This is a genomic window from Geobacter pickeringii, assembly GCF_000817955.1.
Taxonomy (GTDB): domain Bacteria; phylum Desulfobacterota; class Desulfuromonadia; order Geobacterales; family Geobacteraceae; genus Geobacter; species Geobacter pickeringii.
In genome coordinates this window covers 914,015-970,626 of record NZ_CP009788.1, presented here as the reverse complement: position 1 = coordinate 970,626, position 56,612 = coordinate 914,015, and the positions used below count along the sequence as shown (strand labels likewise).

The window sequence follows — 56,612 nt, the reverse complement described above, 5'->3', positions numbered from 1 at the left end:
GCCCGTCTACGAGTTTTACTGCCGCGACTGCCACACGATCTTCAACTTCCTCTCCCGCCGGGTGAATACCGACCGGCACCCCTCCTGCCCCCGCTGCGGCCGCCCCGACCTGGAGCGGCAGGTGTCGCACTTCGCCATCTCCAGGGGACAAAGCGAAGAGCCGGCAGAGGGGGTGCCCGACCTGGACGGGGAGAAGCTGGAGAAGGCGATGATGGGGCTTGCGGGCGAGATGGAAGGAATGGACGAAAACGACCCTCGGGCCATGGCGAGACTGATGCGCCGGCTCCAGGAGACGACGGGGATGAACCTCGGCACCGGCTTCGAAGAGGCGCTGCGCCGTCTCGAAGCCGGCGAGGATCCCGAGAAGATCGAGGAACAGATGGGAGAGCTCTTCGACGAGGAAACCCTTTTCACGAAGGAGGGGATCCACGGGCTGAAGCGAAAGTACACCCCTCCCGCCCACGACGACACCCTTTACACGCTCTGAGCCGGCCTAACGCCCCGCCAGCCAGCGGGCCAGGTTCCGCGCCAAGCGGCCGTTGTCCGGATCGAGAAACTTGTTCTGGAAGATGGCGTCGTCGCCGAAGATGAGGATCCGCCCCGCGCCGACGCTCCCCTCCGCCACCACGGTGAAACTCCCCGTCGCATCGCCGGCAGACAGCTTCCCGTCGCCGTTGAGGTCTACCCACGCCGTGGGGCTCGTGCGGGCAAGGGGCTTCAACCCGTCGAGGGCCCACACGCCATAGAGACCGAACTGCTCGACGCCGTTGAAGAGGGGATGGGACGCCAGGTCCCGCACCCTGAACGTCAGGTCGTCTCCCCCGATGACGTTCTCCCGTTCGTGGAGCACCGCATTGGAGAAGTCTCCACCCACCCGATGGATGAGGCCGGCCAGCGGCTGGCCGACATGAAGCATGAGCGCCACCCGCCCGCCCCGCTCCAGGAAGCGGACCACCGCCTCCACCTCCGCCGCCTCCACCTCTGCAAAGGGACCGGAGATGACGAGCCCGTCGACCTTTGCCAGGGATGCGTCGGTCAGGCGCTCCCGCGTCGACCCGACCCGCGTCCCCTCCTCCCTCAGAATGGCGGCAAATCGCGAGAGTTGTAGTTCACCCTCCTCCTCGATGACGAAGCGTTGGCCATGACCCTGATCCACGAGAAGCTGCGGCTCCGCCCCCCAGGAGACGGCCACGGCCGACAGCAGGGCGGCAACTGCCGCCATGAGGCCGGAGAACAGACGAGTGCGAAACTTTTTCATGATTACCCCCTCCCGAACAGGACTATTAAGGTCCTTTATACCCCCTTACCCTGCAAATGGCAACACGAATTCATCCGGGGCGGCAATTTTTGTCGGACGGCTCAACCGCCGAACGCTGACTCAAGCCGGACGGCAACCTCCTCAGGCCGGCAGGCAACGACCCCCTCTCCCCACGGCGCCACATCCGCCCCCTCGGCCACCAGGACGACCGGCAGCGCCACCCCGGCGCCGGCAAGCTCCGCCGCCAGCCAGGTGGCATCGCCGGGAGAGGTCAGTGACCCGACCACCAGGGCGGTGAACCGTTCCGGCGTTCCCTGCCGCTTCACCGCCCAGTCGAGGGCCTCGAACGGCGTCCGCACCGGGGTCACCCGGAAGCCGGCAAGCCTCAGCACGAAACCGAGGCTTTTCCGCCTCTCCCGGTCGCACTCCACCAGCAGAATATGTCCCGCGGCACTCTCCCCGTTCCCGGCAACGCTCATCATCCCTTCCGCCTCTCCCTGAAACGCCGGAGGGGGGCTCTCGTCCCCCCTCCGCGCTGCAGCGTTCACTCTTACTGCTCCCTGCCGTTACCTCGCTAGAGGATCACCCGCGAAATGCCATAGGCAACCACGGTGGAGACGCTGACCCCGATGAGGCCGGGGATCATGAAGCTGTGGTTCAGGAGGTACTTGCCGATGCGGGTGGTGCCGGTGCGGTCGAAGTTGATGGCGGCCAGGTCGCTGGGGTAGAAGGCAAAGAAGAAGTAGGCGTAGCTGGCCGGCACGAGCCCCAGGAGGAGCGGGACCGGAAGCCCCAGGGCGAGGCCGAGGGGGAGCGTGATGGCGAGGGTGGCGGCCTGGCTCTTCACGAAGGCGGAGATGCAGAAGGTGGCGATGGCGAAGGTCCAGGGAGCCATCTTGACCATGACGCCGATGTTATCCACGAGGAACTTCTTGTTGGCGGAGATGAAGGTATCGCTCATCCAGGCGATGCCGAAGATGGAGACCACGGCGATCATCCCGGCGGTGAAGACGCTGGAGTGGGCTATCTCCTTGGCCTTCACGTCGGCGGCGAACATGATGAACGCACCGAAGGCAAGCATGACGAACTGGACGACGGTGGTCATGGGAACCGGTTTCTTGTCGGCGCCCAGCGGCAGGAGATCGGGGAAGACGGCAAAGAGGATGATGGTGGCCACGCCGGCGAAGAAGAGGGCCACGGAAAGCTTGGCGGTGCCGCTGATCTTCTTGTCCAGGGTGGTGACGTCGGCGTCCAGGGCCTTGCGGAATTCGGGGTCCTGGAGACGGGCCTGGTATTCGGGGTCCTTGTCCAGGTCCTTCCCCCGGTTGAAGCTCCAGGCGGCGGCCGCCAGCACGCCGACAACACCAGCCGGCATGGTGATGGAGATGATGTCGATGAGGGTCACCGGATGGCCCGCCTTGGCGGCGAAGCCGAGGAAGAAGGTGACGGCGGCGGCCACGGGGCTGGCGGTGATCCCCATCTGGGAGGCGACGCTGGAGATGGCCATGGGGCGCTCGGGGCGGATGCCGGTCTTGATGGCCACGTCGGCGATGACCGGCAGCAGCGCGTAGACCGCGTGGCCGGTGCCGACACAGACCGTCAGGAAGAAGGTGGAGAGCGGCGCCAGGATGGTCACGTACTTGGGGTGGGCCCGCAGCATCCGCTCCGTGAGCTGCACCAGGTAGTCGAGCCCCCCGGCCACCTGAAGGGTCGCGGAGGCGGTGACCACCGCCAGGATGATGAGCATGACCGCGATCGGCGGCTCCGAGGGGGAACTGCGGAACCCGAGCACCAGAAGCGATACCCCCATGCCGCCGATGAGCCCCAGCGCCACCCCTCCCCTGCGGATACCGACCAGCACCGCACCGAGCACCAGAACGAACTGAACCCAGAACATCAACATAACTGCCTCCCATTCGGACGGACCCTCCCGGGCCATCCCCGTTGTCTGTCAGATACGCCCTTCCTTGAGCAAGGGGGATACCAAGAACATCGACATCGTTCAACAGGCTGTTTTTATTGATTAAATAGTCGTGACGGGGAATATTTCAAGAAAGAAACCGGCATAACCTGAGGTTATGCCGGCAGAGGAGAACAGCGGATATTCATAGTAATTTCTGCGTGATACAGGAGGAATAACCAAAGTTATCGCTATAACCTCCGGTTATGGGGGTTCATTTCCGCATCATCTTGAGCCGCTTGGAAAGGGCGGGTTGAGAGATGCCGAGGAGCCGCGCGGCGAGGGTCTGGTTGCCGCCGGCGCGGTTGAGGGCCTCTTCCACGAGGAATTCCGCGGCGTCGGTGAAGGTGGGGAGCTTCTCGAAGCCGCCAAAGGGATTCAGTGCCGGCGGGGGGGCGCTGGCGGGCCCTTCCGCACTGCCGATGGCCCTGACGAAGATCTCCATGGAGAGCATCCGGTCCCGGTGGACGCTGACCGCGTCGAAGATCATCGCCTTCAGCTCCCGCACGTTTCCCGGGAAGCCATAGGTGGCCAGAAGCTGCGCGAGCCCCGGCGGCGGGGTCGGCTTCTTCTTCCCCAGGGTGCGGGCCGCCTCGGCCAGGAAATGGTCCAGGAGGAGCGAGATATCCCCCTTCCGCTCCCTGAGCGGCGGGACATGGACCTGGTGGGTCCGGAGCCGGAAGTAGAGGTCGCGCCGGAACTCCCCCGCCGCCTCCCGCACCGCGAGGTTGCGGTGGGTGGCGACGATGATCCGCGCCCGGAGGCGCCGGGGCTGGTCGCTCCCCAGGGGAAAGTACTCCCCCTCCTGGAGGAGCCGCAGGAGCTTCACCTGGGAGGGGATGCCGAGGTCGCCGATCTCGTCCAGAAAGAGGGTGCCGTTGGCCGCTTCCTCCACCATGCCGCGCCGCACCGTCTCGGCGCCGGTGAAGGCGCCGCGCACGTGGCCGAAGAGGGTGTCGGCAAAGACCGTGTCGTCCAGCCCGGCCACGTTCACCGCCACCAGCTCCCCCTTGCAGCCGCTCAGGGTGTGGGCGGCCCGGGCCAGCAACTCCTTCCCCACCCCGCTCTCGCCGGTGATGAGGAGGGGCTGGGGACTCGTGGCCACCGCCTCGATATAGGCGAAGAGCGCCAGCATGGCCCGATCGCCGGTGACGATGCCGGCAAAGGCCTCCGGGTGCCTCAGCCCACCGGTGACGAGACGGGTCGACATCTCCCGGTTCTCCCGCTGCAGCTCCAGCATCCTGACCGCCCGGAGCACGCCACCGATGAGCCGGTCCTCCTCATCGGTCTTGACGAAATAGTCGAAGGCCCCGAGCTTCATGCAGCGGACCGCGGTCTCCACCTGATTCAGCCCGCTGATGACGATGACCGCCACCTCCGGATGGTGCTCGGCAATCTGCCGCAGAAGCTCCTCCCCCGACAGGTGCGGCATGGTCAGGTCCAGGAGCACCAGCCCGATGCCGCCGCCGTCCAGGATTCCCATCACCTCGCGGCTCTCCTGGCAGAGGATGGTGTTGGTGATGCCGGCCGACGCCTCCAGCGTCAGGGAGAGAGAACGGAGCCAGGCCGGCTCGTCGTCCACCAGGAGGATGCCGAAGGCAGGGTAGCGGGTTTCGGTCATATACAAAAACTCCATACTGATGTGGTATTGTTCTTCAGTCCCTCTCGCTCCAAGGCTTCCAGGAGGGGGGCGGAGGGCTCGCGGAGAAAAGAGTCCCCGCAAAAAAGCACCGGAAGCTCTGCGAAGGGAAAGCGCCCGGACCGCCAGAACAGCCCACCTGAAAACCGAAGGGCGACGCTTGGACTCTTTTCGGAGCGAGCCCTCCGCCCCCCGACCGCCACCGCAGACACAATAACATCAGACAGCAACCGGCAAAGAAAGCGTAACCGTGGTCCCCTCACCCGGCGTCGACTCGAAGGAGAGGCTCCCCCCGTGCTCCTTGACGATACCGGCGGAGACCGAAAGCCCGAGGCCGGTGCCGCCGCTCTCCCGCTTGGTGGTGAAGAAGGGGTCGGTGAGGCGGGTGAGGTTCTCCGGCGTGATGCCGCTCCCCTCGTCCCGCACCCGCAGGATCACCCGCCCCTCTTCCGGGTCGAGGGAGGTCTCCAGCTCAACCCCCCGCTCCGGGTCCGGCAGTGCCTGGCAGGCGTTGAGGATCAGGTTCACCACCACCTGCTCGATCCGCTGGGCGTTCCCCCACACCGGTGGCAACTCCGGCGCGTAGCGGGCCGTGAAGCGGGTCGTCGCCTTGCGCAGGGAGGCGTCCACCAGCCGCACCGCCGCCTGGGCCACGCCGTTCAGCGCCACCTGCTCCTTCCCCCCCACGTCGTCGCGCCGGGCGAAATCCTTCAGATCCTCCACGATCCGCTTGATCCGCCTGGCGCCGTCCTGCATCTCCTCCAGGAGCCGCGGCACCTCCTCCCGCACCCGGGAGTACCGCAGCCCGCCGAGGGTGAAATCCCCCTCCTCCCGGTAGCGCTCTTCCAGGATGGGGGCCGTGTCGCCGTAGATCTTGCGCAGGATCGGGACATCGAGGAGGATGAGCCCCGTGGGGTTGTTGATCTCGTGGGCGACGCCGGAGACCAGGATGCCGAGGGCCGCCATCTTGTCGGCCTGGAGGAGTTGCTGCTGATTGAGCTGCACCTCCTCCAGGGCCCGGGAGAGGGATTCGGTCCGCTGGGCCACCTGCCGGCGCAGCACACGGGTCCAGAGCACCGTGCCGCCGAGGATGAGCAGGAGCGGGACCACCACCACCGCCGCGTACTTGGCCACCTCCTGCCACCGGATCGGCTGGGGCTCCAGCACCCCGAGCCACTTGGCGCGGATCGCCTCGTACTGGCCGGTCTTCTTGAGGATGGCGAGCCCCTCGCTGAAGCGGGCCAGGAGCTCCGCATCCCCCTGCCGCACCGCATAGCCGTATCGCTGGGCCGCGATGCTCCGGGCCACCGGAACGAGGTTCGTAAGGCGGTTCTCCCGGATGATGTACATCCCCGGCACCATGGCCACCACCGCGTAGTCGCACCCCCCCGCGGCCAGGAGGCGGAGGGCGGCGGCCGGGGTGGGGGTCAGTACCAGGTCCTTCCCGTACCCCCGCTCCGCCAGGTATTCGTGCATGATCCCGTCGCGGTGGAGCGCCACCTTCTTCCCCCGCAGCTCCTCCAGGGAGCTGGCCGGCGGCGAGTCGCGCCGGGCGAAGATGGCGTGGTAGACAATGGTGTGAGGTGGGGAGAAGTCGATCTGTTTCGCCCGCTTCTCGGACCAGGAGATCCCCTGGAGCACATCGACCCGGCCGTCCCTGAGGGAGGAGAACATCTCCGCCCAGGCCCCGAGGCGAAACTCCACCTTCATCCCCATGACCTCGGCGATGGCCCGGGTCAGATCCACGTTGTAGCCGGCGGGCTGGCCGTTTTTGTCGATGAACTCGTAGGGAGGATAGTCGCGGTCGCCGCCGACGATGATCGTCCGGTGCCGGTCGGGGGGCTCCGGCGCCGCCGGGGCGGAAACGGCCCCGAAGATCGCGCCGGCGAGCACGGCAACGATGATGAGGAGCCGGAGGCACCGGTTGCCACTGGTTTTCCGCGGAGGGGATTGAATGTCTCTCACGACTCTGATGCTCACATTTCCGGAAATGGGACTGACGGGAGGATTGTAGCACCGCTTCCGCGAGAGAGCCACGGGATCGTGTCATATTTTCCCGTCGACAGGGATGCCATGCAAAAAACGGGGAGCGTCGATGGGATTTCCCCTCCAACGCTCCCCGTTTTTCCGTTCAGTGTTCCCTTGCCGACTGGAGCCTTGCTAAATCAGCCCCTGGGACACCATTGCCTTGGCCACCTTGATGAAGCCGGCGATGTTGGCGCCGTTCACGTAATTCCCCGGCGTGCCGTACTCTTCGGCCGTGACGTAGCAGAGGTCGTGGATCCCCTTCATGATCTCGGCAAGGCGTTTCTCGGTGAACTCGAAACTCCAGGCGTCGCGGCAGGCGTTCTGCTGCATCTCCAGGGCCGAGGTGGCGACCCCGCCGGCATTGGCCGCCTTGCCGGGGCCGTAGGCGATCCCCGCTTCCAGAAAGACCCGCACCCCCTCCGGCGTGGTCGGCATGTTGGCCCCCTCGCCGACGGCGATGCAGCCGTGTTTCACCAGGGCGGCGGCATCCTTGCCGTTGATCTCGTTCTGGGTGGCCGACGGCATGGCGACGTGGCACGGGATGGCCCAGATGTTCCCGCCGGCGCGGTAGTGGGCGTGCGTGCGGTACTCGACGTAGTCGCCGATGCGGCGCCGCTCCACCTCCTTGAGCTGCTTGACGAGCTCCAGATCGATCCCCTTTTCGTCGTGGATGACGCCGTTGGAGTCGGAGCAGGCGACCACCGTGCCGCCGAGCTCGTGGATCTTCTCGATGGTATAGATCGCCACGTTGCCCGAACCGGAGACGAGGCAGGTCTTCCCCTCGAACGACTGGCCCCGGACCTTCAGCATCTCGTCCACGAAGAAGGTGGCGCCGTAGCCGGTGGCCTCGGTGCGAACCAGAGAGCCGCCGTAGTCGAGCCCCTTGCCGGTCAGGACCCCGGCTTCCCAGCGGTTGGTGATCCGCTTGTACTGGCCGAACATGTAGCCGATCTCCCGCCCGCCGACGCCGATATCGCCTGCCGGCACGTCGGTATGCTCGCCGATGTGGCGGTAGAGCTCGGTCATGAAGCTCTGGCAGAAGCGCATGATCTCGTCGTCCGACTTCCCCTTGGGATCGAAGTCCGAGCCCCCCTTGCCGCCGCCGATCGGCATCCCCGTGAGGGAGTTCTTGAAGATCTGCTCGAAGCCGAGAAACTTGATGATCCCCAGGTAGACCGAGGGGTGGAACCGGAGTCCCCCTTTGTACGGGCCGAGAGCGCTGTTGAACTCGACGCGGAAGCCGCGGTTGATGTGCACCTGCCCCCGGTCGTCCTGCCAGGGGACCCGGAAGATGATCTGGCGCTCCGGCTCGCAGATCCGCTCGATGATCTTGCGCTCCCGAAACTCCGGGTGCTTCACGAGCACCGGCCCGAGGGATTCGAGGACCTCCCGCACCGCCTGGTGAAACTCCGTCTCCCCGGAGTTTCGCTGCAGGACTTCCTGGTAGATTCCTTCCACCTTCTCGTCAAGTTGCGCCGTCATACCCCCTCCTTTCGCCCTGCGTCTTTGCATTAATTTTAATCACAAACCGGCAGCCATTGTCGTGGTTGCGGATCATGCACCCCTCTTTATTGCTCAAAATAAATTCACTTTCAACAATTTTTGTTCATATTTTACACAGCGCAGCATATTTTTTAGGCACACACGCCCCTTTTGTTCCCACGGCTCATTCATCATTGAAAAATGCTCCCCATCCCCTGTTCTCGAACCTTGACGCGGCGGGAGTCATCGACTACCGTGTAACGGTAGCACGCTCCGGCGCCGCCGTTCAGCGCCAGAATCCAGCCGAGGCGAATCGATCATGCGCAAATTCCTTGCAGCATCCCTCCTCCTGCTCGCCACCGCCGGCACCCCGGCCGGCGCCGACTACACGACCACCGGCCTGGTGGCGCGGGTGGTGGACGGCGACACCCTCGTCCTGAACACCGGCCGAACCTCCCCCAAAATCCGCCTCTACGGCATCGACGCCCCCGAGATCCGGCATATGGCCAAGCCGGGGCAGCCCTTCGGCCCCGAAGCGAAACGGGCGTTGGAGGAAAAGGTGCTCGGCAAGCGGGTGACCATCGAGATCATGGATGTGGACAAGAACCGCCGGATCGTCGGCATCATCCGGGTCGGCCGTCGGGACATCAACCGCGAGATGGTCGAGGAGGGGTGGGCCTGGGCCTACCGGCGTTATCTCACCCCGCCGCTGGCCGCAAGCTATATCGGCGCGGAGAAGGGGGCACGCCAGGCGCGCCGCGGCCTCTGGCAGCAGGAGGCGCCCCAGGCGCCGTGGATCTTCCGGCTGCGGCAGAAGCTGCACTGAGAACAGCCCATGGAACGGATCCTCGTCATCGAAGACAGCACGGTGGTGCAGGCGCAGCTTGAGGACATCCTGAGCCCGGAGTACCGGCTCGTCCTGTGCGACGACGGCCCGTCGGGGATGGCCGCGGCGCAGGAAGAGCCGCCGGGGCTGATCCTCCTCGACGTCTACCTGCCGGGGATCGACGGCTACGAGATCTGCCGCCGGTTGAAGGAAGACGAGCGGACCCGGCAGGTACCGGTCATCTTCATCACCTCCCTGGGGGCGGAGCGGGAAAAGGTGCGGGGATTCGAGGCGGGGGCCGACGACTACATCGTCAAGCCGTTCTACGCGGGAGAACTGCGGGCGCGCGTCGCTCTCCACCTCGCCTCGCGCCGCGAAAAGCGCCTGGCCGTGGAGATCGAGAGACTGAAACTGCTCCGGGAGATGGCGGTGGCCCTCAGCCACGAACTCAACAACCCCCTCACCTCCCTCTTCGGCCTCCTGCACCTGGCGGGCCGGGAGGCTCCCGACGACCGTCCCCGGCTCCGGCAGCACCTGGCGGAGATCCGCGGAGAGCTCGAAAAGGTGCGGTTCATCGTCGAAAAGCTCGCCACCGCCTCCCGGGTGGCGAAAACCGACTACCTGCTGGGGGAAGAGATGCTCGACCTGCGCGAGATCTAGTCCCTCCCCTTCTTGCGCCGTCGGCGCAGCGCCACCCCGTACACTACCCCGTTCCAGACCAGCGCCAGGATGCCGAGCAGGAGCTGGCCGCCCCGGGTCAGGCCGGCGGGATAGATCACCGGCACCAGGTAGTGCTCGATGAAGCTGCCGGCGTACCCGGCCTCCCCCGCCAGGCGGCGGAAGCGGACCTCCAGGAAGGTGAGGGGGCAGACGCCGCCCCCCAGCTCGATCACCCCTCCCCATACGACCGCCGGCAGGTGGAGCCACGCCAGCCGCGGCCATCGAATGACAGCCACGCCCCCCGCCACCACGAAGAGCACGAAGAGCCCATGAACGAGCACCACCAGATCGGCCGCCAGAGAGAACACCATCGCGCCTCCCGCCCGGCTCCCCATCGGGAGCGGGAGCTCAGCGGCGCCGGAACGGCCCGGGCCGGTGCTGGCCGTCGAACCTCCTGACCCCGTCGCGGAATCCCGGAGCGGGGGAGAAAGAGCGCCGGCGCCCCGAATCGAACCGGAAGTAGAAGGAGGAACCGTACCGCGGATAGTAGTACGGTGAGTAGTAATAGGGATAATAGTAGGGGTAGTAGTACGGGTAGTAGGGATCGTAGGGGTAATAGTAGTAGGAACGGTAGAGGGGGCGGTAGTCGTAGACCTCCGCCGCATCGCTGTCGCCGTAGCCCCGGTCGGCGCCGTATTCCACCCAGGTCCGCATCTCCCTGATGGCAACGACGGGGGCGGAGTACTCCTCCTCGTCCACCGCCACCGGCGCCGTCCCCGTCACCCTGCCGATCACGGTGACCAGCGTGCCGGGGCGATAGCGCGCCGAAGGGAGGATATCCCGGCTGGCGGCGACGAAATGGCCGCCGGCGCTGAACGAATCATCGGGCTTGCGCCGGGAGTCCAGGGGGAGTTCCGCCACCTCCAGCCGCGACCCGCCGGCAACCGTTTCATGGCGCACGATGGCCCCCCCGAGCAGCACATACCGGTCGCGGTAGTTCTCCGGATGGGCAGAGAGCTCCACAAACGTAATCGTCTCGTCCACCAGCTTCAGCGCCTCGGTGCTGAAGCAGCGCGCCTCCCCGCCGCTTCCGAGGACCAGCGCCGCAATCGCCGCCACAACCATCCGTCGCATAAAGGCCTCCCGCCGTATCCGGCACACCGTTTTCCCCTGAAAAAATGATATCCCCCGACAGACTCAAGTCAATCGGGGCGACGACACCAGGCAATCCGCACCCCGTGGCACGCCCCCCTCAGGAGGCGCACCCTCCCAACCACCGTCAACCGGCTGACGAAATCACCCCTTTCCCCGAAAAAGTGAACAACTTTCCGCCGGTTATGGTGGAATCGGCCGCAATGCGCCGCCGTTCAACCGTTCGCCGTCAACACCAATTGTGGATACCTGTGTGGATAACGTTGGGGACATCGTCAGAATGGGGTGAAACCGAAGGGGAAAATAACGATCTGCATAAATTTTAGGCTCAAGCACACGGGGCGTCACGACGAAACGGCAGATCGTTGACGCCCGCCCACCACCACCGTCACGGTGAACGATGCCGCTCCCGCAGGAATTCGCCGAGAATCCGGCCGGTATGGGAGCCCTCCCCCGCCCCGGTCACCTCCTCCGGCGTCCCCTGGGCCACGATCAGGCCGCCGCCGTCCCCCCCTTCGGGCCCCAGGTCCAGAAGCCAGTCGGCCTCGGCGATGACGTCCAGGTTGTGCTCGATGACGATGACCGAGTTCCCCGCCTCCACAAGCCGGTGGAGAACCCTGACCAACTTCTCCACATCGGCCATGTGGAGGCCGATGGTGGGCTCGTCCAGGATGTAGAGGGAATGGGGGGCGGTGCGGGGGACCCGGAGCGCGTCCTTCACCGGCTTCGCCTTGGCCAGTTCGGTGACGAGCTTGATCCGCTGGGCCTCGCCGCCGGAGAGGGTGGGGCTCTGCTGCCCGAGCGTCAGATACCCGAGCCCCACGTCCTGCAACAGTTGCAGTGGGTGGAGGATGGAGCGGTGGGCGGCGAAGAAATCCACCGCCTCGTCCACGCTCATGGCCAGGAGGTCGCCGATGGATTTCCCCCGGTGGTGGACCATGAGGGTCTCGGCGTTGAAGCGCAAGCCGCCGCAGACCTCGCACGCCACCTTCACATCGGGGAGGAAGCTCATCTCGATGGTCTTCACCCCCTGCCCCTCGCACTCGTCGCAGCGCCCCCCCTTCACGTTGAAGGAGAAGCGGGAGGGGCCGTACCCCCGGAGCCGCGCCTCGGTGGTGCCGGCGTAGAGCTTGCGGATGGCGTCCCAGAACCCCACGTAGGTGGCGGGACACGACCGCGGCGTCTTGCCGATGGGGGTCTGGTCCACCTCCAAGACGCGGGTGAGCTGCTCCCACCCCCGGATCTCCCGGCACCCCGTCACGGGATGGGCCCCCGTGCCGTGGGCCAGGAGCCCCTGGAGGGAGGCGTGGAGGACGTTCCTGACCAGGGTGCTCTTGCCGCTCCCCGAGACCCCGGTGACGCAGACGAGCCGCCGGAGCGGGATGGCGACGTCGATCTCCCGCAGGTTGTGGAGGGTGGCGCCATTCACCTGGATGGCCGGGTCATCGGGCGCCGGCGCGGGTCGCCGCTCCACCAGCGGATGGCGCAGGGGCTCCGCCAGGTACCGCCCCGTGAGGGAGGCGGGGGCCGCCATCACCTGCTCCAGGGTCCCCTCGGCCACCACCAGGCCGCCGTTGACCCCGGCGCCGGGGCCCAGGTCGATGACGTGCTCGGCCCGGCGGATCGTCTCCTCGTCGTGCTCCACCACCACGATGGTGTTCCCCTTCCCCTCCAGCTTCCGCAGGGTGTCCAGGAGCATCCGGTTGTCCCGGGGGTGGAGGCCGATGGTGGGCTCGTCCAGGATGTAGCAGACCCCCCGCAGGTTTGAGCCCAGCTGGGCCGCCAGCCTGATCCGCTGGGCCTCGCCGCCGGAGAGGGTGGGTGCCGCCCGGTCCAGCGACAGGTAGCCGAGCCCCACCTCGCCGAGGAAGGCGAGCCGGGTCCCGATTTCGGCCACGATGTCCCGGGCGATGGCTGCCTCCCGTCCTTGCAGGCCCAACTCCTGAACAAAGGAAGCCGCCTGGGTCACGGTGAGGGCCGCGAGCTCCGCGATGTTCCGGTCCCGGAAGCGGACCGCCAGGGCCTCGGGGTTGAGGCGGGCGCCGTGGCAGGCGGAGCAGGTCCGCTCCTCCCCCTCGAACCACTCGTTCCACCAGATCTCCTCACCGGTCTGCTCCGCGTCGAAGCCGGGGATCTCCAGCCCCGTGCCGAAGCAGCGGGGGCACCAGCCGTGGCGGGAGTTGTAGGAGAAAAGGCGCGGGTCGGGCTCGGGGAAGCTCTGGCCGCAGGAGGTGCAGGCGCGAAGGGTCGAGAAGAGGAGTTCCCTGGCTTCACCCTCCCCCCTGCCCCCTCCCGTCAAGGGAGGGGGGGTAACAGCCACCCTGACCACCCCCTTGCCGAAGGCCAGTGCCCGGTCGAGGAGCTCCCGCAGTTCCCCCTCCCCCTTCGCCGCCACCGTGATCTCCCCCACCGGGAGGTCGATGTCGTGCTCCTTGAAGCGATCCAGCCGCGGCCACGGCTCCACGGGGGTCATGGCGCCGTCCACCCGCAGGTGGGTGAAGCCCTTGCCGGCGGCCCACTTGGCCAGATCGGTGTAATACCCCTTCCGGGCCGTGACCAGCGGCGCCAGGAACGCCACCCGCTTCCCCCGGAACTCCCGCAGGAGCCGCGCCGCGATGGCCTCCGGGGTCTGGGGGGTGATGGGGATGCCGCAGTCGGGGCAATGCTGCGTCCCGAGCTTCACGAAGAGGAGCCGGAGGAAGTGGTAGATCTCCGTCATGGTCGCCACGGTGCTCTTGCGCCCTCCCCGGCTCGTCCGCTGCTCGATGGCCACCGTGGGGGGGATGCCGAGGACCGCGTCCACGTCGGGGCGGGCCGCGGGCTGGACGAACTGGCGGGCGTAGGCGTTGAGGGATTCCAGATAGCGCCGCTGCCCCTCGGCGAAGAGGATATCGAAGGCGACGGTGGACTTGCCGCTCCCCGAAATGCCGGTGATGACCGTGAAGCGGTCCCGGGGGACGGCGATGGTGACGTTCCTCAGGTTGTGCTCCCGGGCATGGACAATGCGGATGGAGCGGTCCGGCACCACGGCGGGGAGCGCCTCCGCCACCGACCCGGCCGACGCTTTCACCAGCGCGGCCAGCTCCTCGCCGTACTCCCCCAGGGCCCGGCCGGTGTGGCTCTCCGCGCATGCCATCACCTCGTCCGGGGTGCCGACGCAGATCACCCGCCCGCCGCCGTCGCCCCCCTCGGGTCCCAGGTCCAGGAGCCAGTCGGCGGCGGCGATGACGTCCAGGTTATGCTCGATCACCACCAGGGAGTCGCCGGCCTCGATAAGCCGCTGAAACGCCGCCAGGAGCCGGGCGATGTCCTCGAAGTGGAGGCCGGTGGTGGGCTCGTCGAAGAGGAAGAGGTTCCCCGCCCCCGACCGTTTCCGTCCCCCCACCTGGGCCAGGTGGCCGGCCAGCTTCAGCCGCTGGGCCTCGCCGCCGGAGAGGGTCGGCACCGGCTGGCCGAGGCGGAGATAGCCGAGCCCCACGGCCTCCAGCGGCTCCAGCCCCCGGAGCACCTCCCGGTGGCCGGCGAAGAAGGCCACCGCCTCGGTAACGGTCATCTCCAGCACGTCGGCGATGGAGACGGGGCGCCCTCCCCCGGCCGGGACGAGCCGCACCTCCAGCACCTCGGGGCGGTAGCGGCTGCCGTCGCAGTCGGGGCAGCGGAGATAGACGTCGGAGAGGAACTGCATCTCCACGTGCTCGAAGCCGTTGCCGCCGCAGGCGGGGCAGCGCCCGGTGCCGGCGTTGAAGCTGAAGGTGCCGGTGGTGTACCCACGCTCCTTTGCCAACGGTTCCGCGGCAAAGAGCTTGCGGATGGCGTCGAAGGCCCCCACGTAGCTGGCCGGGTTGGAGCGGGTCGTCTTGCCGATGGGGGACTGATCGACCAAAACAACCTCGCCGATCAACTCCGCCCCATTGATGGCGGTGTGGGTCCCCGGCGGCTCCGTCGGCTTCCCCTTCAGCTTCAGGAGCCCCCGGTGGAGCACATCCTGGACCAGGGTCGACTTGCCCGAGCCGGAGACGCCGGTGATGCAGACGAGGCGATTGAGCGGGATGCTGACGTCGATCCCCGTAAGGTTGTGGGCGGCGGCGCCGAGGATTTCCACATCTCCGGCATCCCCCCTCACCCCAGCCCTCTCCCGTGGGGAGAGGGGGCTTGAATAACCCTCGCCCTCCGGGAGAGGGTGGCCGAAGGCCGGGTGAGGGGCAACCCGCCGTTTCCCCGCCAGATACTCCCCCGTCAGGGACCGCTTTTCCTGCAAAATCCCTCCCGGCGTGCCGAAGAAAACCACCTCACCTCCCCGTTCCCCCGGTCCGGGGCCGAGATCGAGGAGCCGGTCGGCGGCGAGCATCACCTGGGGATCGTGCTCCACCACCAGCAGTGTGTTCCCGGCGTCCCGCAGCTGCCGCAGCACGCCGACCACTCGCCCCATGTCCCGGGGATGGAGGCCGATGGAGGGCTCGTCCAGCACGAAGAGGGTGTTGACCAGGGAGGTGCCCAGGGCCGTGGTCAGGTTGATCCGCTGGACCTCGCCCCCGGAGAGGGTGCGGGACTGGCGGTCGAGGGTGAGATACCCGAGCCCCACCGCCCCCAGGTAGCCGAGGCGGGCGCGGATCTCCCGCAGCAGCAGTTCCGCTGCCTCGTCCAGGGGGGCCGGCAGCGCCAGGGTGCCAAAGAATTCGGCGCAGCGCTCCAGGGGGAGGAGCATCACGTCGTGGATGGTGAGGCCGGGGAGGTTGCGGAGCAGGTCGTCATCCAGCGCCATCCCCTCGGGGCGGAACCGAAGTTCCGGGGCAAGCACCCGGTCGGCCTCCTCCTTCGTCCCGAGCCGCCACAGGAGCGCATCGGGGCTGAGCCGCGCCCCCCGGCAGGCGGGGCAGAGGGTATAGGCCCGGTACTTGGAGAGGAGGACCCGGATATGCATCTTGTAGCTCTTGGTTTCGAGCCAGTCGAAGAAGCGCCGCACCCCGTACCAGAGCCCGTCCTCCCAGGAACCCTCCCCCTCCAGCACCCAGTGGCGCTGCTCCTCCGTCAGCTCCCGCCACGGCACGTCGACGGGAATCCCCCGCTTGGCCGCGAAGGTCATCATGTCGTCCTGGCACTCCCGGTAGCTCTCGGTCTGCCACGGCTTCACCGCGCCGCCGGCCAGGGTCCGGGACTCGTCCGGGATCACCAGGCCGTGGTCGATGCCGATCACCCGCCCGAATCCCCGGCAGGTGGCGCAGGCCCCCACCGGCGAGTTGAAGGAGAAGAGATGGGGGGCCGGGTCGTGGTAGGAGAGGTCGCAGTCGGGGCAGTGGAGGTCGCTGGAGAAGCGCCACGGCTCCCCCGGCACGCCGTCGCCGCCGAGGGGGTAGACGAACACCCGCCCGTGGCCGACCCGCAACGCCGCCTCCATCCCCTCCACGAGGCGGGAGCGGTTCTCCGGCGCCAGGCGGGTGCGGTCCTGGATCACCTCCAGGATGCCGTCCCCCTCCCGGTGGATGCGGGTGTACCCCTGGCCGGCCAGGAACCCCTTCACCTCGTCGGCGGAGAAATTGGCCGGGACCGGCACCGGGAAGGTGACGAGGACAGAGGAGGAGAGGGAGACATTTTTACCCTCTCCCTCCGGGAGAGGGGGGCCGAAGGCCGGGTGAGGGGTTCGCGGCAGCAGCTCATCGACAATGCTCTCCGGCGTGTCGCGCCGCACCGGCCGGCCGCACCCCCGGCAGAAGAGCCGCGCGGCCCGGGCGAAGAGGAGCTTCAGGTGGTCGTTCAGCTCCGTCATGGTCCCCACGGTGGAGCGGGAGGTCCGGACCGGGTTGGTCTGGTCGATGGCGATGGCCGGAGGGATCCCGTCGATCCGGTCCACGGCCGGCCGGTCCATCCGCTCCAGGAACTGGCGGGCATAGGGGGAGAAGGTCTCCACGTAGCGGCGCTGCCCTTCGGCGTAGACCGTATCAAAGGCAAGGGATGACTTCCCCGAGCCGGAGACGCCGGTGACGACGATCAGCTCACCCAGGGGAAGGTCGAGATCGAGATTCTTGAGGTTGTTCTGGCGGGCGTTTCTGATGGAAATGGTATCGTGGGCCATGGGGGGAAGTATAGCAGGCAACGGGAAATTGCGCGATGGCGAAGCATCGCCCCCCTTCTCTTCAGATATCCAGCGGGCTCCTCGCTTCCTTCACCGTCCTGACCGGGACGCAGTGGGTGTAGATCATCGTCGTCTTGAGGCTCGAATGCCCCAGCTTGGTCTGGATGGTGCGGATGTCGTAATTGGCCTGGTAGCCGGCTACGTTATAGAGAGAATGCCGCGGAGAAACAGAAAAAGTGTCGGGCTGCACTCCACCCGTACCTTCTTGCTGCCGCGCCATCGGTTGCGCGGATGGGGCCGAGGACGCCGGCAACGTAGCACTCGCACTAACTTTCAGCATTGCAAAATACAAGGATACCGCCTCCCTGGCTTGTTGCCGCTTCTGCTCAACCTGCCCTTTTTGCTGCAACTTATTCAGAAAAAGATCGATTCTATCCGGCTCGCTTCCCGCAACATGATATTTTTCGCAGAAGTCTAGAAAATAACGTAGCCATTTCAGATAATCGGCAAAATCACTGTCTCTGATTCCGCGGATGTCGCAGAATGAACGGTATTGTCTGAACAGATGGTGCGGCAGCAAAATCATCCCATTCCTCACAAGTTTTTAATTTGTGTTTTATCAAATGCTGCGTATAGTTGGCGACAAATTTTCGATGCGAGTGACCAATGAAAACACGTTTGACCCTGAAACCCGGCCAGCACGGCACAAAGTCACTGGTGAAGAAATACGGCGACGCCTTGGTATGCGTGAGGTTTCGTTATGATCCGGAAACGAAACAGCGCCTGAAGACCGTGGAACTCATTGTTGAACGGAGTGACTGGACCCCACCGGCACCCCGTTTCACAAACGACACACTGGTGCCGTTACGGATCAAAGCCACGGAAGTGGCGATCCGCAACAAGGTAAAAGCAGTAGGTGGACGTTGGAACCCAGAAAGAAAGCTATGGTTTGTCACCTACGGCAACATAGTCGGTACTCAGCTGGAAAAGTATATAGATGTAGATGGTTTTGGATAACTGGGCAAACGAGCTTCCCATATAAATCTATATAGCCGAGCCCCATATAGATATAGATGCTTCCATGCACGTGTATATGGTTCTATATATTTGTAGACAGCACACCCTAACGGGTGATTTACGAGTTGGACAAGCTCAAATAAAACACTGAAATAACAAGGAGTCAATGTGGATATCGTAGGAGTTACCAGCCTTCTTCCAGATGACTTAGAGAGTAAGGATATTTACCGTATTCTTAGCTTTGATCATCTCGCTGAATGGTTTGAAACCCAAAAATTTGCTTTGTTGAGCCCTAGTAAATGGGAAGATCCATTTGAGAAGTATCTTATGGAGAAAATATTTCCTGATGAGGGAAATCTTCGATACCAAAAAGGACGAATGTACGGACTTTGTTTTTCAAAAGTTGGTATCTCTGATGCTCTTTGGAAAATCTATTCTCCTAATCAGCTTGGTATTCGTATCAAAACCAGCCCATTACTCCTTGCAAATGCTATATCTACTGCGCCGGCTTTAGCAGTAGGCAGGACATATATAGGATCAGTAAATTATTTTTCAACAAACAAAATAACAAATGAAGCTAAAGCGTTAAAGTCGCGCATAGAAACAAAACTTGAGACTCAAGATGTAGCAAAAATAATGTTGTTAAAGAGAAATGCATTCAGCCACGAAAAAGAGATTAGAATTATCCATCTAACATATAACATCGGCCCTAGGGTCGAAGTGCTGCCGTTCGATATCGATCCTCACACAGCAATTAAATCAATTGTAATTGACCCAAGAGCAACAGAGCAAAGAGTAAAGGCATTAACCAAGTATTTTAGAGAGTTATGTGGGTACAAAGGAAGCATTGCACAGTCAACGCTATATCAGATACCTAATTTTTAATTTTTTTGAGGTGAGATGTTAAAGTAAATTACCGTCCAACTTGCGGCACGACCAGTCCGCCCGAAAAAACGGGCTGGCTGGTCAGCCTTATGACGTTATGCTTGAAAAGGAGAGAAAAAATGAAATATTACCCGCCAGTATACAAGGAAGGGCAGTTCCATTGCCCACTATGCGGAGTATATGCAAGACAAGACTGGGCAGATTGCTACTTCTCTCTCTGGAACCAAGGCTATGCGACACGAATAGATGTTTCGAAGTGCAGCCACTGCAAAGAACTAGCATATTGGTATGATGACAAGATGATTGTTCCGTCATCGGGTACGGTTGAGTTTCCAAATCCAGATATGCCAGAAGACTGCAAAACTGATTATCTTGAAGCAAGAGAAATTGTAAATTTATCACCTCGCGGTGCTGCTGCTCTTCTGCGGCTTTGTATTCAAAAATTAATGATCCATTTGGGACAACCAGGGAAAAATATTAACAATGACATAGGTGAATTGGTAAAAGCAGGACTACCATCTCTAATTCAAAGATCACTCGATATCTGTCGAGTTGTTGGAAATAATGCAGTGCATCCAGGCGAAATAGATTTGCAAGACACACCAGAAATAGCAACTACTTTGTTTCGGCTCATAAATATTGTAGTGCAGGACAGAATAACTAGGCCAAAGGAAATTGAAAGCTTATATGCCACTCTCCCTGAAGGCGCAATTGAAGCCATTGAGAAAAGGGATAAAGCATAACAAGCGCCAAGACCGGCCCAAAACCATGCCGGTCAGGCTTATGGCGTTATATCACTCGATCACTTGCACCTGTGATTTCAGCAGTTCAACCGTATTCTGGAATGCATGCATAAGCACTTCCGGCGAAACATCCAGGGGGTAGACGCTACCACTTCGCCCCATGCCAGCCATGACGCAATCAACGATCATATCCAGCACGTCAATGAGGTTCACGTCCGCCGGGACGCCATCGGCTTGCAGCAGATGGTGGCGGTTGATTGTCCGATGCTTGTCCCACCATTCCGTCTGCTTGAATCCGGTCTGAAAATCCCTGTGGAAGCCGTCAATGTCGCTGATCTTGTCGTGGTCGTGGAGGGCAGCAGATTCGCACATCTTTCCGACCAGAAAGCCGATGCCTTTTTCAACGTCGCCAATATGTTGCCTGCTGCTTTCCAGAAGTTGCTCTTTTGTCACCTTCGACCAGTCACAAGTTCGAGTGTCTGCCGTCGCGCTCTTTTTAATCTCTATCATCTACATTTCCCCTTTCGTGATATAACCATCGGGCGCACCACACGAGGTGGTGAAATTACGGGGACACCATACTTAATTGCCACTTGACTTGTACGCACGCTTCAATTAGCTTCCACACATGGCCAGAATTGCTCGCGTTATTGCCGCAGGTATTCCTCACCACGTAACCCAACGAGGCAACCGAAGGATGCAAACCTTCTTCGGTGATGATGATTACCGTGCCTATATCTCCCTGCTATCAGAGTGGTGCAGAAAATGCTCGGTGGCGATCTGGGCCTATTGCCTTATGCCAAACCATGTACACCTGATTGCCGTACCGGAGAGTGAAGACGCGCTACGGCGAGGTATCGGCGAAGCGCATCGGCGCTACAGTCGAATGGTTAATTTTCGGGAAAACTGGCGGGGACACCTGTGGCAAGGCCGCTTTGCTTCATTCCCCATGGATGAAACCTATCTGCTGGCTGCTGCCCGTTACGTGGAAATGAACCCTGTAGTCGCCGGCTTGGCCGAAGGAGCCGCCGCCTGGCCGTGGAGCAGTGCGCGAGCACACCTTGCCGCGACTGACGATGAACTGGTCACCGTGGCACCGCTCTTGGAGATAGCTGGCGACTGGCGGCTGTTTCTGTCTGAAAAGGGAGACGACGGGCAGGCAGACGACATCCGGAAGCATGAGCGAACCGGCAGGCCGCTCGGCTCTGAAGTCTTTGTCGAACAATTGGAAATGGTTCTTGATCGCCCATTAAAGCGTGGGAAGCCAGGGCCAAAAGGAGAAAAAAGTTAAGTATGGTGTCCCCATAATTCCAGCTTTACTATCTCAAAATAGAGTTTTCTTCTCTTTTGTCAATAATCAAGCTGGTTTCAGGAGGAAAATGTGCCGGAACTTCCCGAGGTTGAACTGACCCGGCGGCGGCTGGAGCGGGAGCTGGTGGGGAAAAGGATCGAACGGGTGGTGGTCCGGACGCCGAAGCTCCGTTTTCCGATCCCCCGGGAGCTGCACGACTCCCTGCCAGGGCGGACGGTCCGGTCGGTGGAGCGGCGGGGAAAGTATCTGCTGCTGGAGTGTGAGGCGGGATGGCTCATCATCCATCTGGGGATGACCGGCTTTCTCCGGCTCCTTCCCGGGACGCCGCCCCCCGGCAAACACGATCACCTCGACATCGCCTTTGCCGATGGCGCGGTGCTCCGCTTCCACGACCCGCGGAAGTTCGGCACCGTGGCCTGGACCACGGATACGCCGGCAACGCATCCGCTTCTGGCCGGGATCGGCCCGGAACCGCTGACGACGGCCTTTGACGGCGCCTATCTCTACGATGCGAGCCGGGGACGCCGGGTCGCGGTGAAGCAGCTGCTCATGAACGCGGCGATTGTGGCCGGGGTCGGCAATATCTACGCCAACGAGGCCCTTTTCCGCGCCGGCATCCGTCCCGACCGCCCCTCTTCCTCCCTCAGCCACTCCGAATGCGGGCGGCTGGTCCTTGCGGTCCGGGAGGTGCTTCAGGGGTCGATCGACCAGGGGAGCACCTACCGGGTGGCGGAACATACGGTCGCCTACCATCCGCTGGATTTTGCGGTCTACGGACGGGGGACGGGTGACTGCACCCGCTGCGGCGGTGCCCTGGAGGAGATCCGGCTCGGCAACCGGAGCACGGTCTACTGCCCCCGCTGCCAACGGTGACCGTTCCCGGCGCCGCTCACTTCCGATCGAGAAAATCTTTCTTTTCCTGAGGGGTCATGGTCTGCCAGCGCTCGCGCAGGTCGCGGCGCTGCTCCCGGCTCATGCCGCGCCACTTTTCCCGCAGGGCCTGGCGCTCGCCGGGGGGAAGCTCGTGGAACCACCGGTAGCTCCGCTTGATCCGCTCCTGCTCCTCGGGGGGGAGACCACGGAACTCCTTGAAGCGGCGGCGGACCTGCTCCCGTTGCTCGGGGGGGAGCTCCCGCCACCGCCGGAACCGCTCCCGGGCTTCCTTCTGTTCGTCGGGGGTCATGGTACGCCAGCGCTCCGCTCCGCGGCGGAACCGTTCCTGGCGCTCGGGGGGGAGGGTGTTCCACCGCTCGCGCATCGGCTGCAGGACCGTCTGCTCCTCGGGAGCGAGGCGCTCCCACGGTGTCGCGACCGCCTCGCCCCACGCCGGAGGAGCGACCGCAGCCAGCCACAGGATCGCCATCAGCAGTCGTCTTCTCGTCATTCGCCTTCCCCCTTCCGTCCTCTCCTGCTCCGTCGCGGCGCCCATTCTTCCCCTGTCACCCGACCGCCCCTACCCCTTCCGGTCCTGCTCCGCCAGCCAGCGGTAGAAGTCGAGATCTTCATAGAGCTGGATATGCTCCTGGGTCGTGATGATCTCCATGTCGTCGATGCCGGCGACGGCCTTCTCCCGGCGGACATCGGCAAGCCAGAGGCTGGTGGCGACGACCGCCACCGCAATGGTGGCGAGCCCCCCCGCCGTGGCCCAGCGGGGGATTCCCGCAAACCACCGGCGCCGGCCGGCCTCCTCCACCGCCGCAAAGCGCATCTCCCGCAGCCGCGCCGCCGTCCGCGCGTCAAGGGATGCCTCGCGCTCCTCCAGATGCGCCCTCACCGCCTCGATCAGCCTGTCGTTCCGCTCGTCCCGGTTCATTATCGGTACTCCTTCAGAAGGTGCCGCAGGGTGTGGACGGCCCGCGAGTAATGGGTCTTGACGCTCCCGTCGGTGCACCCCATGGCCACCGCCGTCTGGGCCACGTCGAGCCCCTCCCACGAGCGGAGCAGGAATGCCTGGCGCTGCCGCAGCGGGAGCTTCCGGAGCGCCTGCTCGATCGCCCCCCCCAGCTCCTTGTTCGCCAGCTGCCGCGCCGGATCGGGGGCATGGGGGTCCGCCACCCTCTCCAGCGGGTCGGGACCGTCGTCCGGGTCGTCGCCACCACTGCCGAACCAGCCGCGCAGCCGGTTACGGACCGTCATCCGCCGGTGCCAGTCGATGATCCGGCTCTGGAGGGTGCGGTAGAACAGGGGGGACCACTCCTCCTCCCCCTTGTGGGCATAACTCCGGACGAAGCCGAGCATCGCCTCCTGCACGAGGTCGAGGGCTTCGTCATCGTCGGCGGTGGCAAAGCGGGCCATCCGGAACGCCCGCCGTTCGATTCCCGCCAGGAATCGGTTCAGTGCCTCGGTGTTCTCCAGGGACTCTCTCCTCGTACTTGTCCGCCGGCGCGGGCCGCGGACGTTCTTCTATTAAGAAAACGCGCACGCACCGATGCGGTTGACACGACGTGCTCTCATGTTCGCCCTCTGCCGTGGCGCGCGGGAACGGGGCTGCGCGTTGACTTTGGAACGGGTGGATTTACACTTGAAGGGCGTCCGGAGGGGGCCCCTCCGGAGAATTCCATGATACCACGGGAGGAGCAATGGACAGAAGAAGCTTTCTGAAACACGCCGCCCTCGGCGCCGCCGCCGTCGGGATCGCCCGCACCGCAACTGCGGCCGAGATGTACTTTCCGGTCAAGGCCGATCAGTCGCTCTTTGCCACCATCAACCGGGCGAAGGATCCGGCGAAAAGGAATCCGCTGGAGCAGAAACATGCACCGGTCATCAAGGCGCCGGCCTCGGTAAAGGCAGGAGAACCGTTCATCGTGGAGGTGACGGTGGGCGAAGTGGTCCACCCCATGGGGCCGACCCACTGGATCCAGTTCGTGGAGCTCAACGTCGGCAACGAGCCGGCGGGGAAGGCCGATTTCCAGCCCCGCGGCTTCCTGAACCCGAAGGTGACCTTCACCGTAGTGATCCCGAAAGAGGCGGCGCCGGCCGGCAAGGTGACCCTCGTCGCCCACCAGCGGTGCAACCTCCACGGCTACTGGGAGGGGAGCGCCGACGTGACGGTGATCTGAAGTTGGAGGAGGGACGGGCTCCCGGCCGGCATGGCGGGAGCCCGGGGAGCAGGATGCTTCAGGCCGATGGCGGAGGGGTGCCGCAGTACTTGCAGGAGGGGTCGCGCCACCGGTAGTACTCGCCGCAGGAGCCGCAGCGGCGGAATTTCCCCTCCACCTCCCGGATCGGCTTCTCGAAGTAGATCACCAGGAGAAAGATCGGGAAGACGGCGCAGGCGAGGCTCCAGCCGATGAAGTTCCTCCCCCGGTTGGCCGCCAGCATCCCGCCGACGATCCCGGGGATGACGATTATCAGAAGAAACACCAGGTAGACCGGTTTGACGGATCCGAGCATTGCCTCTCCCTCCTTGTGCCGATCGGTTTTTCAAGTATAGCAGATAAATTTCTCCCCTCGCGGTGACAGCCCCCGCAACGAGCGCATCTCCCGCACCGCGGGCCTAACCGCAAGAAATTATTCGCCTCACCGCTTGCATTAATAAAATTTCACTATATACTAGCACCTACCTACACCAATAAAACGATGTTTCCGAAACATCGACCAGGGACGGACTACTCCGCTGCAGCCCGCGGTGGAGAGCGCCAAGGAGGGCGCAGTTTTTCAACCGGAAACCGACGTCTGCTCCTGCCGGCGCGCGGTCTCTCCTCCCCCGTTGTCCGGTCCGGACATTCCATGCATCACCACGCAACCGATCAACGCTGACCCGCGGGGAGAGGGACAAATTCTACCGGTGGTTGCAGCAAAACCGCGTCAGCCCCTTGGTGACGCTCGTGCAAAACCACCACACGTTCCTACCGGCTACCGGAGCGCATTCCAGACAACGAAAAGGAGTTTGCCATGACCAGAGCGAAAAACGCCATCCAGACCAGAAAATCCTGCTACGGGTGGGTACCGGACCTCCCCGACCACCGCGACAAGATGTTCGGCGCCGTGCGGAAGATCCCCGCCGCCCTCCCGAGCCTCGTCGACCTGCGCCCCACCTGTTCGCCGGTGGAGGATCAGGGACAACTGGGGAGCTGCACCGCCAACGCCCTGGCCGGCGCCCTGGAGTACCTGGAGGTGAAGGACAAGGTTCCCTTCGTGGACCTGAGCCGGCTCTTCATCTACTACAACGAGCGGGTGATCGAGGGGACGGTGAAGTCCGATTCCGGGGCGATGATCCGCGACGGCATCAAGACCCTGGCGAAACAGGGGGTCTGCACGGAGAAAAGCTGGCCCTACGACGTCGCCAAGTTCGCCGCCAAGCCTCCGAAGGCCTGCTACAAGGAGGCGCTCAACCACCAGATCCTCGCCTACGCCCGGCTCAACACCGTTGACGAGATGCGGGCCTGCCTCGCCGAAGGGTTTCCCTTCGTCTTCGGCTTCACGGTGTACGAGGGCTTCGAGTCCCAGCAGGTCGCCCAGACGGGGGTGGTGCAGATGCCCCAGCCGGGCGAGCGGGCGATAGGGGGGCATGCGGTGCTGGGGGTCGGCTACGACGATGCCGCCAGGCGGTTTATCGTCCGCAACTCCTGGGGGACCGACTGGGGGATGAAAGGGTACTTCACCATGCCGTACGACTACGTGGGGGACCGCAATCTCGCCGACGACTTCTGGACCATCCGCCGCGGCGAACTGATGTAACCGGAAACCAGCGGGGGCCGAGGGATGGGACAGCGCACAATCATCGTCGGAGTACACGGCATCGGGGACCAGAGCTCCTACGAGACGATCCAGGCGGTCGCCCGCCAGGTCTGCAAGTACTACCGCGCGCCGGGGGCGATCCCGTTGGGGAGGTTCCATTCGGCGCTCTGTGCCAGCCACTCGGCCCCCTTCATCCCCCAATCCCCGCCGGACCCGCCGCTCCCTCCCCACATCGGCTTCGCCGAGGTTTACTGGGCCGATATCCCGCGCAGGACCGTCACCCGCGGCTACACCCTGGAGGAGGCGAAACGGTGGGCAAAGACCATCGTCGACCGCCTCCGCTCCACCTACCCCGGCAGCTTCCCCCCCGGGATTACCGGACCATCAAGCGGGTCCTGGAGGAGATGATTGACACCATCGCCGTGCTGGAGCGCCTCCTCTTCCTGGCGGACAAGGCGGGGCTCTTCCGCTTCGACCTGAAGAAACTCCTGGACGATTACCTGGGAGACGTGCAGCTCGTGACCGAATTCGCGACCCACCGGCAGAAGATCCTCGGCCGCTTCTTCGACGTCATGGAGGGGATCCACAGCGCCGACCCCGGCGCGGAGATCCAGATCGTCGCCCACAGCGAGGGGACGGTCGTCACCTTCCTCTCCCTCCTTGAGGCGATGTGCGCCGACGCGGCGAACCGCCCCGCCTGGCTCCCCCAGGTGCGGGGGCTCATGACCATCGGCTCCCCCATCGACAAGCACCTCCTCCTCTGGCCCGAGCTCTGGCGCCCCCTCGAAGGGATACGGTGGAATCCCCCACCCGGGGAGCGGATCCGGTGGCTCAACTACTACGACTACGGCGATCCGGTGGGGTTCATGCTCGACACCGCCCGGCTCTGGCTGAAGCTCCACGGGGGCGACGGCTTCGCCTTCGGCGCGGAGGACGATTTCGGCTACAGCAGGTATTACCTCCCCGGCAAGGCCCATGTGGATTACTGGGACGACGATTACGTCTTCGGCCATTTCCTGAGCAGGGTGGTCGATCCGCCGCCGGCGGAAAACCATTATGACGAGCGCCCCAAGAACGCCGTCGGCGCCCGGATGGCAACCTATCTGCTCTCCTATGCCGCCATCGCCCTTGTCCTCTGGGGAGCGGTCTACCTCCTGTACAAGAGCGTCGCGGCCTGCATCGGCGCCGGGGCCCCGCCGCTGGCCATCGTCCGGAACGTCACCGGCATCACCCTTCTGGTGGCGGGGATCACGGTATCGGCCCGCATCCCGCGGCTCACCCGCAAGCGGAGCCTCTACCTGATCGGCCCGGCCCTCTTTCTCGGCGCTGTCATCCTTTACCCGCTCCTCGTCGAGCCAGGAGTGCGGGCGAGCATGGGAGGGTTATTCACCCCCCTCGGCACCGACCCGACCGCCGCAGTGCTCATGCTGGCCGCCGCCGTCCTCGCCCTCACCACCTTTTTGAGCGGTGCATTCCCCAGGGGGGGGATGAAGCCGCTGCTCATCGTCGGTTTGTGCGCCGCCGGGGGGATCGTCGCCTCGGTCGTCCTGGGGGACGCGGAGCACGGGGCGGTCTGGCCGATCATCCCGGCCGCGGCGGCGTTTCTCTATCTCTGGTGGCTGGCGGCGCTTTTCTTCGACCTGATCTTCGTCTGGCAGCGTTACATCCGCCAGGCGAAGGGGCTCATCCACCTCCACAAACTCTACCGGGCCCGGAGTGCTGCGGCAGCGGCGCAGCGATGATCGATCCATCAGGGGATGCCGGCCACCGGAGCAGGGAGGTCCGGCATCCCCATCACTCACCGGAGGCACCCATGAAAACACGTTTCATCGCACCGCTGCTCCTCGGCATCGCCCTGGGGGGCTGCGCCTGGCAGAAACCGGCCGGGCTCCCCCTCGACACCCTGGCGCAGAAGGCGTCCGCCGGTCCCCTCGCCATCGGCGAGGCCCGCGTCATCACCGACAATGACGCGGCGTTTCTCTCCAAGCTGCGGATGATCGAGGGGGCGCGCACCTCCATCGATCTGATGTACTACATCTATGCCGACGACCAGAGCTCGTCGGTGCTGACCAAGGCGCTCATCGACGCGGCCCGGCGCGGGGTGACGGTGCGGCTTATCGTCGACTACCACACCAACTACAAGCACCTCGACCTCTTCTCCCTCATGGAGAGCGAAGGGAACGGCAACCTCAGGGTGCGGCTCTACAACCGCCCGACGCGGAACATCATCAAGGACGCCGTCTACCTGACCATGGGGTGCTCCCGCGAGACGGCGGCCGTAAAGCCCGGGGCGTGCAGCGCCGAGAAGTTCGCCGCCATCGACCGGCTCTTCGCCGACGAGGCGATCGGCGGCAGACCGGCAGCGGAGCGGAACATCTCCAACCTGAGCATCGGCAACTCGGGGCTCTTCCTCTCCGGACTCTACTCCAAGCGGGGGGACGTCATGGCCCTCGCCGTGCAGGGGGGGCAGCAGATCGACCTCAAGGGGATGAAGGGGGAAACCCCGCCGACTCCCGACCAGAAGGAGCAGATGAAAGAGCTCGGCAAGGTCTACTGGGAGTCGCGGACCGGCGCGCCGTTCCAGCGGCTGACGGCCAATGCCGAGCTCTTCTTCGCCTTCGCCATGTACGGCGGCCAGCTCAACCCCATCAAGGAGACCGTCACCTCCCTCCTGCCGGTGGAACGGGCGTTCTCCGACGACGAAGTGCGGGACTGGGACCACCTGACCGACTACCTCCATCACAAGTTGCTGCTGGTGGACGGCACCACGGTGCAGATGGGGGGGAGGAACGTGGAGAACTCCTACCACATGCGCCCCAACCCCCTGACCAGCAAATACGTCTTCATGGACACCGACATCCGCGCCCTCCTCGCCGAAGGGGGTGACGCCGTCCGGCGGGCGTTCGACGACCTCTGGAACTTCGACATCATGGTCGCCTCCCTGGATGAGGTGCGCCGCCACGCCCCCAACGACTTCGTCGTCAACCTGAAATACGCCGAGAACCGCTGCCAGGGCGCCGCCGGGAAGGAGGAGCGCGACGCCTGCATCAAAAAAGAGCTTCAGGAGAGCGTCCTCACCCTGGACGAGCGGATGGCCGACCGCCGCCGGACCATGGAGGAAAACGCCCGGGCCTACACCACCGAGTACGCCCCCACCATCCCGCAGCAGGCGGCTTCGGGCTTCACCCTGGAGAGCGGCAGCGTTCTCGCCTATCTGGAAAACCTCCCCTTCGACCGGACGCTCCCTCCCGAAAAACGGGTGCGGACCTACGGCGCCCCCGCCGGGAAAGAGGCCGAAAACGGCAAGAACATCCACGACGTCTGGCTCCGGGAGATCCCGGCGGTCTGTGGGGCGGCCACGCCGGAGGAACCGAAGCGGCTCGTCCTCCACAACGCCTACTTCTTCCCCGCCGCCAATCTCACCCATGAACTGAGCCGGATGGTGAACGGCGACTACGACTGCTCCAACGTCACCGTAACGGTCCTCACCAACTCCATCCAGACCACCGACCTCAACGTGGTGAACCTGGCTGCCCGGCACGCCCTCAAGGCATTCTCCGAGTTCTACCAGCAGAAGGGGGACCCGGCGAAACGGGCGAAGTTCGACTACTTCGAATACCAACCCCGGCCGGATTCACCCCTCTCCCTCCACACCAAGGTCTCGGTCTTCGGGGACGACGTCACCATCGGCTCGGCCAACGCCGACGTCCGCAGCTTCATGATGGACAGCAATAACGTCATGCTCGTCCGCAACGCCCCCGGCTTCGTGAAGGAGTACCTCGGCTTCGTCCAGGGGATTATCACCGACCCGGCACGGGCAAAGAAGCTCAACGACTACTTCGTCACCACCCCCCGCGAGGTGATCCTCCAGGAGGACCTGGCGACCTTCCGGCAGATCCTGACCAAGTACGGGGTCGACCGGAAGCTGGGCGAGGGGGAGATGAAGGAGATGGAGGGGCGCTTCGTGCAGATGCTGAACGACGCCTACGAGCTGACCAAGGCATCCATCGACACCGGGAGCACGGCGGCCAAGCGGCGGGAGAACCAGGACCGGTTCAACGGGGAGTTCAAGCCGATTTAGCGGGAATAGCACCGGAAAGGAGAAATGTTCCATGAACGCACCACGACAGAGGAGGATTTCGTGACCGGAAAAAGCAGGCTCATCCGCGGCATCGTCGCCCTGGTGCTGGCCGTCACGCTGGCGGGGTGCGCCGGCAACGCCCAGTACCGGACCTCCTACCAGCCGTGTACCGCAACCGCGGAGAAGACGGCGTGCGAGACGGCGTCGCTGGAAGAAAACGGCGACTACCTCCTCGGCTTCGTGGAATTCGACGACCAGGGGTGGCTCTGGGACCGGAAGCAGGCCGACGCGCTGGTGGACCGGCTCCTCGCCCGGGACGCCCTGGAGTCGGGGCTCCTCATGGTCGTCTACGTCCACGGCTGGCGCCACAACGCCTCATCCGGCGACGACAACGTGGCCTCCTTCCGGGAGACGCTGCAGCGCATCCACTCCTACGAGCGCCTCGCCAGCCAGAGCGAGGGGCGCCCGGAGCGGAAAGTGGCCGGGATCTACGTCGGCTGGCGGGGTCTTTCCGCCGATCTGGAGCCGTTCACCACCCTCTCCTTCTGGGACCGGAAGAACACCGCCGACAAGATCGGCCACGGCGCCCTGACCGATCTCCTCGTGCGGCTGGAGGAGGTCCAGCTCTCCCATCTCGCGGTCTACGACGAAGGGAAGAGCCGGCTCGCCCGGACCAAGCTGATCGTCGTCGGCCACAGCTTCGGCGGACAGATGGTCTACTCCGCCCTCTCCCAGATCCTCATCGACCGCTTCTCGGGGGTGAACGCGGAGGAGCCTCAGACCTTCGGCGACCTCGTGATCCTCGTGAACCCCGCCTTCGAGGCCGCCCGCTTCACCCCGCTGCGCGACTTGGCCGGGGTGAGGAAATGGTACCCCGACGGCCAGCTCCCCCTCGTGGCGATCTTCACCTCGGAGTCGGACCAGGCGACGGGGGTGGCTTTCCCCGCGGGACGGTGGTTCTCGACCCTCTTCGAGAACTATCGCGACAGAGAGCAGAAGCTGGCGGACCGGCAAACCGTCGGGCATTTCGAACCGTACCGGACCCACGAGCTGCGCCCCCGCCCGCAGGCGGCAACGCTCCCCCCGCCGCTGCCGGAGGCCGAGCAGAAAGCCGCCGCCTACCGTGCCGCCCAGTCGGCGCGGCAGCAGTGGATCGACCTTTCCTCCCGCGGCGGCTGGGCGCTGGAACTGGGAGGAGCACAGCTCTCGCACCTCAACCGGACGGTCCCCCGCAACCCCTTTTATGTGGTGTCGGTGGACAAACGGATCATCGACGGGCATGGCGACATCTGGAACCCGACGTTCCTGGAGTTCATGCGGCAGTTCATCCTCTTCACGACCGTCGTCAAGGAATAAGGGTGCCACGGAGGAGTCAGCATTGGAAGCGACGGACATCCGCCTCGCGGTGGGAGAGACGCACCGCCTCAGGCTGACGGGGCGGGGAAGCGCCGGCTACGGGTGGGAGATGAGCGTGACGGGCGACGGGGAGGCGGTGAGGGTCACGAAAGAGTTCCTCCCCCTTCCACCGACCCTCCCGACGGGGGGACCACTCCCTCCGGGGTACAGCAGGGACGAGGAGGTCGTCATCACCGCCCTCGCCCCCGGCACGGCAACCGTCCGCCTCGTCCAGCGGCGGGCGTGGGAGCGGGAAAAGCCTCCCCTGAAGGAGCTTCTGCTGGGGGTTCGCGTTACGGGGCGGGCGGGCGGCGCGGATTGACGGCGAGGATCGCCAGGCCGCTGAAGAGGAGGAGGACGCCGCAGAGAGCCGTGGGGGTGAGATGCTCCCTCACCACCGCGACGCCGAGGATGGTGGCGGTGAGGGGCTCGGCCAGGGAGAGGGTGACCGCGTTCGCCACCGATACGGTCTTCAGCCCGCGGGCGAAGAGGATGTAGGAGACGGCGGTGGCGACGACCCCGAGATGGAGGATGACCAGCGCGCCGCGCGGATTGGCGAGCCAGCCGAGATCTGCCCCCACCAGGAGCGGGGCCAGCATGAGCGCCCCGACGCAGAAGGCCACCGCCATCACCGCCTCGGGGGAGCGGCCGGCCAAGAGGGATTTGATCGCCAGGGCGTAGGCGGCGTAGGAGCCGCCGGCGGCAAGGGCGAGGGCGATGCCGAGGGGGTTCACGTTGAGCCCCCCTCCCCCTCCCCCCGAGAGGAGCACGCAGCCGGCCACGGCCACCACCGTGGCGGCAAACCACCGGCGCCCCGGCCGCTCGCCCCGCACCAGAAAGGCGAGGATGCCGGCCAGGACCGGCGAGCTGCCGATGGCCACCATGGTCCCCACCGCCACGCCGGTGGCCTTCACCGCCGCGAAGAAGGCGAGCTGGTAGGTGGCGATGAAGCCGCCGGCGGACGCCGTTGCCAGCAGGGGCCACCGCCCCCCTCCCGTCAGACCTCCCCGGGCCAGGGCCACCACCAGGAGCGCCGCCCCTCCCACGGCCAGCCGCATCGCCCCCACCGTCGCGGAGCTCGCCCCCGTGGGAGCCAGGGCCTGGGCAGTCCCCGTGGTCCCCCAGAGCATCGCCGCCATCAGTATCAGCCAAATCCCGCCCTTTGCCTGCACCGCCGTATCGTTGGAACTCTGCATGAAAAAACTGCTCCTGTCTTTCGCCCGTCACCGGAGGGATGTTTGACGCCAACGGCTTCAAATTACACTGCCGGAGCGGATCGCGCAAGCACCAAGAGAGTTGCCGGATTTCACCCTACCCAACCCCTCGCCCGCAGCAGCAAAACACCATATATTACGGAACGTTTTACATGTATCGCACTTGACATTCGTTTTCAATTAACTATACTGATAGCAGGTAACCTATTTCACGGAAAGGGGTGTTGAATCATGAGACGGAACACGGTACTCAGAACGGAAACCCCGAGAGGTACCGGGGAATCGGTGAGCGCGAAACGCCACACCACATCTGCCTCCACGGGGAAGGGACTCCGGGAGATGCCCACGGGAAGAACCGAAACGGGGAGAGGCGAAGTCAGCATCCTCTCGCCGCTTCGGGAGATGGAGCGGTGGTTTGAGGAGTCGATCAACCGGCCGTTCTTCGGGATGAACTGGATGCCGCTGCGGCATATGCTCCACGATCTGGGTGGAGGGATGGAGATGATGCCGGCGGTCGACATGTTCGAGGAAGGGGGAAACCTGGTCGTGAAGGCCGAGCTTCCGGGAATGACGAAAGAGAGCCTCAACCTCCGGATCGTCGACAACAACCTGATCATCTCCGGTGAAAAGAACACCGAAGAAAAGATCGAACGGAGCAACTTCCTGCGGCTCGAACGGTCCCACGGCTCCTTCAGCCGGACCCTCGGACTCCCCGACGGGCTCGACACGGAACAGATCAGGGCGAGCTTCAGGGACGGGGTGCTCGAAGTGAGGATCCCAAGAACCGAGACCAGCACGGTCCGGCAGATCACCGTCGAGTAAGGGGCGGTGGCATGAGGCAGGATGCCTGGGGGAAGCGGATGCTTCCCCTTCTTTTTTGCGTCAGGGGGATTGCGCCGGACGGCGCGGGGACGTACAATCACCGCAGTCGTCCCCTCACCCCCCACGCCAAGGAGTCTCCATGTCGAACCTCGCCCTCTTTCTCCTCATGATGTGCGGGGGCGCCGTCCTGGCGCTCCAGCCATCCATCAACGCCCGACTCGCCCAGAAGGTGGGGGTCGTCGAGAGCTCCTTCGTCTCCTTTGCCGTGGGAACTCTTGCCCTTGCCGTGGCGGTCTCCCTTTTCGGACGGGGCAGCCTGCGGGCCCTGCCGGGCGCGACGTGGTGGGAGCTGACCGGCGGCCTCCTCGGCGCAGCCTTCGTCACCCTCACCATCGTGGTGGTGCCGCGGCTCGGCACCACCGCCACCATGGCCGCCATCATCGCCGCCCAGCTCACCACGGGGCTCGTGATGGACCAGTTGGGACTGTTCGGCTTCCGGGGCGCCCCCCTCGACGGCAAGCGGATCGCCGGAACGCTCCTTCTCATGGCGGGGGCGGCGCTGGTCTTCCGGCGGTGACGGGAACCCCCATGCCGGTCCCCCCGCAGCCTCCGCCCCACGTCGGCGCCGACCTGCGCACCATCGCCTGCTTCGAGGCAGCCAAGGGGCTCCTCGTCATCCTCGCGGGGCTCGGGCTCCTGGCCCTCATCCACCGCGACGTCCAGGCCATCGCCGAAGAGATCGTCAGGCACTTCCACCTGAATCCGGCGAGCCGCGTCCCCCGCATCTTCCTGGAGGCGGCCGGCACCGCCGACGGCCCGCGGCTCAAGCTGCTGGCCCTTGGCGCCTTCGGTTACGCCACCCTGCGCCTTGCCGAGGCATGGGGGCTCTGGCGCGGCCGGGCATGGGCCGAATGGCTCGGCATCGTCTCCGGCGGCATATACCTCCCCCTCGAAGTCTATGAGCTGTTCCTCTCCGTGACGCCGGTGAAGATCGGCACCTTCCTCGTCAACCTCGCCGTGGTGGGGGTGCTCGTCCACGCCCGCGTCGCGGCCCGCCGCGCCTGACCCTCCCCGTGAAGCAAAAAAAACTTTCCACGTCCCGGGCTGTTGCGAACGGAAAGCTGTGCTACGATTTACCCATAGCAGCGATCGCCATCCAAGGATGTGACCCATGTCGAAGCAGGCAGAGCAGGCCGGAGGCCCGACATCCTGCTGCTGGAGACGAATTTCCGCCGGGACGTGGCGACGACGGTCTTCCGCATCTTCCAGGGAGCCCTCACCAACGTCATCCGTCACGCGGGGGCCACCTGCGTCGACGTCTCTCTCGAAGAGAGGAACCGCCGCATCGTTCTCGTGGTAACCGACAACGGCCGCGGGATCACTCCCGAGCAGATGCGCGACGGCCGCTCCCTCGGGATCACCGGCATGCGGGAACGGGCCTATGCGTTGAGGGGACGGGTAAGGATCTGCCGCGCTCCGGGAGGGGGGACCACCGTAATCGCCCACATCCCGACCGGTTCCCAAGGAGGGGACCCATGACCGCCATGATCAGGATTCTCATCGCCGACGATCACGGGATTTTCCGCGAAGGGCTGAAGCAGGTCATCGCCGGCACCGCCAACATGACCGTTGCCGGTGAGGCGGCCGATGGCCTGGAAGTGCTCGGCAAGATACGGGAGCACGACTACGACCTGGTGATTCTGGACATCTCCCTGCCGGGCCGCAGCGGGCTGGAGATCCTGGCGGAGGTCAAGGCCCTCAGGCCGAAGCTGCCGATCCTGGTCTTGAGCATGTACCCTGAAGAGCAATACGCCATGCGCGCCCTGAAATCGGGGGCCTCGGGCTACCTGACAAAGGGGAGCTCCTTCCAGGAGCTGGTGGAGGCTTTGCAGAAGATCGCCATGGGAAAGAAGTACGTCAGTGCCGCCATGGCGGAGGTGCTGGCCAGCCGGCTCGCCTCCGACACCGGAAGGCCGCCCCACGAGCGGCTCTCGGACCGCGAATTCCAGGTAATGCGCATGATCGCCACGGGCGCGACCCCGAAAAGGATCGCCGACGAGCTGATGGTCGGCATCAAGACGATCAACACCTATCGCGTCCGGATCCTGCAGAAGATGGAGATGAAGTGCAACGCCGACCTGACCCGCTATGCCATCGAACACCGCCTCATGTAACCCCTGACGGGCGACCGGCAGCCGTTTCCGCCACGCCGTGGCGGCCGATCCCCGCATTTTTCCAGTCTATTCCCTCTCTCCCACCTTGTACTCAAATCGCCTACACTCATCAAAACATATTACTTACAAAACAAACGGTATTGTCCGTACAAGCAGTAACGGCTCAGTCTTATATAAATTACCTGTAGTAATCATTCACCAGCCTGTCAGGGGGGTGAAGGATGGACTCATCCGAGACAAAGCCAAAACCTGCGTGAGCAGGTGACGGAAAGCCGCGGGTCTTCACCGAGAGACAGCCGGGCCGCCAAAGATCGTTCCTTGGAGTCCGGCTTTTTTTCGTCCAGCCCCGGCTTCAGGGAAATTCCCTTCCGCTTCAGGATGTGAACCACCCCAGGAAAGGAGGCGACGACGCGACGTCCCTGTCGATGCAGCACCCGGAACCACCGCAGTTTTGCACAAAGTATTGCCGGAAAGGAGAAAGGATATGGGTAGATACAAGATGCTGATGGTCATGGGCCTGGTGGTGGCCGTGCTTGCCCCGCCGTGGGGGGGGAACCGGTTGTACGCCCAATCGGGCGACACCGCCGACACGATCGACAATCCCCCCCCCGACAGCACCATGGGTGAACGCGCGAAAAAGCTGCTGGAGCGGCGAAAGGCGCGTGTCACTGAGGAACAGAGGAAAGCCGCGGCGGAACGCGCCAAGGCGGAAGAGGCCAGGGCGGCGGCCGGCAAAGCGGCTCCCGACAAGGATGGAAAGGGGGGCACTAAATGAGCATGCGGACTTTCTTCCTTCGGATGCTTCAGGGCGCGGCCGTGACGGCGGTCGGCGCCACCGTGGCCCTGGCCGCTCCCACCCAGGGGGGTACGCCGAATTACTTCGGGCCTGAATCGAACTGGGCCAACAGTCCGGCCCCGACGGTCAATCCGACCACCGGAGCCGTCTCGGGCGGCATGCGCAAGTTCGTCGACACGCTGCCGGGGCTGGGGGCGACGGCAGCCAACAACCTCGGCCAGTACATCCCGGTGGCCATCCCCGACACCACCACCTATCCCGGCTCCGATTACTACGAAATCGAGCTGGGTCAGTACACCGAAAAGATGCACTCGGACCTCAAGCCCACCACCCTGCGCGGGTATCGGCAGACCAACACGACGGATGCCACCGTCAGCAAATTCCACTATCTGGGCCCTCTCATTGTCGCCACGAAGGACAAGCCGGTGCGCATCAAGTTCACCAACAAGCTTCCCACCGGCGCGGGCGGCAACCTCTTCCTGCCGGTGGACACCACCGAGATGGGCGCCGGCATGGGCCCCCTGGGGATGAACGTCTCCCAGGGCAACCCGATGAACTACACGCAGAACCGCGGCACCCTCCATCTCCATGGCGGGCGGACGCCGTGGATCAGCGACGGGACCCCCCACCAGTGGACGACGCCGGCGGGCGAAAACACCGACTATCCCCAGGGGGTCAGTGTGCGCAACGTCCCCGACATGCCCGATCCGGGCCCGGGCGCCATCACGTTCTTCTATTCCAACCAGCAGAGCGCCCGGCTGATGTTCTACCATGACCACGCCTACGGGATCACGCGCCTGAACGTCTATGGCGGCGAGGCGGCGGGGTACCTGGTGACCGACGCCGTGGAACAGGACCTGATCAAGCGCGGCATCATCCCCGCCGACCAGATTCCCCTCATCATCCAGGACAAGAGCTTCGTGGATCCGGCCACCGTCCTCGCCACCGATCCGACCTGGCCGTTCCCGGTCAGCACCACCCTTTCCAACCTCTGGTATCCCCATGTCTACATGCCGAACCAGAACCCCAACGACCTGGCCGGGGTAAACCCCGTGGGCCGGTGGGACTACGGTCCCTGGTTCTGGCCGGTCTGGCCGGTGACGAATCCACCGATCACGAACCCCGTCACCGGGATGGTCTATCCCAATGTTCCCAACCTCTCCATGACGATGGAAGCCTTCCACGACACCCCAGTCGTCAACGGCACCGCCTACCCCTCCCTCACCGTCCAGCCGAAGTCATACCGGTTCAGGATTCTGAACGCAGCCAACGACCGCTTCTGGAACCTGCAGCTTTACCAGGCCAGTTCCATCGTCAGGGGGATCGATCTGAAGAGCGGCGGCAGCGGCTACACCGCCGCGCCCGTCGTCACCATCACCCCCGCCGCAGGAGATACGACCGGCAAGGGGGCCACGGCCCAGGCGATCGTAGACCTGACCGTCGGGAGTCCGACGTACGGCAAGGTTATTGACGTCACCCTGGTGACCGTCGGCAGCGGCTACACCCTGCCGCCCGTCGTCACCATCGCCCCCCCCACCGCGGGGACGGGGGCAACCGCCACGGCATCGCTCTACACCGGCACCACCGAGGTCGGGATGATCCCCGCCATTCCCGGCACGGCAAACTTCCCGCCGGAGTGGACCGCCCAGACGGCAGGCCAGCCGGGCGATATCCTGGACAACAGAATGGGCGGGGTGCCCGATCCCGCCATGATCGGTCCGACCATGATCCAGATCGGCACCGAAGGGGGCTTCCTCCCGGCGCCGGTGACATGGCCGAACATCCCGCTCGGCTACGACCGGGACCCCAAGAGCGTTACCGTCGGCAACGTGAAGGAGCACAACCTCTTCCTGGGACCGGCAGAGCGGGCGGACGTCATCGTCGACTTCTCCGCCTATGCCGGCAAGACCCTGATCCTCTACAACGACTCGTGCGCGGCGTGTCCGGCCACTGACACCCGCCTCGACTATTACACCGCCGACCCGGATTCCACCGCCACCGGCGGCACCGTCTCCACGCTCGCCGGCTACGGCCCCAACACCCGCACCATCATGCAGATCAAGGTGGCCACCGCGACCCCGGCGCCCGCGTTCAACCAGACGGCGCTCAACGCAGAGTTCGCCTCCACCGCCACGAAGTTGGGGGTCTTTGCCCGGAGCCAGGAGCCGATCATCGTTCCCCAGGCGCCGTACAACAGCGCCTACGACGGCAACTTCCCCGCCGGCACGACAGCCTATGCGCGGATCCAGAACACATCCCTCACCTTCCAGCCCCTGAACCTGAGTACCGCGACCCCGGGCGACCTGGTGGCCTCGCCGCTGACCATCAACTTCGCCCCCAAGGCGATTGCGGAGGAATTCGAGAACACCTACGGCAGGATGAGCGCCTTCCTCGGCGTTGAAGTGCCGTTCACCAACGGCATGAACCAGACAACCATCTTTTACGGGTATATCGACCCGGCCACCGAGATCGTCAACGACACCCCCAATCTCACCGCCACCCCCATCGGAAGCGCCGGCGACGGGACCCAGATCTGGAAGATCACCCACAACGGCGTCGACACCCACCCCGTCCATTTCCACCTGTTCGACGTGCAGGTGATCAACCGGGTAGACTGGGCCGGCGTGGTGAAACCACCGGAGCCCAACGAGCTGGGATGGAAGGAAACCGTCCGGATGAACCCGCTGGAGGATATCATCGTGGCGCTGCGGCCGACGGCTCCCAAGCTCCCCTTCGGCCTCCCCGACAGCGTCCGCCCCCTCGACCCGACGATGCCGATCGGCGACCCGTCGGGCTTCAAGAACGTCGACCCGCGGGGGAACCCGATCACTCCTCCCCTCACCAACCAGTTGACCAACTTCGGCTGGGAGTATGTCTGGCACTGCCACATCCTGAGCCATGAAGAGATGGACATGATGCGCCCGCTCCAATTCAACGTGGCGCGCACCCTCGCCACCCCCCCCGTGCTGACGGTGACGGGAGGGGGACCGTTCACCCTCACCTGGACGGATGCCACTCCGCCGAACCTTGCGTCGACCCTGGGTAACCCCGCCAACGAGATCGGCTTCCGGATCGAGCGGGCAAACGGGACCACCGGCGCGTTTGCGACCGTGAGAAATACCCTGGCCAACACCACCAGCTATGTCGACACAACGGCTGCGCCGGGCACCTTGTACCGCTATCGCGTGGCCGCGTACAACGCCGCCGGCGATTCGGTATCGAACATCGTGTCGGCGGGGGGGCTGACGCTCCCTGCGGTTCCCACCGGGCTGACCGGCGCCATCAGCGCCAGAACGCAGATCACCCTGAAATGGAGAGACGCCTCCACCAACGAGACGAGCTTTGCGGTCTGGCGGCGTACGGGCAACGGCATAGCGACCCAGATCGGAACGGTGACCCGTACGGCCACCGACTCCACGGCAACGGGAGGGACCGTAACCTACGTCGACGGCACGCCTGTCGCCGGCAACACCTACTTGTACTACGTAACGGCAGTGAACTCCCTGGGGGCATCGGCCGCATCCAACACGGTGACCGTCAACTTCTCGGCGCCGGCGGCTCCCACCGGCCTGGCCGGCTCTGCCTCCACCATTGCCGGCAGCACGACACTGGACCGGGTCAACCTCGCCTGGATCGACAACTCCAACAACGAGACCATGATGCAGGTCCAGCGCTCCACCACGTCGACATTCACCACTACCGTCACCTATAGCCTCGGGGCCAACGTGACCACCTATACCCAGACGGTCGCTCGTCCCGGCACCTACTTCTACCGCGTGCGGGCAAGCAACCCCGTGGCCGCTTCGGCATGGACCGGCGCCATACAGATAACGGCACCGTAAGGGACCGGGGCTGATTCCACGCATGCACCTGGCGGGGAGGGAGCAATCCCTCCCCGCATTTCATTCGCCCCCGCCACGACGCCCCCTGCACTTTCGCAAGATCCGGGTGGATAATCGCCGCCGGTTCGGCTATCGTTTCCGTATGACCACTGCCGCGGGAGGGATTATGGAAACGACACTCGAACGGCTCGCCCGGGATTATGGCCGCATCGAAGAGGCAATCCGCTTCCTGGAAGCAAACTTCCGGCACCAGCCGGGGCTGGAGGAGATCGCCGACCACGTGCACCTGAGCCCCTTTCATTTCCAGCGCTGCTTCCGCCGCTGGGCCGGGGTGACGCCGAAGCAGTTCCTCCAGTATCTCACCATCGGCTACGCCAAGGAGCTGCTGCGGCAGTCGCGGAGCCTCCTCGACGCCTCCCTCGGCTGCGGCCTCTCGGGCCCCGGCCGGCTCCACGACCTCTTCGTCACCCTCGACGCCCTCACCCCCGGCGAGTACAAGACGCTGGGAGCGGGACTCACCATCCGCTACGGCTTCCACCCCACCCCCTTCGGCACCTGCCTCATCGCCCTGACGGAGCGCGGCATCTGCACCCTCCGCTTCGTAGCGGACGACGAGCGGGAGCAGGCGCTGGAAGAGGTGCGGCACGAGTGGGCGTGCTCGCGGTTCGAGGAGGACCGGGAGGCGACGGAGAGAGTCGTGGCACAGATATTCGGAACGGACGCCACGGAAGGGGGAGAGCCGCTTCGCCTCCTCGTGAAGGGGACCAATTTCCAGGTGAAGGTGTGGGAAGCGCTGCTGCGGATTCCGGCGGGGCGCGTGGTGAGTTACGGAGAGCTGGCCCGCAGGATCGGGGCGCCGTCGGCGTCGCGGGCCGTGGGGAGCGCCGTGGGGGACAACCCGGTAGGATTTCTCATCCCCTGCCATCGGGTCATCCGGGAGACCGGAGTCATCGGCGGCTATCGGTGGGGAACGGCGCGCAAGCGGGCGATTCTTGCCTGGGAGACGGCCCGGCGGCAGGAGGCGGAGTAATTCTCAATTACACGAGGCAAAAAACAACGTCTTCCCTCTCTCGAACGCACAAAAGCCCGCCAGAATCCTCTGACGGGCTTTTGCTTTGAAACGGGATTGTACAAGAAGGTTACTGACTCCCCCCGCCGAGCACCTTGTACAGCGTCACCAGGTTGGCGAGCCGGGAGAGGCGCACGGAGATCAGGTTCTGCTGGGAGCCGTAGAGGGAGCGCTGGGAATCCAGTACCTGCAGGTAGTTGTCGACCCCTTTTTCGTAGCGGGCCTGGGAGAGGCGGTAGCTCTCCCCGGTGGCGTCGGTGAGGGACTGCTGGGCCGCCACCTGGTCGTCGATGGTCCCCCGCTGGGCGAGGGCATCGGCCACCTCCCGGAAGGCGGTCTGGATCGCCTTCTCGTACTGGGCCACGGCGATGTCGCGGTCCACTTCAGCCACCGTCAGGTTGGCTTGGTTGGCTCCGGCGGTGAAGATCGGCAGGGAGATGTGCGGCGCGAAGCTCCAGGCGAAGGCTCCCCCCTTGAAGAGTCCGGCCAGGTCGTCGCTGCCGAAGCCGACACTGGAAACCAGGGTGATCCGTGGGAAGAACGCCGCCCGGGCCGCGCCGATGTTGGCGTTGGCCCCCTTCAGGAAATTCTCGGCCTGGAGGATGTCGGGACGGCGCAGCAGGACGTCGGACGGGAGGCCCGGCGCCACATCCTTCAGGGCGGTGAGGGTCTCGGAGAGGGCCGCGGGAAGGAGCTCCGCCGGCACCGGCGAGCCGACCACCAGGCTCAGGGCGTTTTCGTCCTGGGCCACGATGGTGGTGAACCGGGCGATGTCGACCCGCGCCGCATCGACGCTGGTCTGGGCCTGGCTGAGGGCGAGGGCGGACGAAACGCCGGCCTCGAAACGGCTCCTGGTGAGCCGGTAGGACTCCTGCTGGCTCGTCAGGGTTTCCTTGGCGAGCTTCAGCCGCTCGCGGTCGGCGGCCAGGGTGAGGTAGTTGACGGCAACCTCCGAAACGAGGCTGATCTGGACGCCGCGCCGGGCCTGCTCGGTGGCCAGGAACTGCTCCAGGGCCTGGTCCTTGAGGCTCCGCACCCGGCCGAAGAGATCCAGCTCGTAGGAGCTGACCCCGAGACCGACGCTGTACTGCTCGGTGGTCTGGGCGTGGCCCGTTGCCGAAAGCCCCTCGGGGGTCCGCTTGAACGCGGCGTCGGCGGTGGCGTCCAGGTGGGGGAGAAGATCGGCGCGCCGGATCTGGTACTGGGCCTGGGAGCGCTCGATGTTGAGGGCCGCCACGCGCAGGTCGCGGTTGTTCTCCAACGCCAGGGCGATCAGCTTGCGCAGCTGCGGGTCGACGAAGAACTCCTGCCAGGGGATGTCGGCCACCGCCTTGTCGGTCTTGGCCGCCCCCTCCTTGTAGGCCGGGCCGGCGGGCCAGGCGGCCGGAACGGGAGAGGCGGGCCGGCTGTATTGTGGCGCCATGGTGCTGCAGCCGGCAAGGAAGAGCGTCAGCGCCAGCAGTGGAACGGTAATGCGTCTCATATCAGTTCACCTCCGGGGTGCCGGCGGCAGCGGCAACCGGTGCGGGAGACTTCTTCTTCGCAAAGATGCGGGATACCAGGACGAAGAAGAACGGGATGAAGATCAGGTCGATGAACGTTGCCGAGAGCAATCCGCCGGTGACGGCGGTGCCGATGGCGTTCTGGGCCGCGGCGCCGGCCCCCTTGGTGAGGGCCAGCGGCAGGGTGCCGAAGAAGAAGGCGAGGGAGGTCATGATGACCGGACGGAGCCGGATCTTCACCGCCGCCAGGGTCGCCTCCACCAGCTCATGCCCCTGGTGCATCTGCTCCTTGATGAACTGGATGATCAGGATGGCGTTCTTTGTCGACAGGCCCACGGTGGTGAGGAGCCCTATCTGGAGATAGACGTCGTTGGGGAGCATCCGCAGCTTGACCGCCGTCACCGCCCCCACGAGCCCCAGCGGGAGCATCAGGAGGTTGACGAAGGGGATGGTCCAGCTCTCGTAGAGGGCCGCCACGCTGAGGAACACTACCAGGAGCGAGATGGCGTAGAGGGCCGGCGCCTGCTTGCCCGCCTGCTTTTCCTCATAGGAGAGTCCGGTCCACTCGTAACCGACCCCCGGCGGCAGTTGGGCCGCCATTTTCTCCATCTCCGCCATCGCCTCGCCGGTGCTGATGCCAGGGGCCGCCTGACCCATGACCTCCACCGACGGAATACCGTTGTAACGTTCGAGACGGGGAGAGCCGTACTGCCAGCGGGCGGTGGCAAACGCCGAGAAGGGAACCATCTCGCCGCTCTTGTTGCTCACGTACCAGCTGTTGATGTCCTCCGGCAGCATCCGGGACTTGGGGTCAGCCTGGAGATAGACCTTCTTGACCCGGCCGTTCTCGATGAAGTCGTTGACGTAGGAACTTCCCCAGGCAGTGGCCAGCACGTTGTTGACATCGGCCAGGGAGACCCCCAGAGCGCCGGCCCGCACGTCGTCGATGTCGAGCTTGAACTGGGGCGAATCGTCCTGCCCGTTGGGACGCACCGCGATCAGCTTCGGGTTCTTCATGGCCATGCCGAGGAGCTGGTTGCGGGCCTCCATCAGTTTCTCGTGGCCAAGGCCGGCACGGTCCTGCAGCTGGAAGTCGAAGCCGTTGGCCTGCCCCAGCTCCACCACCGCCGGTGGTGAAAAGGCAAAGGCGAGACCGTCACGAATCTGCGAGAAGGCCTTCATGGCCCGACCGGCAACGGCCGGCGCCTTCAGGTCAGGGGTGGGGCGCAGCTTCCAGTCCTTGAGCCTGACAAAGGCGAGCCCCATGTTCTGGCCCCGGCCGGCGAAGCTGAAGCCGGCGACGGTGATGATCGTCTCCACCGACTTCTTCTCCTTTTCCAGGAAATGATGCTCAAGCTGCTCGATCACCTTGAGGGTCCGCTCCTGGGTAGCCCCGGCAGGGAGCTGGACCTGGCAGATGATGAACCCCTGGTCCTCGTCGGGGAGGAATGCGGTCGGGAGGTGCATGAAGAAGAACGCCATGGCCGCCACAATGGCTCCGTACACCACCAGGTAGCGCACCGGCTTGCCGAACGAACGGCCGACGATCCCTTCGTATTTCCCCCGACAGAAGTCGAAGCATTTGTTGAACCAGCGGAAGAAGCCGCAGAACCAGCCGCGCTCGCACGCCTCATGCCCCTTTTCGACCGGCTTGAGCAGGGTCGAACAGAGGGCCGGCGTCAGGATCTGAGCCGTCAGCACCGACAGGATCATGGCCGAGATGATGGTGATGGAGAACTGCCGGTAGATGACGCCGGTGGAGCCGCCGAAGAACGCCATGGGGAGGAAGACCGCCGAGAGGACGGTGGCGATACCCCAGAGGGCGCTGGTGATCTGCCCCATGGACTTGACGGTGGCGTCGTGGGGGGAGAGCCCCTCCTCGGACATGATCCGTTCCACGTTCTCGACCACCACGATGGCATCGTCCACCAGGAGGCCGATGACGATGACCAGGGCGAACATGGTCAGGGTGTTGATGGAAAAGCCGGCGGCCGACAGCACCCCCATGGTGCCGAGCAGAACGACCGGGACGGCGATGGTCGGGATCAGGGTCGCCCGGATGTTCTGCAGGAAGAGGAACATGATGATGAAGACGAGGAAGACCGCCTCGATCAGGGTCTGGACCACCTCTTCTATGGAAATCTTGACGAAGGGGGTGGTGTCATAGGGATAGACCACCTCCATGCCGGCGGGGAAGTATTTCGACAGCTCCGCCATCTTCGTCTTGACCCGGTTGGCGGTGTCCAGGGCGTTGGCGCCGGCGGCCAGCCGCAGCGCCATCCCCCCCATCGGCTTTCCCTTGTACCGTGCTTCGACATCGTAATTCTCGGTGCCGATCTTACACTCGGCCACATCCTTCAGCCTGACCGTGGAACCGTCAGGGTTGGTCTTCAGGATGATGGCGTTGAACTGTTCCGGGGTCTGGAGGAGGGTGCGGGCCGTGATGGTGGCGTTCAACTGCTGTCCCGGAGGCGCCGGGTTTCCGCCGAACTGACCGGCCGAGACCTGGGCGTTCTGGGCCTGCACCGCCGCGATGACGTCATTGGTGGTGAGGTGGTAGTTGTTCAGCCTGGCCGGGTTCAGCCAGATCCGCATGGCGTTCTGGGAGCCGAAGACCGTCACCTCGCCGACCCCTTCGGTTCTGCTGATGACGTCCTGGACGTTGGCAACCATATAGTCGGTCAGGGCCGGGCGGTCCATGGAGCCGTCTTCCGACACGAGCCCGATGATCAGGAGGAAGTTCTTGGTGGACTTGACCACCTGAATCCCCTGCTTCTGCACGATCTGGGGAAGGAGCGGCGTGGCGAGCTGCAGCTTGTTCTGCACCTGCACCTGGGCGATGTTCGGGTCGGTGCCGGCCTTGAACGTCAGGTTGATGGCCACAGCCCCGGCCGAGTCGCTGGTGGAGGACATGTAGATCAGGTTGTCTATCCCGTTCAGCTTCTGCTCGACCACCTGGGTGACCGTATCCTGCACGGTCTGGGCAGAGGCGCCGGGATACATGGCGTTGATGGTGATCTGGGGCGGCGCGATGGGAGGATACTGGGAGACCGGCAAGGTCTTGATCGCCAGGAGGCCGGCCAGCATGACCATGATGGCGATTACCCAGGCAAAGATGGGTCGGTTTATGAAAAAGCGGGACATGGAGGAGCTCCTTGTTGTCGATTAACGGCTCCCCTCTCCCTGAAGGAGAGGGTACGGGTGAGGGGGGAACGCTGGTACTGCCGATGCACTGTTCCCCTCATCCGGCCTGCGGCCACCTTCTCCCCCGGGGAGAAGGCACTCACCTTACTTTTGCTTGGCAGCTGCCGCAGCCGGCTGCGCCACAACGGCGGGAGCCGCCTCCGCCTTGACACCGAACGGCACGGCCTTCACGGTCGTACCCGGCTTTGCCCTCTGAATTCCTTCGAGGATGACCCGGTCGCCCGCCTTGAGCCCGTCGCTTACCAGCCAGCTGTCCCCAACGGTCCGGACGACCTTGATCACCCGGGACTCCACCTTGTTCCCCCCCCCCACCACCAGGGCCGTGGCTTCGCCCTTCGGATTGCGGGTGACGCCCCGCTGAGGGACCAGAATTGCCTGCTCGCTGACGCCATCCTCAACGATGGCACGGACGAACATGCCCGGGAGGAGGGTCTGCTTCGGGTTCGGGAAGACCGCCCGCAGGGTGATGGAGCCGGTGCTTTGGTCCACGGTGACTTCGGAGAACTTCAGGGTGCCCGGCAGCGGATAGGAACTGCCGTCCTCCAGCAGGAGCTTGACCCGGGCCTGGCCGGCCCCGTCGTGTTTCATCAGGCCACTGGCCAGATTCTGCTTCAGCTTCAGCAGTTCGGCGCTGGACTGGGTGACATCTACGTACATGGAGCTGAGCTGCTGGATGGTGGCGAGGGGAGCCGCCTGGCTGGCCGTCACCAGAGCCCCGTCGGTCACGGTCGAACGGCCGATCCGCCCGGAGATGGGGGCGGTTACCTTCGTGTATGCCAGATTGATGCGGGCGGTCTCCACCGCCGCCTTGGTGGACGCCACGTCAGCCTCGGCCTGCTTGAGGGCGGCGCTGGCGTCGTCAAAGTCCTGCTGGCTCACCGCCTTGATCTTCACCAGTTCGCGGAAACGCTCCGCCTTCAGCCGGGCGGGGATGAGATTGGCTTCGGCCCGCGCCTCGGCCGCCTTGGCGCTGGCATAGGCCGCCTGGTAGGTTGCGGGGTCGATCTGGTACAGCACCTGCCCCGCCTTCACATCAGCCCCTTCGGTGAAGAGGCGCTTCTGGACAATGCCACCGACCTGCGGCCGCACCTCGGCAATGAGATGGGGTGACGTCCGCCCCGGCAGTTCCGTGGTCAGCGCCACGCGCTGGGGGGCGATCTCCACCACCCCCACCTCGGGGGGACCCGCCTGCGGCGGCCCTGCGGCGGTCTTGTTCCCGCATCCGGTCATCATCATGGCTGTCGCCAGAACGCCCGCAACGGCGACCAGCCTGGCTTTATACGTGGTTTCCATAGACACCTCTATCATCTGCAGAAATTGCCGGTCGAAGCGACCGGTTACTTGTCTTTCCTCACAAAGGCGACCAGGGCCGTCAGGGCCCAGACCGCCATGGTGAATCCGATAAAAATAGTCATCAGCGTCACCCCGGAGGGTCTCCCCTCCCTGTGCCGCCCCAACTATCAGAATGAACGTTCATTCGCGACAGACGGGCGATACACTCCACGGCGGACAGCCACCCTACCTTCGGACCCCGTCCCAGCACGCCTCGATGGTCCGGGCAAGGAGGGGGTCATCCAGCACGACGAAGCCGAGGACATGGTCCCGCGCCACGGAGAGGAGCGGCCCGAAGGCAAGGGCGAAGAGGATGACCAGGGGCAACTCCTTCATCACCTGCTGGGCGACCCCCTCCTCGAAAAGCTCGCGGAACACGTCACGCCCCCCATTTTCCCCCAGGAGCTTGTCCCGGCGGTGCGCCACGCCGTACGGGGAGTTGTGGAACTGTTCGAGATAGCGAAAATCGAGGGGATTCTCGATGAAGTAGCGCAGCAGCCCGGTCCCGAGATGAAGGAACCGCTCCCGGATCGGCTTTTCCGGCGCGTAGCCAACCATGAGGAGGGGGAAGATCCGCTCTTCCAGCTCCCGGTAGAGCTCGCTGATGAGGACGTCTTTGTTCTCGAAGTAGCGATAAATCGTTCCGGCCCCCACTCCGGCCCGCTCGGCGATCAACGCCATGGGGGCCCCGTGGAAGCCGTGCTCGGCAATGAGCTCGAGGGCGGCGCGGACGATCTCGTCACGCTTGTCTTGCTTCGCCATGGGTCACCTCTGACCAACATCGGAATGAATGTTCATTCCGATGTTATCGATTTCCCCACGACCCGTCCAGTTAATTTTCGTTAAGGGGTTGCGCGCCCTCTTCCCGCCGGCACCTGCGTCTCGCACGGAACCCGGGTCTGGCAGAGGCCGCAGCCGGTCTGGGCGACGCCGTAGCGCTCCCCCACCGCGGCAGGGACCGCGCCGTAGACGTAGTCGCGGCACCTCGCCTTGTCGTGTCCCTGCCGCGAGAGGGCGCCGGCGGGGCAGCGGCCGATACAGGCCCCGCAGCTCCCCTCGCGGTACCAGAGGCAGTTGTGCCGATGGTCGGGGGAGGTGCGCGGCGTCGGTGGCAAGGGGAGATCGGTAATGACGCTCCCGAGGCGATGGGCGATTCCCCGCGGGGTGATGAGGGCGTCGTTCAGGCTGAAGGTCCCGAGCCCGGCGGCATAGGCGGCGTGACGCTCGGACCAGGTGGAGGCGACCCCGACGGCGGGGGCGTCCAGCTGCCGCCACCCCTCGGCCAGTTGCGGCGCCACGGCCCGGTGGCCGCGCTCCTGGAGCCAGGCGGCCAGGTGGCGGCGGAGGGCGCTGTTGAAACCCTCGCCGTTGTTGCGGGTAAGGGCCCACTGCCGTGAGGGCCACAGGCTCTCCTTCCGGTTGCTCTCGCGGGTGGCGCGGGTCACGGGGAGGACCCAGCAGATCACCGTGGCCGCGCCGTCCAGGATCTCCCCCGGAGCCCGATGGAAATCGCCGATGATCCGCTTATACTCCGCGAAGAGTGGGTCGTCCGCCGCGGCAAACCCCACGAGGGGCTCGTCGAAGTACGGTTCGCCGCTGTCGGGAAACCGGTTGTCGAGGGACTCCCCCACGAAGCGCCTGATCTCTGCCGAAATCATCCCGACCATGGTGACCTCCTTACCCCGCTGCCGACGTCGGACGCCGGTAGAGGGCGACGAAGAGAAGAAGCGTTGCCGCGCCCACCGCACCGCTCAGGAAAAAGCCGGTCTGGTAGCCGGCCTGCCGGATGACCGCTCCCATGCCGGCGGCGCAGAGCATCATCCCGATATAGACGCAGGTATTGTAACACCCCATGGCGAGCCCCCGCAGATTCCGCGGCACCACGTCGGCGATCAGCGCACAGACGGCGGTGAAGGCGATCCCCATGCTCATCCCCATCGCCGCCGCTCCCCCCATGAGCGGCACCACGGAGCGGCAGAGGCCGAAGGAGGCGAGCGCCAGGGCGAAGACGGCAAGCCCGGCCGTCACAAGGCGGCTGCGGTCGGCAACCCGGTCGCTCAGCTTCCCCGAGGGGAGGCGCGAAAGGGCGTTGGCCAGGGACTGGGCCGCGAAGACGAACCCGACGTGCCCCGAGTGCATCCCCTGGCTCCGGATGTAGAGCGGCATGAAGGTGACGAACATCCCGAAGCCGAAGCAGGTGCCGAGCGTGGCGACGAGACAGGCGAGGAGCGGGCGGTTCCCCATGAGCCCCTTCAGCGTCGGCAGGATGGCGGGGCGGTGGGGGGCGCCGGCGGCGTGGGGAGGCGGCATGGGGAGAAAGACGAAGGCCACGAGGAACATGGCCAGGATCAGCCCTCCCGACACGAGGAAGACCGGCCGGAGCCCCAGCGCCGTCCCGAGGAAGCCGCCGGCGGCCGGGCCGACGGTCATGCCGCCATACACCGCCATGGTGTACCAGCCGTAGGCCTGTCCCAACACCTCCGGCGGGGTGACGTCGGCCACGTACGACATGAGGGTCGGCGAGAAGGCCGACAGCCCGATGCCGAAGAGGAGATAGATCCCCGCCATCTGTAGCGGGGTGCGGCTCCAGTAGAGGAGAAAGGATGACCCCGCCAGGAGGAGCAGCCCCCCCAGCAGCGGCAGCCGCCGCCCCAGGCGGTCGGAGATGAGCCCCGACGGGATGGAGAGCGCGCCGGCCATCAGCATGAAGGCGCTGTTGATGAGCCCCACCTGCACCGAATCGGCCCCCAGCGCCGTGGCGAAGAGGGGGACGATCGGGATCCGCATGTAGGAGCCGAAGAAGCAGACAAAGCTGATGACGCAGGCGAGCAGCAGGAGTTTGCCGGCATCGCGCCTGCCGGCGCCGGGGGAATCGGTCATGGTCAGCGCCACTCCACCCGCGCTTCCCGGCGCTGCGGGATGCGGTGGTAGCAGTACTTCGGATAGCCGAACATGAGGGCGCCGAAGGCCCGGTGCCCCTCGGGGAGCGCCAGGACCTCCTGGAGCGGGGCGTAGTCGGCCGCCGCCCGCGTCAGGAACCCCGCCCAGCAGGTGCCGACCCCGTGGGCCACCGCAGCCAGCTCGAAGTAGTTCAGGGCGATGGTGCAGTCAACGGTGCTCCCGTGCCCGTCGGCAGGGCCGTGGGCCACCACCAGGTGCGGGGCGCCGCGCAGCACCCGGTCCTCCCCCTCCTCCCAGGCGCTGACGAAACCGGCGTACTGGCTGCCGAGTCCCGTATCCTGCCGGAGCCACTCCACGGTGAGGCCGGCCAGCTGCCGCACCGCGGCCGGATCCCGGAGCACCAGCCAGTGGACCTCCTGCCGGTTGCGGGCCGTCGGCGCCCAGCGGGCGGTGTCGACGAACTTCGCCATCAGCTCGTGGGGAACCGGCTCGCTCCGGAACTGCCGGACGGAGCGCCGGCTCCTGAGGAGCTGGACCGCCGCCGCGGCAGGGAGCGCCAGGCCGGCGTCGACCACCGGGGAATCGGCCCGGGGGATGGTGAGATGGTCAATGGCGTCATGGGGACAGGCGGCGACGCAGTGCCCGCACTCCATGCAGCGCTTGTTCCCCGCCGCGCGGAAGACGGGGATTCCGTCGGGGCCTGTCACGAACAGGTCGACGGGACAGACCGTACTGCAGATACCGTCGCGGCGGCAGGCGTCGCGGTCGATGCTGACGAGATTCATGGCTTTTTCCCCACCGAGAAGGCCTGGCCCAGGAGCGGCCCGACGCCGTGGTAGCCGCGGTGGGCGGTATCGAAGACCAGCGGCCTGATTTTCAGGATGTCGGGAAGACCGTCGGCGGCGAGGACGCCGGCATCGGCCTTCGTGTCGACGATCTCGCCGACGAACTGGGTGTGGAGCCCGATCTCCAGGGTATGGAGCAGGCGGCACTCCAGAACGAAGGGGAACTCCGCCGCGTAGGGGGCGTCCACCAGCTCGCTCCTCACCGGGGTGAGTCCGGTGACCTCAAACTTGTTGCCGTCGCGCCCCGAGGCGATGCCGACGTAATCGGCCTCCGCCATCAGGGCTTCCGACGGGATCCCGACCGTGAAGGCCCCCCGCTCCACGATGGCAGCGTAGGAGTAGGTCGCCTTGCGCAGGGAGACGGCGATGCAGGGCGGCTGGGAGCAGCAGATGCCCCCCCAGGCGGCGTTCATCAGGTTCGGTTTCCCCTCGCGGTCATAGGTTCCCACCAGCAGGACCGGGGTCGGGAAGAGCAGGGTCTTGGCCCCCATGGATTGCTTCATGGCATTTCTCCTCAATCTGAATTGGCCGCGCCAAACCCGGTGCGAATCCGGCCAGCGGCGCGGCAGTCATCTCGTTCCCCCCACGGGGGAATTCACCCCACGATGGCCCGGGCCGCGTCCTCGGCCTGTTTCAGGACCTGTTCGGGGACCGCATCGACGGTCACCGGTCCGACGCCGCAGGCGCGGATCAGGCGGGAATCGGTGAACCCCATCCATTTCAGGAAGCCGTCGTAGCGGGGGAAGATGTCGGCAAAGAGCGACTCGTCCGGGTTGCCCTGGGTCTGCACGAAGACGAGCTTCTTGGGTGAAAGCCGGCTCGGCTGCGGGTTGGTGAGGTAATCGGGCTTCAGGTACGAGTAGCAGCGGTCGATGAATCCCTTGAGCTGGGCGGTGACGTCGCCGTAGTAGACCGGCGAGGCGAGCACCACCGCGTCCGCCTCCTGCACCGCGGCCAGGACTTCCGTCAGGTCATCCGTCAGCACGCACTGCTCATCTCCCTTCTTGCAGGCATAGCATCCCTGGCAGCCGCGGTAAGTGAGCCGGTTCAGCTCGAAGGTGCGGGTCTCGGCGCCGAGCGCTGCGGCGGTCTCGGTGAAACGGTTCGCTATGGTGGCGCTGTTCTTCAGGCGCGGACTCCCCAACAGGGTGACAATCTTCATCATCTTCCTCCTTCGGTATCTTTGATGGTGCAGGGAGGTGAACGTCTCAGCTCTCCCGCAGGTTGACCACGACCCGTCCCGTGATCCCCCCGTGGAGGATGGTCTGGATCATGACTTCGAGCCCCGGCAGGGTGCACTCGGTCACCATCTCGTCGAGGCGGTCCGGCTTCCACCCCGCAGCCAGCCGCTGCCAGACCGCTTCCCGGATGTCGCGCGGGCACTGTACCGAATCGATCCCCAGCAGGCTTACCCCCCGCAGGATGAACGGATAGACGTTCACCGGCAGCTCCGGCGAGCCCACGAGCCCGCAGCAGGTGACCGTGCCGCCGTACTTCGTGCTTTTCAGAACCGCCGCCAGGGTCTGGCCGCCGACCACATCCACCGCGCCGGCCCACCGCTCGGCCAGGAGCGCCTTCTCGGCCCCGGCGGTCACCTCGTCGCGGCTGACGACCCGGGCGGCGCCGAGATCCCGGAGATACTCCTCGTCGGCCTCCTTCCCAGTGGAGGCTACAACCGTGTACCCGGCGGCGGCGAGGATGGCGACGGCGATGCTCCCCACCCCGCCGGTGGCGCCGGTGACGAGGATCTCGCCGGCATCGGGGGCCACTCCGGCCCGCTCCAGCTTCAGCACCGACAGGGCCGCCGTGAAGCCGGCGGTGCCGAGCGCCATCCCCTCCCGCAGGGAGAGCCCCTCCGGAAGCCGCACCGCCCACTCCGCCGGGATGCGGATATACTGCCCCCAGCCGCCGTCGGTCTCCATCCCCAGGTCGTAGCCGGTGACGATAACCTTGTCGCCCGGGGCGAAGGCGCCACTCTCGCAGGAGACCACCTCCCCCGCCGCGTCGATGCCGGGGGTGTGGGGGAACTGCCGCGTCACCCCGGGGTGTCCCGTGGCCGAGAGGGCATCCTTGTAGTTGAGGGAGGAGTAGTGGACCCGCACCACCAGGTCGCCGGCGGGCAGGTCGTCGATGCTCCGCTCCCGGATCTCCCGCACGAACTCCTTCTCGGGGGTCTTCTCCACCACCAGCGCCTTGAATGTCGATGCCGTTTCCATACAATCCCCTCCCCTGTTCACGAATTAGACCGGTCGTCTAGTCACCGGCCAAAAAAATTTTTACCGCTTCTGGAGCACCGTCGCAAAGAGGGTTTCGATGAAATCCCGCAGTGGCTGGGGCGACTTCATCACCTTGGCCCGCAGGATCGCCCCCTCCAGTCCCGAGAGGATGAAGCCCGCCACCACCCCGGCATCGAGCTCTGGCGCCAGTTCCCCCGCCTTCTGGGCCTCCCGCAGGCAGACGGCGTAGCGCTCCTTCCACGAGCCGAAGATCTCCTCCAGCCGCGCCCGGAAGCGCTCGTTCTGGTCGGCCAGCTCCTGCCCCAGGTTGCCGATGAGACACCCCTTGCTGCACTGGTTCTGCTCCATCCGCGTCAGCCCGCCGTCCAGCAGGTTGCGGATGCGGTTCAGCGGTTTCACCTCGTCGTCGTTCAGGAAGGTGTCGAGCCGCTGGTCATAGCGCTCGGCAAAGTGGTCGATCACCGCCAGGCCGAACTCCTCCTTGCTCCTGAAATAGTAGTAGAAGGAGCCCTTCGGGACCCCCGCCTCCTTCAGCACCGCGTCGATGCCGGTGGCGTTGAATCCCTGGCGCGAGATGAGGTCGGTGCCGATGCGGATGATGGTGGCGCGTGTTTCGTTCTTGTCCATGAGAGGAATTATTAGACTGGTCGTCTATAAAGTCAAGGGGGAATTTTACGGCGGCGGTATACGGCTTCTGTTCAGGGGCGGCACATCTCCGCCGCGAACCCGCCCAGGGTCTCCACCGCCTGCTCCACCCGGGGCGACCAGAAGGCGGCGTTCAGCCGGATGCAGTTACCGTACTTTTTCCGGGCGGAGAAGATCGGTCCCGGACAGATGGTGATCCCCGCGTCGATGGCCAGCTCGTAGAGCTTCATCACGTCCACGCTCTCGGGGCATTCGAGCCAGAGGACGTACCCCCCCGCCGGGCTGGAGACCCGGGTTCCGGCGGGGAAGAAGCGCCCCACGGCATCGGCCATGAGGGATATCTGCCGGGCATAGACCCGCCGGACGGTGCGCAGGTGGTGGTCGTAGCCACCGTTGGCCAGGAACTCGGCAATGGCGAGCTGGGTCGGCATGGGGGTGGAGATATTCGCCAGCACCTTCTGCCGCTCCACCTCCTCCTGGAACCGCCCCGGCGCGATCCACCCCACCCGGTACCCCGGCGCCAGCGTCTTGGAGAAGGAGGAACAGAGGAGCACCAGCCCTTTGCGGTCGTAGTTCTTCGCCACGGAGGGGCGGTGCTGGGAAAAGCTCAGGTCGCCGGCGATGTCGTCCTCGATGAGGGGGATGGTGCGGGCGGCGAGGATCTCCACCAGTTCCCGCTTGTGGTCGTCGGGCATGAGACATCCCAGTGGGTTGCTGAAATTGGTGACCGCGAGGCAGGCCCGGACCGGATGGTGCTCGATGGCATAGCGCAGGGCGTCGAGGCTCATGCCGTGGACCGGATGGCTCGGGATCTCCAGGGCACGCAGCCCCATCGCCTCGATGGCCTGGAGGAAGTTGTAGTAACAGGGAGTTTCCACCGCCACGATGTCGCCGGGACGGCAGATGGCCCGCAGCGCCAGGTTCACCGCCTCCACGCAGCCGGCGGTGGTGACGATCTCTCCCGGATTGAGGGTGCAGCCGGCGGAGAGCATCCGCCGGGCGATCTGGGTCCGCAGCGGGGCGCAGCCGGGGGGAAAATCGTAGTTGAGGCTCTCGGCCCGGTGTCGGCGCGCCTCCGCAGAAAGCATCCGGCTCAGCTTCTCGCCGGGGAGGAGATCGGGGTTGGGGATCGCCGCCCCGAGGGGAATCCGGTTCAGGATGATCGAATCCCGCATCACCATCAGGGAAATGTCGCGGCTCGACACCGTGGTGGGGCTCAGCATCTGGCGCGAGATCCGGGGGGCGTCGGGGGGGGACGGGATCCGCGCCTTCACGTAGTACCCCGACTGGGGGCGGGCCTCGATGACCCCCTGGTCCTCCAGGTAGCCGTAGGCCTCCAGGACCGTGGAGACGCTCACCTCCATCTGCCGGGCCAGGGCCCGCACCGACGGGATGCGGCTTCCCGGGGTGAAGGCCCCCTGCTCGATGAGGCCGGCAATGCGTCCCGCCACCTGCTCGTAGAGGGTCGACCGCCCCCCCTTCGTCACGGCCTCCGCGTTTCGCGCCATAACAGTTACCCCTTTCGTCGACCACAACAGTTCCCAGCCAACCCAAACTGTTACGGTAACAAAAAATATGTAATGTAACTGTTATTCTTCCAGATCGTCCGGCATACTGCAACCATGAAATTTTCGCATGCCGGTTCTCAGGGGTGCGGGAAGGAGAAGGCCATGGAAATCCGTCTGCCGAAGAACGAAACCGTCAGAATCGAAGGGGATCCGCGGGGGCTGGTGCTCTGCTGCCGCGAGGGGATCGTCTGGCTCACCCAGGAGGGGGACGACCGGGACCGGTTTCTGAAACCGGGGGAGATGTTCGGCTTCACCCAGGGCGGAGCCGCCGTCATCGAGGGGTACCGCGACGCCCTGGTCACCATCGTCCGGGGAGCCCACCCCGCCCGCCGGAGAGAGCCGGCCCACGACCCCGCCGGCATTGAAGCCGGCATCCGGCTCGTGTATCATGGAGCGGACCGGTGAGCGAGATCGCCCTGCCGACTGCCGCCCCATCGCCCAAGGAAGCGACCATGCCCCATGCCGCAGATACCGCCGCCCGCGAGGCACGCCTCGGGGTGACCTACGCCCTCGCCGCCTACCTGGTGTGGGGTTTTTTCCCGATCTACTTCAAGGCGCTGGCAGGGGTGGCGCCGCTGGAGGTGCTCGCCCACCGCATCGTCTGGTCGGTGATGACCCTTGCCCTGATGCTGACCGCCGCCCGCCGGTGGGAAGGGGTCCGGGCGGTCTTCGCCCAGCCGAAGACGCTGCTCACCCTCTGCGCCACCACGCTCCTCATCGCCGTCAACTGGCTCGTCTTCATCTACGCCGTCGGGGCCGGCAAGGTGCTCCAGTCGAGCCTCGGCTACTTCATCAACCCGCTGGTGTCGGCGCTTCTCGGGGTGGTCTTCCTGCGGGAGCGGCTCAGGGCGAAGCAGAAACTGAGCTTTCTCCTGGCCGCCGCCGGGGTCGCCTTCCTCACCGTCCAGCATGGCGAGCTCCCCTGGATATCCCTCGCGCTTGCCCTCTCCTTCGGCCTCTACGGCCTGCTGCGCAAACAGGCGCCGGTGGACTCCCTCTCCGGCCTCACGGTGGAGACCCTGCTCCTCTTCCCCGTCGCCCTCGCCTACCTGCTCTGGCTCGCCCACCAGGGGACGAGCGCCTTCGTCGCCGGCCCGACGCGCCTCACGGTGCTCCTCGCCTGCGCCGGGGTCCTCACCTCCACGCCGCTCATCTGGTTCGCCGCGGCCACCAAGCGGCTGCGCCTCGCCACCGTCGGGCTGATGCAGTACCTGGTGCCGACGCTCCACTTCCTGCTGGCGGTCTTCGCCTACGGCGAGCCATTCACCCGCGC

53 protein-coding genes and 1 riboswitch (2 of these 54 running past the window's edge) are annotated in these 56,612 nt (G+C 65.1%); of the genes, 25 read left to right on the top strand and 28 right to left on the bottom strand.

Going from position 1 to position 56,612, the window contains the following annotated elements:
* Nucleotides 1-487: the 3' portion of an FmdB family zinc ribbon protein gene (locus GPICK_RS04445; protein ID WP_039740825.1), read on the top strand. It extends 2 nt beyond the left edge of the window; the window shows 487 of its 489 coding nt (coding positions 3-489); only part of the start codon is in view: it crosses the left edge, with 1 base visible at nucleotide 1; it ends in the stop codon at nucleotides 485-487.
* A gap of 6 nt (nucleotides 488-493) precedes the next feature.
* Here GPICK_RS04445 and GPICK_RS04440 read toward each other — a convergent pair whose 3' ends face one another.
* The 6 genes from GPICK_RS04440 to gdhA all read right to left on the bottom strand — a co-directional run bounded on the left by GPICK_RS04440 (nucleotide 494) and on the right by gdhA (nucleotide 8,367).
* Nucleotides 494-1,258: a DUF4350 domain-containing protein gene (locus GPICK_RS04440; protein WP_039740823.1), complete on the bottom strand. Its 765-nt coding sequence runs from the start codon at nucleotides 1,256-1,258 to the stop codon at nucleotides 494-496.
* Between the two features lie 101 nt (nucleotides 1,259-1,359).
* Nucleotides 1,360-1,806, bottom strand: coding sequence for a response regulator transcription factor (locus GPICK_RS04435; protein ID WP_236685648.1), 447 nt, complete (start codon nucleotides 1,804-1,806; stop codon nucleotides 1,360-1,362).
* Between the two features lie 26 nt (nucleotides 1,807-1,832).
* Nucleotides 1,833-3,161 (bottom strand): anaerobic C4-dicarboxylate transporter, encoded by a 1,329-nt coding sequence (locus tag GPICK_RS04430; RefSeq protein WP_039745291.1) that lies wholly within the window; start codon nucleotides 3,159-3,161, stop codon nucleotides 1,833-1,835.
* Nucleotides 3,162-3,432: 271 nt separating this feature from the next.
* Complete coding sequence (locus tag GPICK_RS04425) at nucleotides 3,433-4,839, bottom strand: sigma-54-dependent transcriptional regulator (protein ID WP_039740820.1); 1,407 nt, start codon at nucleotides 4,837-4,839, stop codon at nucleotides 3,433-3,435.
* A 237-nt stretch (nucleotides 4,840-5,076) separates the two neighbouring features.
* On the bottom strand, nucleotides 5,077-6,750 hold the full coding sequence (locus tag GPICK_RS04420; RefSeq protein ID WP_456236260.1) for a transporter substrate-binding domain-containing protein: 1,674 nt from the start codon (nucleotides 6,748-6,750) through the stop codon (nucleotides 5,077-5,079).
* 267 nt (nucleotides 6,751-7,017) lie between these two features.
* The gene (gene gdhA, locus GPICK_RS04415; protein ID WP_039740818.1) at nucleotides 7,018-8,367 is read right to left on the bottom strand and encodes an NADP-specific glutamate dehydrogenase; all 1,350 of its coding nucleotides are present in this window, start codon (nucleotides 8,365-8,367) and stop codon (nucleotides 7,018-7,020) included.
* Between the two features lie 319 nt (nucleotides 8,368-8,686).
* Here gdhA and GPICK_RS04410 point away from each other — a divergent pair, with 319 nt between their 5' ends.
* Nucleotides 8,687-9,193, top strand: a complete 507-nt coding sequence (locus tag GPICK_RS04410; RefSeq protein ID WP_039740816.1) for a thermonuclease family protein — start codon at nucleotides 8,687-8,689, stop codon at nucleotides 9,191-9,193.
* Nucleotides 9,194-9,202: 9 nt separating this feature from the next.
* Complete coding sequence (locus GPICK_RS04405) at nucleotides 9,203-9,853, top strand: ATP-binding response regulator (RefSeq protein WP_039740814.1); 651 nt, start codon at nucleotides 9,203-9,205, stop codon at nucleotides 9,851-9,853.
* Here GPICK_RS04405 and GPICK_RS04400 read toward each other — a convergent pair.
* The 4 genes from GPICK_RS04400 to GPICK_RS18210 form a co-directional block, all read right to left on the bottom strand.
* Nucleotides 9,850-10,224 carry a DUF2784 domain-containing protein gene (locus tag GPICK_RS04400; RefSeq protein WP_039740812.1) on the bottom strand — a complete coding sequence of 125 codons (375 nt, stop codon included), beginning with the start codon at nucleotides 10,222-10,224 and terminating at the stop codon, nucleotides 9,850-9,852. The two genes, GPICK_RS04405 and GPICK_RS04400, sit on opposite strands and share 4 nt — an antisense overlap.
* A gap of 37 nt (nucleotides 10,225-10,261) precedes the next feature.
* Nucleotides 10,262-10,987, bottom strand: a complete 726-nt coding sequence (locus GPICK_RS16545) for a Slp family lipoprotein (protein ID WP_052263278.1) — start codon at nucleotides 10,985-10,987, stop codon at nucleotides 10,262-10,264.
* Between the two features lie 406 nt (nucleotides 10,988-11,393).
* Entirely contained in the window at nucleotides 11,394-17,075 is a 5,682-nt protein-coding gene (gene uvrA / locus GPICK_RS18090; RefSeq protein ID WP_039740810.1) for an excinuclease ABC subunit UvrA, read from the bottom strand.
* A gap of 61 nt (nucleotides 17,076-17,136) precedes the next feature.
* Nucleotides 17,137-17,661 carry a phage integrase N-terminal SAM-like domain-containing protein gene (locus tag GPICK_RS18210; RefSeq protein WP_039740808.1) on the bottom strand — a complete coding sequence of 175 codons (525 nt, stop codon included), beginning with the start codon at nucleotides 17,659-17,661 and terminating at the stop codon, nucleotides 17,137-17,139.
* A gap of 80 nt (nucleotides 17,662-17,741) precedes the next feature.
* On the opposite strand from GPICK_RS18210, the gene GPICK_RS04380 reads away from it, so the two are divergent.
* The 3 genes from GPICK_RS04380 (at nucleotide 17,742) to GPICK_RS16840 (ending at nucleotide 19,720) form a co-directional block, all read left to right on the top strand.
* Nucleotides 17,742-18,092, top strand: a complete 351-nt coding sequence (locus tag GPICK_RS04380; protein ID WP_039740805.1) for a hypothetical protein — start codon at nucleotides 17,742-17,744, stop codon at nucleotides 18,090-18,092.
* A 168-nt stretch (nucleotides 18,093-18,260) separates the two neighbouring features.
* Nucleotides 18,261-18,977: a DUF2971 domain-containing protein gene (locus tag GPICK_RS17255; protein ID WP_144400039.1), complete on the top strand. Its 717-nt coding sequence runs from the start codon at nucleotides 18,261-18,263 to the stop codon at nucleotides 18,975-18,977.
* Between the two features lie 119 nt (nucleotides 18,978-19,096).
* A complete protein-coding gene (locus GPICK_RS16840; RefSeq protein ID WP_084201336.1) occupies nucleotides 19,097-19,720 on the top strand; it encodes a DUF4145 domain-containing protein in 624 nt (207 codons plus the stop codon).
* A 51-nt stretch (nucleotides 19,721-19,771) separates the two neighbouring features.
* On the opposite strand, the gene GPICK_RS04375 is transcribed toward GPICK_RS16840, so the two are convergent.
* Entirely contained in the window at nucleotides 19,772-20,230 is a 459-nt protein-coding gene (locus GPICK_RS04375) for a hypothetical protein (protein ID WP_039740803.1), read from the bottom strand.
* Nucleotides 20,231-20,348: 118 nt separating this feature from the next.
* Here GPICK_RS04375 and GPICK_RS04370 point away from each other — a divergent pair, with 118 nt between their 5' ends.
* Nucleotides 20,349-21,011: a transposase gene (locus GPICK_RS04370; RefSeq protein WP_039740801.1), complete on the top strand. Its 663-nt coding sequence runs from the start codon at nucleotides 20,349-20,351 to the stop codon at nucleotides 21,009-21,011.
* 90 nt (nucleotides 21,012-21,101) lie between these two features.
* The gene (gene mutM / locus GPICK_RS04365) at nucleotides 21,102-21,905 is read left to right on the top strand and encodes a bifunctional DNA-formamidopyrimidine glycosylase/DNA-(apurinic or apyrimidinic site) lyase (protein ID WP_039740799.1); all 804 of its coding nucleotides are present in this window, start codon (nucleotides 21,102-21,104) and stop codon (nucleotides 21,903-21,905) included.
* 16 nt (nucleotides 21,906-21,921) lie between these two features.
* On the opposite strand, the gene GPICK_RS04360 is transcribed toward mutM, so the two are convergent.
* The 3 genes from GPICK_RS04360 to GPICK_RS04350 form a co-directional block, all read right to left on the bottom strand.
* Entirely contained in the window at nucleotides 21,922-22,416 is a 495-nt protein-coding gene (locus GPICK_RS04360; RefSeq protein WP_039740796.1) for a DUF3106 domain-containing protein, read from the bottom strand.
* A gap of 69 nt (nucleotides 22,417-22,485) precedes the next feature.
* On the bottom strand, nucleotides 22,486-22,845 hold the full coding sequence (locus GPICK_RS04355; RefSeq protein WP_039740795.1) for a hypothetical protein: 360 nt from the start codon (nucleotides 22,843-22,845) through the stop codon (nucleotides 22,486-22,488).
* Complete coding sequence (locus tag GPICK_RS04350; protein ID WP_039740793.1) at nucleotides 22,845-23,387, bottom strand: RNA polymerase sigma factor; 543 nt, start codon at nucleotides 23,385-23,387, stop codon at nucleotides 22,845-22,847. Before GPICK_RS04350 ends, GPICK_RS04355 begins: the two co-directional genes overlap by 1 nt.
* Before the next feature lie 224 nt (nucleotides 23,388-23,611).
* Here GPICK_RS04350 and GPICK_RS04345 point away from each other — a divergent pair, with 224 nt between their 5' ends.
* Nucleotides 23,612-24,091, top strand: coding sequence for a class II SORL domain-containing protein (locus tag GPICK_RS04345; RefSeq protein WP_039740791.1), 480 nt, complete (start codon nucleotides 23,612-23,614; stop codon nucleotides 24,089-24,091).
* 58 nt (nucleotides 24,092-24,149) lie between these two features.
* Here the strand turns inward: GPICK_RS04345 and GPICK_RS04340 are convergent, their stop codons facing one another.
* Nucleotides 24,150-24,425 (bottom strand): hypothetical protein, encoded by a 276-nt coding sequence (locus GPICK_RS04340; protein ID WP_039740788.1) that lies wholly within the window; start codon nucleotides 24,423-24,425, stop codon nucleotides 24,150-24,152.
* Between the two features lie 501 nt (nucleotides 24,426-24,926).
* Here GPICK_RS04340 and GPICK_RS04335 point away from each other — a divergent pair.
* From GPICK_RS04335 to GPICK_RS04310, 6 genes are all read left to right on the top strand, one after another.
* Nucleotides 24,927-25,712 (top strand): C1 family peptidase, encoded by a 786-nt coding sequence (locus GPICK_RS04335; RefSeq protein WP_039740786.1) that lies wholly within the window; start codon nucleotides 24,927-24,929, stop codon nucleotides 25,710-25,712.
* A gap of 24 nt (nucleotides 25,713-25,736) precedes the next feature.
* A complete protein-coding gene (locus GPICK_RS04330) occupies nucleotides 25,737-26,120 on the top strand; it encodes a hypothetical protein (protein ID WP_039740784.1) in 384 nt (127 codons plus the stop codon).
* Complete coding sequence (locus GPICK_RS04325) at nucleotides 26,024-27,454, top strand: hypothetical protein (RefSeq protein WP_158414156.1); 1,431 nt, start codon at nucleotides 26,024-26,026, stop codon at nucleotides 27,452-27,454. Before GPICK_RS04330 ends, GPICK_RS04325 begins: the two co-directional genes overlap by 97 nt.
* A gap of 71 nt (nucleotides 27,455-27,525) precedes the next feature.
* Nucleotides 27,526-29,793 (top strand): phospholipase D-like domain-containing protein, encoded by a 2,268-nt coding sequence (locus GPICK_RS04320; RefSeq protein WP_039740780.1) that lies wholly within the window; start codon nucleotides 27,526-27,528, stop codon nucleotides 29,791-29,793.
* A 60-nt stretch (nucleotides 29,794-29,853) separates the two neighbouring features.
* Entirely contained in the window at nucleotides 29,854-31,149 is a 1,296-nt protein-coding gene (locus tag GPICK_RS04315) for an esterase (protein WP_236685647.1), read from the top strand.
* 22 nt (nucleotides 31,150-31,171) lie between these two features.
* The gene (locus GPICK_RS04310; protein WP_052263276.1) at nucleotides 31,172-31,510 is read left to right on the top strand and encodes a protease inhibitor I42 family protein; all 339 of its coding nucleotides are present in this window, start codon (nucleotides 31,172-31,174) and stop codon (nucleotides 31,508-31,510) included.
* Here GPICK_RS04310 and GPICK_RS04305 read toward each other — a convergent pair.
* Nucleotides 31,482-32,384 (bottom strand): DMT family transporter, encoded by a 903-nt coding sequence (locus GPICK_RS04305; RefSeq protein ID WP_039740777.1) that lies wholly within the window; start codon nucleotides 32,382-32,384, stop codon nucleotides 31,482-31,484. The two genes, GPICK_RS04310 and GPICK_RS04305, sit on opposite strands and share 29 nt — an antisense overlap.
* 303 nt (nucleotides 32,385-32,687) lie before the next feature.
* Between GPICK_RS04305 and GPICK_RS04300 the strand changes: the two genes are divergently transcribed.
* From GPICK_RS04300 to GPICK_RS04265, 8 genes are all read left to right on the top strand, one after another.
* Entirely contained in the window at nucleotides 32,688-33,224 is a 537-nt protein-coding gene (locus tag GPICK_RS04300; RefSeq protein WP_236685646.1) for an Hsp20/alpha crystallin family protein, read from the top strand.
* 139 nt (nucleotides 33,225-33,363) lie between these two features.
* Nucleotides 33,364-33,801: a DMT family transporter gene (locus tag GPICK_RS04295; protein WP_039740775.1), complete on the top strand. Its 438-nt coding sequence runs from the start codon at nucleotides 33,364-33,366 to the stop codon at nucleotides 33,799-33,801.
* Nucleotides 33,802-33,812: 11 nt separating this feature from the next.
* Complete coding sequence (locus GPICK_RS04290) at nucleotides 33,813-34,289, top strand: DUF2127 domain-containing protein (protein ID WP_052263275.1); 477 nt, start codon at nucleotides 33,813-33,815, stop codon at nucleotides 34,287-34,289.
* A 99-nt stretch (nucleotides 34,290-34,388) separates the two neighbouring features.
* Entirely contained in the window at nucleotides 34,389-34,763 is a 375-nt protein-coding gene (locus GPICK_RS04285) for an ATP-binding protein (protein WP_039740774.1), read from the top strand.
* Nucleotides 34,760-35,398 (top strand): response regulator transcription factor, encoded by a 639-nt coding sequence (locus GPICK_RS04280; RefSeq protein ID WP_236685645.1) that lies wholly within the window; start codon nucleotides 34,760-34,762, stop codon nucleotides 35,396-35,398. Before GPICK_RS04285 ends, GPICK_RS04280 begins: the two co-directional genes overlap by 4 nt.
* A gap of 231 nt (nucleotides 35,399-35,629) precedes the next feature.
* Nucleotides 35,630-35,707, top strand: a riboswitch (cyclic di-GMP riboswitch).
* Nucleotides 35,708-35,882: 175 nt separating this feature from the next.
* A complete protein-coding gene (locus GPICK_RS04275; RefSeq protein WP_039740773.1) occupies nucleotides 35,883-36,173 on the top strand; it encodes a hypothetical protein in 291 nt (96 codons plus the stop codon).
* Nucleotides 36,170-40,036, top strand: a complete 3,867-nt coding sequence (locus tag GPICK_RS17745; protein ID WP_039740772.1) for a multicopper oxidase domain-containing protein — start codon at nucleotides 36,170-36,172, stop codon at nucleotides 40,034-40,036. Before GPICK_RS04275 ends, GPICK_RS17745 begins: the two co-directional genes overlap by 4 nt.
* 166 nt (nucleotides 40,037-40,202) lie before the next feature.
* On the top strand, nucleotides 40,203-41,066 hold the full coding sequence (locus tag GPICK_RS04265) for a methylated-DNA--[protein]-cysteine S-methyltransferase (RefSeq protein ID WP_052263274.1): 864 nt from the start codon (nucleotides 40,203-40,205) through the stop codon (nucleotides 41,064-41,066).
* Nucleotides 41,067-41,175: 109 nt separating this feature from the next.
* Here the strand turns inward: GPICK_RS04265 and adeC are convergent, their stop codons facing one another.
* The 12 genes from adeC to GPICK_RS04205 all read right to left on the bottom strand — a co-directional run bounded on the left by adeC (nucleotide 41,176) and on the right by GPICK_RS04205 (nucleotide 55,279).
* Entirely contained in the window at nucleotides 41,176-42,588 is a 1,413-nt protein-coding gene (gene adeC, locus GPICK_RS04260) for an AdeC/AdeK/OprM family multidrug efflux complex outer membrane factor (protein WP_039740770.1), read from the bottom strand.
* Between the two features lies 1 nt (nucleotide 42,589).
* Nucleotides 42,590-45,751 (bottom strand): efflux RND transporter permease subunit, encoded by a 3,162-nt coding sequence (locus GPICK_RS04255; RefSeq protein WP_039740768.1) that lies wholly within the window; start codon nucleotides 45,749-45,751, stop codon nucleotides 42,590-42,592.
* Between the two features lie 144 nt (nucleotides 45,752-45,895).
* On the bottom strand, nucleotides 45,896-47,104 hold the full coding sequence (locus GPICK_RS04250) for an efflux RND transporter periplasmic adaptor subunit (RefSeq protein WP_039740766.1): 1,209 nt from the start codon (nucleotides 47,102-47,104) through the stop codon (nucleotides 45,896-45,898).
* 225 nt (nucleotides 47,105-47,329) lie between these two features.
* On the bottom strand, nucleotides 47,330-47,905 hold the full coding sequence (locus tag GPICK_RS04245) for a TetR/AcrR family transcriptional regulator (protein ID WP_039740765.1): 576 nt from the start codon (nucleotides 47,903-47,905) through the stop codon (nucleotides 47,330-47,332).
* 80 nt (nucleotides 47,906-47,985) lie between these two features.
* Nucleotides 47,986-48,810, bottom strand: a complete 825-nt coding sequence (locus GPICK_RS04240; RefSeq protein ID WP_039740764.1) for an epoxyqueuosine reductase — start codon at nucleotides 48,808-48,810, stop codon at nucleotides 47,986-47,988.
* A 10-nt stretch (nucleotides 48,811-48,820) separates the two neighbouring features.
* Nucleotides 48,821-50,023, bottom strand: coding sequence for an MFS transporter (locus GPICK_RS04235; RefSeq protein WP_039740763.1), 1,203 nt, complete (start codon nucleotides 50,021-50,023; stop codon nucleotides 48,821-48,823).
* A gap of 2 nt (nucleotides 50,024-50,025) precedes the next feature.
* On the bottom strand, nucleotides 50,026-50,829 hold the full coding sequence (locus tag GPICK_RS04230; RefSeq protein WP_039740762.1) for a nitroreductase family protein: 804 nt from the start codon (nucleotides 50,827-50,829) through the stop codon (nucleotides 50,026-50,028).
* Nucleotides 50,826-51,392, bottom strand: coding sequence for a flavin reductase family protein (locus GPICK_RS04225; protein ID WP_039740761.1), 567 nt, complete (start codon nucleotides 51,390-51,392; stop codon nucleotides 50,826-50,828). The genes GPICK_RS04230 and GPICK_RS04225 overlap by 4 nt, the downstream gene beginning before the upstream one ends.
* Before the next feature lie 92 nt (nucleotides 51,393-51,484).
* Complete coding sequence (locus GPICK_RS04220; protein ID WP_039740759.1) at nucleotides 51,485-52,051, bottom strand: flavodoxin family protein; 567 nt, start codon at nucleotides 52,049-52,051, stop codon at nucleotides 51,485-51,487.
* 46 nt (nucleotides 52,052-52,097) lie between these two features.
* Nucleotides 52,098-53,105, bottom strand: a complete 1,008-nt coding sequence (locus tag GPICK_RS04215) for a YhdH/YhfP family quinone oxidoreductase (RefSeq protein ID WP_039740758.1) — start codon at nucleotides 53,103-53,105, stop codon at nucleotides 52,098-52,100.
* Between the two features lie 60 nt (nucleotides 53,106-53,165).
* Entirely contained in the window at nucleotides 53,166-53,753 is a 588-nt protein-coding gene (locus tag GPICK_RS04210; RefSeq protein WP_039740757.1) for a TetR/AcrR family transcriptional regulator, read from the bottom strand.
* Nucleotides 53,754-53,824: 71 nt separating this feature from the next.
* The gene (locus GPICK_RS04205) at nucleotides 53,825-55,279 is read right to left on the bottom strand and encodes an aminotransferase-like domain-containing protein (RefSeq protein WP_039740756.1); all 1,455 of its coding nucleotides are present in this window, start codon (nucleotides 55,277-55,279) and stop codon (nucleotides 53,825-53,827) included.
* Between the two features lie 162 nt (nucleotides 55,280-55,441).
* Here GPICK_RS04205 and GPICK_RS04200 point away from each other — a divergent pair, with 162 nt between their 5' ends.
* Together GPICK_RS04200 and rarD are read left to right on the top strand one after the other, a co-directional pair.
* Nucleotides 55,442-55,744, top strand: coding sequence for a DUF2917 domain-containing protein (locus tag GPICK_RS04200; protein WP_039740755.1), 303 nt, complete (start codon nucleotides 55,442-55,444; stop codon nucleotides 55,742-55,744).
* Nucleotides 55,741-56,612, top strand: the 5' portion of a protein-coding gene (gene rarD / locus GPICK_RS04195; protein WP_236685644.1) for an EamA family transporter RarD. It continues 94 nt past the right edge of the window; only the first 872 of its 966 coding nucleotides appear in the window; its start codon is at nucleotides 55,741-55,743; its stop codon lies off the right edge, out of view. Before GPICK_RS04200 ends, rarD begins: the two co-directional genes overlap by 4 nt.

Coding starts and splice junctions, on each gene's coding strand:
- GPICK_RS04440 (WP_039740823.1), bottom strand. CDS start 1,258: ATGAAAAAGTTTCGCACTCGTCTGTTCTCCGGCCTCATGGCGGCAGTT.
- GPICK_RS04430 (WP_039745291.1), bottom strand. CDS start 3,161: ATGTTGATGTTCTGGGTTCAGTTCGTTCTGGTGCTCGGTGCGGTGCTG.
- GPICK_RS04425 (WP_039740820.1), bottom strand. CDS start 4,839: ATGACCGAAACCCGCTACCCTGCCTTCGGCATCCTCCTGGTGGACGAC.
- gdhA (WP_039740818.1), bottom strand. CDS start 8,367: ATGACGGCGCAACTTGACGAGAAGGTGGAAGGAATCTACCAGGAAGTC.
- GPICK_RS04410 (WP_039740816.1), top strand. CDS start 8,687: ATGCGCAAATTCCTTGCAGCATCCCTCCTCCTGCTCGCCACCGCCGGC.
- GPICK_RS04405 (WP_039740814.1), top strand. CDS start 9,203: ATGGAACGGATCCTCGTCATCGAAGACAGCACGGTGGTGCAGGCGCAG.
- GPICK_RS04400 (WP_039740812.1), bottom strand. CDS start 10,224: ATGGTGTTCTCTCTGGCGGCCGATCTGGTGGTGCTCGTTCATGGGCTC.
- GPICK_RS16545 (WP_052263278.1), bottom strand. CDS start 10,987: ATGCGACGGATGGTTGTGGCGGCGATTGCGGCGCTGGTCCTCGGAAGC.
- uvrA (WP_039740810.1), bottom strand. CDS start 17,075: ATGGCCCACGATACCATTTCCATCAGAAACGCCCGCCAGAACAACCTC.
- GPICK_RS18210 (WP_039740808.1), bottom strand. CDS start 17,661: ATGATTTTGCTGCCGCACCATCTGTTCAGACAATACCGTTCATTCTGC.
- GPICK_RS04380 (WP_039740805.1), top strand. CDS start 17,742: ATGAAAACACGTTTGACCCTGAAACCCGGCCAGCACGGCACAAAGTCA.
- GPICK_RS16840 (WP_084201336.1), top strand. CDS start 19,097: ATGAAATATTACCCGCCAGTATACAAGGAAGGGCAGTTCCATTGCCCA.
- GPICK_RS04375 (WP_039740803.1), bottom strand. CDS start 20,230: ATGATAGAGATTAAAAAGAGCGCGACGGCAGACACTCGAACTTGTGAC.
- GPICK_RS04370 (WP_039740801.1), top strand. CDS start 20,349: ATGGCCAGAATTGCTCGCGTTATTGCCGCAGGTATTCCTCACCACGTA.
- GPICK_RS04360 (WP_039740796.1), bottom strand. CDS start 22,416: ATGACGAGAAGACGACTGCTGATGGCGATCCTGTGGCTGGCTGCGGTC.
- GPICK_RS04355 (WP_039740795.1), bottom strand. CDS start 22,845: ATGAACCGGGACGAGCGGAACGACAGGCTGATCGAGGCGGTGAGGGCG.
- GPICK_RS04345 (WP_039740791.1), top strand. CDS start 23,612: ATGGACAGAAGAAGCTTTCTGAAACACGCCGCCCTCGGCGCCGCCGCC.
- GPICK_RS04340 (WP_039740788.1), bottom strand. CDS start 24,425: ATGCTCGGATCCGTCAAACCGGTCTACCTGGTGTTTCTTCTGATAATC.
- GPICK_RS04335 (WP_039740786.1), top strand. CDS start 24,927: ATGACCAGAGCGAAAAACGCCATCCAGACCAGAAAATCCTGCTACGGG.
- GPICK_RS04330 (WP_039740784.1), top strand. CDS start 25,737: ATGGGACAGCGCACAATCATCGTCGGAGTACACGGCATCGGGGACCAG.
- GPICK_RS04320 (WP_039740780.1), top strand. CDS start 27,526: ATGAAAACACGTTTCATCGCACCGCTGCTCCTCGGCATCGCCCTGGGG.
- GPICK_RS04305 (WP_039740777.1), bottom strand. CDS start 32,384: ATGCAGAGTTCCAACGATACGGCGGTGCAGGCAAAGGGCGGGATTTGG.
- GPICK_RS04295 (WP_039740775.1), top strand. CDS start 33,364: ATGTCGAACCTCGCCCTCTTTCTCCTCATGATGTGCGGGGGCGCCGTC.
- GPICK_RS04290 (WP_052263275.1), top strand. CDS start 33,813: ATGCCGGTCCCCCCGCAGCCTCCGCCCCACGTCGGCGCCGACCTGCGC.
- GPICK_RS04280 (WP_236685645.1), top strand. CDS start 34,760: ATGACCGCCATGATCAGGATTCTCATCGCCGACGATCACGGGATTTTC.
- GPICK_RS04275 (WP_039740773.1), top strand. CDS start 35,883: ATGGGTAGATACAAGATGCTGATGGTCATGGGCCTGGTGGTGGCCGTG.
- GPICK_RS17745 (WP_039740772.1), top strand. CDS start 36,170: ATGAGCATGCGGACTTTCTTCCTTCGGATGCTTCAGGGCGCGGCCGTG.
- GPICK_RS04265 (WP_052263274.1), top strand. CDS start 40,203: ATGGAAACGACACTCGAACGGCTCGCCCGGGATTATGGCCGCATCGAA.
- adeC (WP_039740770.1), bottom strand. CDS start 42,588: ATGAGACGCATTACCGTTCCACTGCTGGCGCTGACGCTCTTCCTTGCC.
- GPICK_RS04255 (WP_039740768.1), bottom strand. CDS start 45,751: ATGTCCCGCTTTTTCATAAACCGACCCATCTTTGCCTGGGTAATCGCC.
- GPICK_RS04250 (WP_039740766.1), bottom strand. CDS start 47,104: ATGGAAACCACGTATAAAGCCAGGCTGGTCGCCGTTGCGGGCGTTCTG.
- GPICK_RS04245 (WP_039740765.1), bottom strand. CDS start 47,905: ATGGCGAAGCAAGACAAGCGTGACGAGATCGTCCGCGCCGCCCTCGAG.
- GPICK_RS04240 (WP_039740764.1), bottom strand. CDS start 48,810: ATGGTCGGGATGATTTCGGCAGAGATCAGGCGCTTCGTGGGGGAGTCC.
- GPICK_RS04235 (WP_039740763.1), bottom strand. CDS start 50,023: ATGACCGATTCCCCCGGCGCCGGCAGGCGCGATGCCGGCAAACTCCTG.
- GPICK_RS04230 (WP_039740762.1), bottom strand. CDS start 50,829: ATGAATCTCGTCAGCATCGACCGCGACGCCTGCCGCCGCGACGGTATC.
- GPICK_RS04225 (WP_039740761.1), bottom strand. CDS start 51,392: ATGAAGCAATCCATGGGGGCCAAGACCCTGCTCTTCCCGACCCCGGTC.
- GPICK_RS04220 (WP_039740759.1), bottom strand. CDS start 52,051: ATGAAGATTGTCACCCTGTTGGGGAGTCCGCGCCTGAAGAACAGCGCC.
- GPICK_RS04215 (WP_039740758.1), bottom strand. CDS start 53,105: ATGGAAACGGCATCGACATTCAAGGCGCTGGTGGTGGAGAAGACCCCC.
- GPICK_RS04210 (WP_039740757.1), bottom strand. CDS start 53,753: ATGGACAAGAACGAAACACGCGCCACCATCATCCGCATCGGCACCGAC.
- GPICK_RS04205 (WP_039740756.1), bottom strand. CDS start 55,279: ATGGCGCGAAACGCGGAGGCCGTGACGAAGGGGGGGCGGTCGACCCTC.
- GPICK_RS04200 (WP_039740755.1), top strand. CDS start 55,442: ATGGAAATCCGTCTGCCGAAGAACGAAACCGTCAGAATCGAAGGGGAT.